This is a genomic window from Rhizobium sp. NXC24, assembly GCF_002944315.1.
Classification (GTDB): Bacteria; Pseudomonadota; Alphaproteobacteria; order Rhizobiales; family Rhizobiaceae; genus Rhizobium.
Genome location: NZ_CP024311.1, coordinates 1,683,188 through 1,740,858, shown reverse-complemented (window position 1 = coordinate 1,740,858; position 57,671 = coordinate 1,683,188). Strand labels below are relative to the sequence as shown.

The window sequence follows — 57,671 nt, the reverse complement described above, 5'->3', positions numbered from 1 at the left end:
TCCTTCACCTTCACGATCATGTCGCACTTTTCGAAAATATCCTTCGCGGTGGCGGCGATCTTGGCGCCGGCGGCGATATAGGCGTGGTCATCGGCCCCGATACCTGCGCCCGCCTTGGTCTCGACCCAGACCTCATGACCATGGGCCACATATTCGCGAACGGATGCAGGCGTCAGACCGACGCGATATTCATGATTCTTGATCTCTTTCGGACAACCTACGCGCATTTGCTCCTCCTGAATGCTTTTCCGGTTTGCAACTGTTCCGGTACGGATGAGACCACTTTCGCCCTGAAATGTCCTTGCAAAGACAATTTGCCGAACAAGCATTTTTCGTGGATTATTGCGTTTAAGCCAATTTTTTCGAAAGATCTTCGAATGCCGGATATAGACACCATCGATCGTGCGATTTTGGGAGTACTGCAACAGAACGCCAGGATCACCAATGCCGAGCTTGCGGAAAAGGTCGGCCTGTCGCCTTCAGCCTGCTCGCGCCGGCTCGACATTCTGGAGAAAAATGGCGTTATCGGCGGTTATCATGCCCGGCTGTCGCACAAGGCGCTGGACTACAAGATGATCGCCATCGTCCATATCTCGCTCTCCGGCCAGTTCGCCAAGACGCTGTCGGAGTTCGAAACGGCGGTGAAACGCTGCCCGAACGTGCTCGTCTGCTACCTTATGTCCGGCGAATACGACTATATCCTGCGCGTCGCGGCGCGCGATCTCGAAGATTACGAACGCATCCACCGCGACTGGCTCTCCGCTTTGCCGCATGTGGTGAAGATCAATTCCAGCTTCGCGCTGCGCGAGATTATCGACCGGCCGAATGTCGGGCTCTGAGCTGCGGCTGGTCGAGCTATCGCATACCCAGAAGCAAGGCGCGGTGATCGGAGACTTCCGGCTCGGCGACGGGGTCGAATTCGATCACCTCCACCGCGGACGTCACCAGCATATAGTCGGCGAAACGCGGCTCCTTGCGGTAATAGGAAGTCCGTGTATCGCGATGACCGCGCGAGGTGACGAGGTCGGAAAGCCCCAATGCTCCGAGGGAATCGAAGGTTACGCTCCCCGGCAGGACATTGAAGTCGCCGCAGACGACCAGCCTCTCATTGCCCTTGTGAACATGCCGGATGAGCTCCACCAACGCGTCCGCCTGATGACGGCGAGCCGGTGTGTCGCCCTTGCCATCGATATCGCGCAGGCCATGCATATGGGCGATGGTGACGGGGAAACCGCCCTCGTAATCGAAGATGCGGATGCAATGGGCGTTGCGCGACCGCGGGTGCGGACCCCAGCCGTCGGCCGAAAATTCCCCATGTACGAAGCCCGACGCCTGGCCGATGACCGGATAGGACTTACGGACAAAGGTTGCTAGGCCGAATTCGGAGGCTATCCGCCGATCACCGTCAAAGACATCGCCTCGCGCTGTCGGACAGAAGAAGGCGTCGTGCATGGGCAGGGCAGCGGCGATCTCCTCAAAAAGATTGGCTCGTTGCGGAAGTTCGACGCCGTGGTCGCGATAGACCAGCCATTCGGAGGGTGCATCCTTGGTGCGCGTGACCTCCTGCAGGCACAGAACATCCGCGTCGACATCGACTAGGTACTGCATGAGCGGTTCATGCAATAGGCCACCCCACACATTCAGCGAAACGATGCGCAACGCCATTTCTTCTTTCTCCAAAACTCCCGCTCGACCTCCATAAGAAAGTCCGGAGTTGAAACATTAAAAGCAACAGGTCCCGATTCGGAACGGATCCTGTCAATTTTACCGATCGTCCTAAGCACCTTTCAACGCCTACCTGCTATCCGGAATTGTCAGACACAGGCATCGAGGTCAGTTATGCAGCCGATTTCAAAACCGCTTACTGAAAACAATCTGAAAATCAAAGCGAGGCGTTCGCCGCGCAAGTATGCCCGTCTGATGGGTCGGGTCCGATATTTCGCCAAGGCGGTTACCGGCCGTGTGGTCAATATTTCCACCGGCGGCATCGCGCTCGACCTGCAATCGCCGATCCATGCCGCCGCCGGCAGCAAGGTCCGGGTCGAATGCGACGACATCGGCGTATTGGATGGCATCGTGCGCTGGACCCATAGCGGCCGGATCGGTATCGAGTTCGACCCCTCCTCCAATGCGTCGGCGCAGGTTGCTTCCTATTTCCGCTTTTTCCACAAGGACATACAGCCGGTTCTGAAACGCTGACGGCTTCTTCGCTCCTTGGCGCCGAAGCCACAATAAGTCTGTCATATTACTAGTGCACACCTTCAAAAATCGTCTTAATCTCCCTCGCCCCGAAAGGTGATCGAGGGATCATGGATTCATTGTTGAAGGAGTGTTTCATGTCTTCCATTCTGGAATTGCCCAGCATGTCGCGCCGTTCTTTGCTGCAGGGCCTCAGCGCCACCGCCGCGCTGATCGTGCTGCATCCATTTGCCGCCCGCGCCGCCGGCAATCAGGCGCATCTGCGTCTCATGGAAACGACGGACATTCACGTCAACGTCTTCCCCTACGACTATTACGCCGACAAGCCGAACGACACGATGGGTCTGTCGCGCACGGCAACGATCATCGACAACATCCGTGCCGAGGCCACCAATTCGCTGCTGATCGACAATGGTGACGTGCTTCAGGGCAATCCGATGGGCGACTACATGGCCTATCAGCACGGCATGAAGGACGGCGACGTCCATCCCGTCATCAAGGCAATGAACACGCTCGGCTATGAGGTCGGCACGCTCGGAAATCACGAGTTCAACTATGGCCTCGACTTCATGTTCAAGGTTCTGGGCGGAGCGAATTTCCCCTTCGTCTGCGCCAATCTGACCAAGGGCCAGCTTGCCTCCGACCCGAAGAAGGACGACCTGTTCTTCAAGCCCTATCTGATCCTCGACAAGAAGATCAAAGATGGCGCCGGCAATGAGAACACGATCAAGATCGGCTTCATCGGCTTCGTGCCGCCGCAGATCATGCTCTGGGACATCAAGAACCTTGAAGGCAAGGCACGGACGCGCGACATCGTCGAGGCTGCCAAGGCCTGGGTACCCGTCATGAAGGAAGAAGGCGCCGACATCATCATCGCCCTCTCGCATTCCGGCATCGACGGCAGCGGCCCGAGCGACAAGATGGAAAACGCCTCGCTCTACGTTGCGGCAGTTGACGGCATCGATGCCGTCTTCACCGGCCACCAGCATCTCGTCTTCCCTGGCCCGAAGACCTGGGACGGTATCAAGGGCGCCGATCCGGTGAAGGGCACGCTGCACGGCAAGCCCGCCGTCATGGCCGGTTTCTGGGGCTCGCATCTCGGTCTGATCGACCTGCTGCTCGAAAAGGACGGCAAGAGCTGGAAGATCGTCGACTTCACCTCCGAAGCACGGCCGATCTATCACCGCGACGACAAGAAGAAGGTCATCGCCGATGTCGCCGACAAGAAGGAAGTGGTGGAAGCGGCAAAGGCCGAGCATGAGGCGACGCTGACCTATGTCCGCACGCCCGTCGGCAAGACCTCTGCGCCGCTCTATTCGTATTTTGCTCTCGTTGCCGACGATCCGTCGGTGCAGATCGTGAGCCAGGCGCAGGTCTGGTACATCAAGAACATGCTGAAGGAGACGCAGTATAAGGATCTGCCTGTGCTTTCGGCGGCTGCGCCCTTCAAATGCGGCGGCCGCAACGGCGCCGACTATTATACCGACGTTCCCGCCGGCAATATCGCCATCAAAAACGTCGCCGACCTCTACCTCTATCCAAATACGGTGCAGGCGGTCGTCATCAACGGCGCGCAGGTCAAGAACTGGCTGGAAATGTCCGCAGCGATGTTCAATCAGGTCCAACCGGGCGCCAAGGATGCGGATCTGATCAACAATAGTTTCCCGTCCTATAACTTCGACGTCATCGACGGTGTCACCTACCAGATCGACCTCTCGCAGCCGCGCCGCTTCGGCGATGACGGCAAGGTCTTGAATGCCGACGCAAATCGCATCCGGAACCTGCAGTTCGACGGAAAACCGATCGATCCGGCTCAGAAATTCCTGGTCGTCAGCAACAACTACCGCGCCGGCGGTGGTGGCAACTTCCCGGAAATCGCTTCGGATAAGGTCGTCTATCAGGCTCCGGATACTAACCGCGACGTTATCGTCCGCTATGTCCATGACCAGGGCACGATCAATCCGACCGCTGACGGCAACTGGACCTTCAAGCCGCTGCCGGGCACGACCGTTCTGTTCCAGAGCTCACCGAAGGCTAAGGATTTCCTCGCTGATGTGAAGAGCGTGAAGATCGAGGACGCCGGCGAAGGTGTCGACGGCTTCCGCAATTACCGGCTGGTACTCTGATTCCGTTGACCCTCCCCCCGCGCGGGGGAGGGTTTTCACTCCGCCGCCAACGGCTTCTCGTTCGGATGACACATTTCGACGGCCGCCTTGAAATCCGCCTGGTTCGGGCATCGCGAAAGGCGCGAGCTGAAGGCTTCGATCATCCAGGCAGCGGCGGGACCGGGAGGACTGGCAAGCTTGTGGACGGCGTAGATCGGATATTCGCTCTGGTCGTACGCATCGAGGGCCAGAGGCACCAACCGTCCCTTCTGTAGGTCTTCCATGATGAGCGAAGCCGGCAGCCCGCCCCAGCCGAGGCCGCCGCGCATCAATTGATGCTTGGTCGCGATATCGCTGACATGCCAGATCTTGTAGGAGAGGACGTTGAAATCTTTGCCACTCGTGAGACCGGAGGCATCGGTAACGACCAATTGCACCTCCTCCCGCACATCGGCAAGCGTCAACGGCCTCCCAATCTGAGCGAGTGGATGATGGGGCGACGCGACCGGAAGCATGAAGGAGTGCCCGATACGCTCGACGACCAGCGAATCATCCTTCTTGAACACCGCGCCACCAATACCGATCGTAGACTTACCGCTGGCGACGAGTTCCATCATCGTGCCGAGTTCGCCGGTGTCGAGCCGAAGCGAGACGAGCGGGAAGCGCTCGCGAAACTCGCTCAACACGTCGACGGTGGCATGTATCGGCACCATGACGCTGATGGCCACCGCCACTTCCGATTCAAGTCCCGCCTTCAAACCTTTGACGCGCGCACGCATCACTTCGAGATCGCCGAGAATACGACGCGCATCTTCCAGCATAGCTTTGCCCGCGTCCGTCAATGTTGGCTGACGGGAGCCGGAACGCTCGAATAGCGGTACCTCGAGCTGGGCCTCGAGATTGGCAATCGTGTAGCTGATGACCGATTGCGCACGGTTTAAGGTTCGCGATGCGGCGGAAAAGCTGCCGGATTCGGCAACGGTGAGAAAGACCTGCAACTGGTCGAGGGTCGGATTGGGAAGCATGGGCCATCCATTCTATCGATAATTCCAATCCATATTATCACAGTTTTTTCGATGGCACTGCAGACTTATTTCTTTTCTCGAACGATGGCTGGCCTCCCTGCCTGGCTCTCGCAACTCATTGAAAAGGAACACGACCATGTCCTCTATTCTGCTTTTGACGTCCAGCCCGCGCAGCGACTCGCTTTCCACCAAGATCGCCAGCGAGCTTGCCGACAAGATCAAGGCCCAGAACCCGGGCAAGACGATCGTCCATCGCAATCTGGCCGCTGCGCCGCTGCCGCATATCGATGAACTCTTCACCGCCGCCATCCGCACCCCGGTCGAGGCTCGCACGCCCGAGCAGGCCGAAGCCGTCAAGGTTTCCGACCAACTCGTGGACGAGCTGCTTGCCGCCGACACCGTCGTCATCGGCACCGGTCTCATCAACTTCAACATCTATTCGTCGCTGAAGGCCTGGATCGACAACATCGCCCGCGCCGGCCGCACCTTCACCTACACGGAAACCGGCCCCAAGGGTCTGGTGACCGGCAAGAAGGCTTATATTGTGCTCGCTTCCGGCGGCGTCTATTCCGAAGGTCCGGCTGCCCCGCTCAATCATGCCGTTCCCTATCTGAAGTCGGTTCTCGGCTTCATCGGCATCACCGAAGTCGAGACCGTCTATGTCGAAGGCCTTGCCTTCGGTCCGGAAGCCGCTGAAAAGGCGATCGGCGCTGCCCAAGCCCGCGCAACCGAACTGGCACTTGCCGCCTAAGCTTTCAAAACAATCGCAATTCCCTGCGAGCGGCCGGTCCCCCACCGGCCGCATTTTTTATTTCCGGCCGTCTGTCGCCAGTTCCTTCAAGAAGCTCTTCGCAGCCTCCAGAATTTCACGGGAGAGCTCTTCGTCGTTTGCGATGCGCGCAAGGCCGACCGCGCCGCTCATCAAGCATGAGGCGACAATGGCATTGCGCCGCATCTCCGTGGCATCCTGGTGCGGCAGGCGCGCGGCCATCGTTTCGAAGTTTTTCCGTATCCCTTCCGTTGCAATGGTTCGCACGGCATCGCCGCTGCGCGCGATATCGGCCGTCAACGCTGCATAGGCACAGCCTTCGCCGCGGTGGTCGCGATGTAGCGTGCTGAGATAATCGTCGGCATAGTCCTCCAGAGAAATATCCGCCGGATCGATCCCCTTCCCCTCCAATTGCCGCCGCCACGATTCCACCGCCACCTGGACGGCTTCAGCGACGAGTTCGTCACGGGAGGCGAAATGCTTGTAGAATCCGCCGACCGTCAGGCCGGCTTCCTTCATCAGATCGGCAACGCCAATACCCTCCAGCCCCTCCTCCCGCAGGCGCTTGGCGGCAAGTGTCACGATGCGCTCATGCGTCTTCTGCTTCTCCAACTGAGAATGACCCATCGAAAAATCTCCTCGATCTACCTTGACGAATGTAGATTATGATCATAATCCTTATAGAGAACGATCATAATCCAGATCGTGATCAAAGCCAATAGGAGCTACGAACATGCGTCTCAAGAACAAGGTTGCCATCATCACAGGTGGGAACAGCGGCATCGGGCTGGCCACCGCCCGCCTCTTCCTCGCCGAAGGCGCCAAGGTCGCCATCACCGGCCGCAATCCACAGACCCTTGCCGCCGCCGTTGAAGAGCTTGGCGGCGATGTGCTGGCACTGCAGGTCGATGTCACCGACGTTGCAGCCACCGAGAAAGCTTTCGCCGACGCGGCTCAGAAGCTCGGCAATTTCGACATCGTCTTCGCCAATGCGGGGATTGCCGGCGAAACCGCCGTTGGAAGGACCACGCTTGAGCAGTTCGAGACGGTGGTGCGCACCAACTTCACCGCCGTCTTCTTTACGGTGCAGGCTGCGTTGCCGCATCTGAACGACGGCGCCTCGGTGATCCTGAACGGTTCCGTGCACGCTGTTCTCGGCATCCCCGGCTACTCCGCCTATGCCGGCACCAAGGGTGCCGTCCGCGCCATGACCCGCAACCTGGCATCCGAACTCGCCCCGCGCGGCATCCGCGTCAACCAGGTCACGCCCGGCGCCACCAAGACGCCGATCTGGAACACACGGGCGATGACGGAAGATGCCAAGGATGCCCTCGAAGCCCGTTTCGGTAGCCTGAGCCCGCTTGGCCGCATGAGCGAAGCCGACGAGATCGCCAACGCTGCCCTCTATTTCGCATCGGACGATTCCCGGAACGTCACGGCGATCGAAATCACCGTCGACGGCGGCGCGACCAGCGCTCCCTCGGGTGCCAAGCTTTTCCGCACGGCGTAAACGGATCGGAGAAAGCAAGGCCTATATTCGGCCACTGGTAATTGCTGTCGCAGAAAATCGGTCGCGGAACTCAAAGTTATGCGACCGACTTTTTTGACAAAAGCCCTTCCGTGCTTCGAGCGTGCGACAGGCACTTCCTCCAACTGAGCCTCGCCCAAGCCTTTGGAACCCCCAACCGGGCGGACTTCAATTTTTATTCGAAGACGGCGCCGTTTTGCTTGAAGTCGCTTTGCCTTTCGGGAGGGAGCGCGGGTTCTCCAAAAGGCGCAAAAGCACATTCGGTCTTCTTGCCCGCTGGACAAGATCGATATCACTCACAAGCTTTGCGCCGCCCTCGCGCCGCTCCAACGTGATCTTGCGGCTATGGAAGACTTCCAGCTCGGCGCGGTGCGCCACGCTGATGATGGTGACCTTCGGCAATTCCTTGATCACCGTCTCCATCATCTTGTCCTGACTCTTCTCATCGAGTGCTGACGTTGCTTCATCCAGCACGATGATATCGGGATTGTGCAGCAGGAGACGCGCAAAGGCGAGCCGCTGCTTTTCGCCGCCCGACAACGTCTGGTCCCATGGCGCTTCTTCCTCGATCTTCTCGTTCAGATAATCGAGTCCCACCTTGTCGAGGGCCGCCTTGATCTCATCCAGCGTCCAGCTATCGGCGGCGCTGGGATAGGCAACGGCGCGGCGAAGTGTCCCGGAAGGGATGTAAGGCCGCTGCGGCAACATGAACAACCGCCTGTCGGCGTGGAAATCGACGCTGCCGTCACCCCACGGCCAGAGACCTGCGATGGCCCGCACCAGCGTGCTCTTGCCTGAGCCGGATTCTCCGGCCACCAGCACCCGCTCGCCCGGTTCGATCACGACCTGTGTTTCCTTGACCACGGCGGTGCCGTCGTCAAGCGACACGGAGAGATCGTTCAGGCTGACCATCGCATCGCCCTCAGTTTCGCCGTGCTTGATGCGTCCCAAAGCGTCGCTCTGCTCCGCGCGCTCGAGCCCGTCGAGCGATACCATCAGCGAAGCGACGCGCCGTGCGCAGGCATTCCAATCGGCGAGACGGGGGTAGTTGTCGACCAGCCATCCGAAGGCGCTCTGGACGATGGCGAAGGCAGAGGCAGCCTGCATGACCTGCCCAAGGGTCATGCTGCCTTCAAGAAACTTTGGAGCGCAAAGCAAAATCGGCACGACGGGCGCAAACAGGCTCGACCCCTGCGACACAAGCGTCGTACGCATGTGCTGGCGGGCAAGGAGCGCCCATTGCCCGAGCACATTGGCGAAGGTCTTGTCGAGGTCGCTACGCTCCTCCTCCTCACCGCCGAGTAATGCGATGCTCTCGCCGTTTTCCCGCACATGTGTCAGCGTGTAGCGAAATTCGGCTTCCGCCTGATTTTTGACCTCGGAAACGTGGACGAAATGGCGGCCGATGATCGCCATAGAGCTAGACGTGATCGCGGCGTAGAGGACCGCGGTGACGACGAGAAAGCCGGGAATAGTGACCGTCGTAGCGGCGATCGTCAGGGTCAGGGCACCGCCGATCGTCCAAAGCACCACAATGAAGGTCGAGGCCGACAGAAATGCGGAAATGACGCCGGCAATGAAATCGACGGGGGATTCGGTAGCAATCCGCAAGTCCTCCGAAATGCGCGCTTCGGGGTTCTTGTGGTCGCCGCCGATGAGGTTCAACTGATAGTAGCGGCCGTTTGCGAGCCAGCGCGCGATGACTGCGGTCGTCAGCCAGGAACGCCAGCGGCGCTGAATCGCCATCCGAAGGAAGACTTGTGTAACGACGAGGGTCATGCTTCCCAACGCGAGTGGCAGGAATACGGCGCTCAAAAAATAGACGGTGCTGGCATTGCGTTGCTCTATTGCGTCGAAAATTGCGCGATTCCAGATATTAATTCCATACTGGAAGCCGACATTCATGCCGATCAGGGCCAATAGCACGATCGTGCACGGCCAAGAGAGCCGGTCGCCGCCGCGACCCCAGTAACCACGCGCGCTGATCCAGAAGCGCCTCAGCAAATACCGCTTGCGCGCCTGCTCGGCCTCCTCAGGCGTGAGCTCTGGATCTGGTTCGATCACATCTGGCGGCGGCGCGACCTCGACGGTCGATCCCTCCCCTTGGCGCGACTTCTCGGCACCGTGCGGTTGAGTGCCGTCGACCGATTTCGGATTGATTTTAGCGTCGGTCATAGCGCAACAACGGCTTAAAAATCGAAAGGTTTCATGGTGCCGGTGTCGAAGACGAATGGCGGTCGCGGGGGGCTTGTCGAGAAAATCAGTCCGTCGCCACTCGAACGCTTGAGAATGCCGTCAGTCGAATGGAAAAACCGCCCGCAGTGTCTGTGCTGCAAGCGGTTCGACATCAATATCTGCTTTAGTTCCGCATTTCCGATAGGCCAGGCCATCCGGCCTTTGTCGTTCGAGCCAGTCCCTGAACTCAGACCTGACGAACCTTTTCGCCGTCGCCGAACAGAGAGGGGCCGTTCTGGTCGATGATCTGCTGCGCCTTGCGGAAAGTCGATTCAAGCGCATCGTCCGACGAGGTGAAAACATCGGCGCGGATGAAATTGCGCACCAGCACCTCGCCGTTCACTTCCTTCTCGATCCGGCCCATCAGGCGGAACTGATTGCCTTCGCGCTGCGGCGTCGCATAGATCGTGCAGCCGTTGTGCTCCTGCGGCTCCGCGGTGACGGAGGGACCGCCGGTCTTTTCGGCGCTCGTCGTCGAAGCGCCGCCGGTGAAGATCGAGAAAATATTCGACAAGATCGAAGCCATGAATCGCCTTTAGCATGAAGGACGTGGGGTGGCAAAGTTAAATAATCAGGTTCGCCAGAATGTCGTTCTCGGTGATGTCCTGATAGCCCATGCCGGCACGCTCGAAATTCTCGACCAGTTGCTTGAAATTGTCGGGATGCTTGGTTTCGATACCGATCAGGATGGAACCGAAATTGCGGGCGCTCTTCTTCAGATATTCGAAGCGGGCGATATCGTCGTCCGGACCGAGCAAATTGAGGAAATCGCGTAGCGCGCCGGGACGCTGAGCCAGCCGCAGGATGAAGTATTTCTTCAGCCCGGCATGGCGCATGGCGCGCTCCTTGACATCGGGCAGGCGCTCGAAATCGAAATTGCCGCCGGAGACGACCGCAACGATCGTCTTGCCGCGGATGCTCTCACGGTCCATTTGCTCAAGCGCGGTGATCGCCAGCGCGCCAGCCGGCTCCAGCACGACGCCTTCGACATTCAGCATATCGGTGATCGTCACGCAGATGGCATTTTCCGCAATCAGCATGACCTGCTCCGGCGCAAAACTTCTCAGGGCCGCAAAATTCAGGTCGCCGATGCGACCGACCGCTGCGCCGTCGACGAAATTGTCGACCTTCGCCAGCGTCACCACCTGCCCCGCCTCCATGCTGCGCCTGAGGCTCGGTGCTCCCGCCGGCTCGGCAAAGACGAATGCGTCCTTGGCGAGGCGATCGGCAAAAAAGCCGGTGATACCAGCCGCCAATCCACCGCCGCCGACGGGCAGCACGATGCGGTCGGGCAAGACGCCCTCCGGCAATTGCTCGGCGATTTCGGCACCAACCGTCGCCTGCCCCTCGATGATATCGGCATGATCGAACGGCGGCACCATGACGCCGTCAATTTGCTGCACATGCTCGCGCGCCGCCTGGTAGCACTGGTCGAAGAAATCGCCGAACAGCTTGATGGTGATGAATTCACCGCCGAACATACGGGTCTTGTCGATCTTCTGCTGCGGCGTCGTCACCGGCATGTAGACCACGCCCGGCACTCCGAAATGGCGGCAGACGAAGGCAAAACCCTGCGCATGATTGCCGGCCGAAGCGCAGACGAATGTCTTGCCCGTACCACCTTCGGCAATCACCTTGCGGAAGAAATTGAAGGCGCCGCGGATCTTGTAGGAGCGCACCGGCGTCAGATCCTCGCGCTTTAGCCAGATCTCCGCACCGTAGCGAGCGGAAAGATGCTCGTTCAGTTGCAGCGGCGTTGCGGAAAAAAGGCCACGCATGGCCTCGGTGGCGTCGAGAACATCCTGCTTGTCCACGGTCTTGGTCCGTTCCTGTTCAATCCACCTTCGCTATGACACAGGAAAGATGAGTAAAGAAAGCCTCTTTGTTACGCTTTCCGACCTGCCCAAGCGACATTGCCACACCACAAATCGACAGCTACGACCATCCAACGCGCAACTGCTACATTTCGCGCCACCGTGTTACATCCGGTCGCAACGCAAAATCTTCGAATTGACAGGAAGCAAAGGCCCGCCTCCAATGCAAGCCAGCCATCATGATGATGGTCAGAGGCCCGCTCCAATCCGGTTTCCCCGGTGCCGGCGGGCTTCGCTTGTGAGCCACACTCTCAGATATAGAGCGGATGCTGACGCCAGTCCTCATCAAGGTATTCGGCTGATGGGATGCGTTCGCGCTCAGAATTCAAAAATCTGTGTTCCGAAGCTTCCCAAATCAGACCGTGCAAGATATTGAAATCGCGAAAACGCGGACGTGGCGAAATTGGTAGACGCAAGGGACTTAAAATCCCTCGGCCTTAGGCTATACGGGTTCGACCCCCGTCGTCCGCACCATATTGAAATCAAATGGAAACTTTATCCTTCAAGCGACCGATTATATGTGCACATCGGTGGCCTACGTGCGGGGCCGCGGAGGGACAACGCGACGGGACGCGCTAATGATCCTGATTGCTCACGTTGGTTTTGATATACAGAATACGGAAGATCGAAAGCACTGACGCCAATATCAGTAGAATTCCGTAAATCGTCAGGAAAAGGCCAATCAATGAAATCACTACATTCGTATAGCGAGCCCAATCTGCGTAGCCGGTAGGTGTTGGAAACGGTTTTGCGTTGAAAACTATCGCGAGAAGGATGCCAGCGACTTGGACAAAAACCGCATGTGACACAGCACTGGCGAGGATCAAAAGCGGCGACCGATTATTCAGCTTAGGATCCGGCTTTTGTAGTGCCGCTCGTTCTTTTTCCGATAGCACAGAGAAGTAAACGGCATAGGCAGCGATCGAAAAGCCCGCCAGCGTCGGCAGAATTGGAAAGGCCAGTTGAACCCATGTTCCATCGACGGCTGTGCGCCATGATAGCGCGGTAAAGACAAGTGCGACCCACGTGTAGCCGGAGCGATAGAAGCTCTTAAAGCGCCCATAGCTTTCGTAGACTATCTTAAGATTTTCAATCAGCCCCGTTCCGCTACTCATGGATTTGCACTTTTCTGTCTTTGACGGAAAGCCTCGACTGTTTGAAAAATCAATTTCGAGAGGATGTTAAACATCGTGAGGTCTTGACCGCTCTCTGCCGTGGTTCTCATTTCCTTCAACGGTGACTCATCTGAATTGTAGGTCACCTGCGCGCCACCTTCTTGGTTTTTCGCTTTCACCTCTCCGTTTTGCGCTGCCACGTGCGCGAGAGCACGAGTACGTTCGTTAGGCTCAATACGCTTTTTTCCCTTGGTCTTCAGGCGTTCGCGATACTCGTCTGCATTTTGCTCACGAAGGCGCTCTTCGATTACGTGAGCGAGTGTTTCCCCTATATCGTCGGAATTGGGCGGACGAATTATAAGTTCCAGCTCTTTCAAATTTTCGAGATTGAGGATGCGGTCGACCGCGCCGTGGTCTGACATGATATCCGCGTCGACATCACCGAATGCGTCTATGATCTCCATAAACTGAAGAGCTCCCTTAAAATATTTTTCGACCGCCAGCGTGCTGAGGCCCTTGGAGCGCCCGTAAGTTTGGAAAGCCACCACGTGTAACGTAGCATCGAGGGCGAAATAGAAGCGTGCGTAATTTGGTTTCAATCTTTCAGGAATAACGATTTCCTCTAAATCGGCTTCCGACGCGCCGTCAAAATTCTCAGTATTGAACCATTCGTCATCAGATGGAAGTTCATCGTATTTCAGAATGATCCCCCTAAGAGTTTTTTTGTCGAAGTAATTGATCGCCAAATTAGTCTTGCCTAGTACGCGCACTCCCCGCTTGAGATTAGCAAGTGTTTCAATCAATTTCGGGTAATCACGCCGATCCTTGTCATTGATGCGTATATTTACGGCAGCGACTTCATGCTTAAATCGACGCGACATTTTAAACTCCAGTTTAATTTCACGTCATTGTTGTAATTTTGATTTAGAATCCGCAAGTGAAATCACACTTTGCCTTTCGCAGAAGCTTGTTTGTCCTCATTTTTATCTGCGCTACCGAGGCGGCGTCCGGCAGGCAGCTCCTCCAAGACCCATGGGCAAGGACGAAGCACTGCTGCACACAAAAAAGGCGCAGCTCTCGCCGCGCCTCGTTTCCATGCAATGTCGAAAATCAAATCAGGCGACGAGCTTGGCCGCGATCCTGGCGACGTGGGCGCCCTGGTATTTTGCGGCTTCCAGTTCGATTTCCGAAGGCTGGCGGGAGCCGTCGCCGTTGGTGATCGTAGAAGCGCCGTAAGGCGAACCGCCCTTGACTTCTTCCGTGCCCATCTGGCCCTGGAAAGCATAGGGAAGGCCGACGACGGCCATGCCGTGGTGCAGCAGGGTCGGGATGAAGCCGAGGATGGTGGATTCCTGGCCGCCGTGCTGGGTCGCGGAGGAGGTGAACACCGAGCCGACCTTTCCGACGAGCTTGCCGCCGAACCACAGGCTGCCGGTCTGATCCCAGAAATTACGCATTTGCGATGTCACCGTGCCGAAGCGGGTGCCGGAGCCGACGATGATGGCGTCGTAGTTGGCCAGTTCTTCCGGCGATGCGATGGGAGCTTCCTGATTGAGCTTGAAGTAGGAAGCCCTGGCCACCTCTTCCGGCACCAGTTCCGGTACGCGCTTGACGGTTACGTCGGCGCCGGCGGACTTTGCGCCTTCGGCGACGGCATAGGCCATCTTCTCGATATGACCATAGGAGGAATAATAGAGAACCAGAACCTTAGCCATGAACGTCTCCTAATTGTTGGACGCGTTGATTTTCGGGCTGATTTCTATCAGCGCTAAAACGAAGGCGCAGCCCCAGCAACTGGAACGCACTGTTCACCCGATGAAGACGAAATTTCACTTGCAGTTGCTTTTTCGACCGTCGCCAAGCAAACGAAAACGTCAGTTTGCATTCGCCGCAAACGGCGCTACCTATTTCAAACGTTTTTTCGAACGCGTTACTGCGCAATTCCACGGATATTTCCATGACCAATGAAACCATTGTCACCGCCGCCATGCTGGCTATCGGCGACGAACTGCTCTCGGGCCGGACGAAAGACAAGAATATCGGCCATCTCGCCGATGTCTTGCTGCTGTCTGGCATCGATCTGAAGGAAGTCCGTATTGTCGCCGACGACGAAGACGCCATCGTCTCCGCGCTGAACGCGCTGCGCGGGCAATATGATTACGTCTTCACCTCCGGCGGCATCGGCCCGACGCATGACGACATCACCGCCGATGCCATTGCAAAGGCTTTCGGCGTGGCCTGCGAACATGAGGCCGAAGCGATGCGGCTGATGGCGGAGATGTATGCGCGGCGCGAGATGGAATTCACCGAGGCCCGCCAACGGATGGCGCGCATGCCGGTCGGCTCCAAACATATTGCCAATCCGGTTTCGACCGCGCCGGGCTTCAACATCGGCAATGTCTACGTCATGGCCGGCGTGCCGCAGGTCTTTCAGGCGATGCTCGACAACGTCGTCCCGACGCTGCGCACCGGCACCCGCATGCTTTCGACGGCGATTTCCTGCCCTTACGGCGAAGGCGAGATCGGCACGCCGCTCGGCGCCATCCAGAAAGCCCATCCTGATACCAGCATCGGATCCTACCCGCGCTATATCGGCCAATCCTTCTCGACCGAGATCGTCGTGCGGGGCCGCTCGGCCGAGCTGGTTGAAACTGTCGCGGCCGAAGTGCGCGCCATGATCGAAATAATCAGACAGGCAAAAGCAAAGGAAAATCAGTCCGCTGAGGCATGACGTTCAGCAAATGCTTTTAACCCGTTGGGGAACCGCGGCCATATCAGCGCATTATTATCGGACGGAACACTGATATAATGGAGCGATAAGGACCTTTCCTCATGGGAGATCACGTCATGCCCTATAAAACCATCCTGGTCATACTCGATACCCCCGACAATACGCGGGTGGCGGTCGATTTCGCCGCCGCGTTCGCTCAGGAGCATGGCGCGCATATCGTGGGTCTGCATGCGGAAATCGTCTCGGCCGTGCCGCTGGTGGCGCCGATGGAGATCCCCGATCCGGTCGCCGTGCAGGCTCTGCAGGACATGGCGCACAGCCAAGCCGTGGAGATCGAGCGGCTGTTCCGCGCGAAAATGGAGCGCGAAGGACTTGCCTATGAATGGCGCAACTTTGCAAGCACCGTCGGCTATGGTTCGGAGCCGCTGATGGAAAGTGCGCGTAGCGCCGATCTGCTGATCGCCGTGCAGCCCGATCCGGCCAAATCTTCGGACTCGCATGTCGATGTCGAAAGCTTCCTGTTCGAAAGCGGTCGTCCCGTGCTGCTCATTCCCTACATCTTTACCGAGCCGAAGCCGATCCATCGCGTACTGATTGCCTGGAACGGATCGAAGGAAGCCGCCCGCGCGACCTTCGACGCCCTGCCGTTCCTGCGGACTGCCGATTCCGTCGAGGTTTTTTCCGTCGACACCTCTGACAGCTCGACGCATTCGCCGAAAGAGACCGGCGTGGAGATTACGGCCACGCTTGTCCGCCATGGCATTCGTGCCAGATTGGAAACGGCGACTTGCGGCGGCAAGACGCCATCGCAGGTCATCGAAAATCGCCTCGCCGACGATAGCATCGATCTGCTCGTCATGGGTGCCTATACACATTCCTGGCTCTGGCAGTTGATTTTCGGCGGCACGACGCGGACGCTGCTGCAATCGATGACGGCGATGACGCTGCTTGCGCGCTGATGCCCATAAGCCTGCCGGATGTGCGGTGCAGCGGCGCTCTTGCCTTTTGAGCGCAAATCCAGCAGAAAGCAGCGACCGATGAGAGAATTCCCGCCAGGGAACCCATTCGCGTGGTCCACGGAGCGTGATCCCTAAAGTCCAAAATGGTTTGGGTGGGATCATCTTCGATCGGAGAGCCAGCGAATCGCGTTTCAGGATTTGGTCCTTGGTCCGCGCCCGTCGCGGGGTCTGCTCAGGGTCGCCGGCAGCGCCGGTGCGTTGTTATCCTCTGCCTCCCGGAGCCTTAGAGCCATGTCCCTGCCCGATAAAGCCTTTCCCGTATCCTGGGATCAGTTCCATCGCGATGCCCGCGCCCTTGCCTGGCGACTTGCCGGACTCAATCGCGAGTTCAAGGCGATCGTCTGCATCACCCGCGGCGGCCTCGTTCCCGCTGCCATCATCTCGCGCGAACTGAATATCCGCCTGATCGAGACCGTCTGTATCGCCTCCTACCATGATTATTCCAGCCAGGGCGAAATGAACCTGCTCAAGGGTATCGCGCCGGAACTCACCACCAATGGCGGCGAAGGCGTGCTGGTGATCGACGACCTGACCGACACCGGCAAAACGGCTGTGGAAGTGCGCACCATGCTGCCAAATGCGCATTTCGCCTGTGTCTATGCCAAGCCGAAGGGCGTGCCGACCATCGACACCTTCATCACCGAAGTTAGCCAGGACACCTGGATCTATTTCCCCTGGGATATGGGTTTCACCTATCAGGAGCCGATCGCCAAGGGTCATCGCGGCTGACCGTTAGGAGACTCACCCGAATCAGTTGTGATTCTGTGCGGTGTGCCAAAATCGGACATAGGCATCAGCAATAGATGTGGGCGCGTTAGCGCCCACTATATTTAGTGGTTATCGAGATACCAGGATTACGTGGGATTCAAGGGCTTCGGCGCGAATCATAAGGGGTTGCTGCATGCTTTTGCCCCTCTGCCAATGGTTTCAAGGCCACGGTCACAATATTGTCGCTTTTAATTCCGCCGTCGGTGGTATTCGGCTCATAAGCGGTCGCGCGGAGAACGAACAATTTCCGCCAAGCGCTTGAATCTTTGGGACTCCTGGCGTTTCCCCAATTTCCACAGGCAAGCCCACAAGATATTGTGGTTAAAAATCCGTCGCAAACCACCCCTTGACGGAATCGGGTCTTTCAAAGTTAATGAATGACGTTGCGGCGGCGACTGGACCGGACGGAATAACGGGGGCTGGTCCTTAACTCGAAATCGGATTTGGATTCACGGCGATCATCATGATCGATGGCGCCAGGGAGGCCTTTTGTGCCGAGATCGGTGCTGCCAAAAAAAGACATGCGGGGACTGGCGGCAATAAGCTGTTAATACTATATTTAGTGTTTGCAGCCACCATCACCACAAGATACGGGAAAGACATCTCCGGATGACACCTCCTGTCAGGAAGCGGATTGAACACTGGCTGCGCGCTGAAACCGCGAAGCCGGATCAGGAATTTTGCGCCTTCGTTTCGAGGACGGGCGCCAACGAATTGAGGTAAGGGATCATGCGCATCGAACGTCGATTTACGAAGGCCGGCCAGTCACCTTATGCGGAGATCGAATTCCGCAAGGCGACAAGCGAGATCAAGAACCCTGACGGTTCGATCGTTTTCCGCCTCGAAAACATCGACGTGCCGGCGCAGTTCTCGCAGGTCGCCGCCGACATCTTGGCGCAGAAGTATTTCCGCAAGGCCGGCGTGCCCGCCAAGCTGAAGAAGGTTGAGGAAAACGACGTTCCTTCCTTCCTGTGGCGCTCCGTGGCCGATGATGCGGCGCTGAAGGATCTGCCGAAGGAAAGCCAGACCGGCTCCGAAACCGATGCGCGCCAGGTCTTCGACCGCCTCGCCGGCACCTGGACCTATTGGGGCTGGAAGGGCGGCTATTTCTCCTCCGAAGAGGATGCATCGGCATTCCGCGACGAACTCGCCTATATGCTCGCCACCCAGCGCGTCGCACCGAATTCGCCGCAGTGGTTCAACACCGGCATGCACTGGGCCTATGGCATCGACGGCCCCGGCCAGGGCCATTTCTATGTCGACCCTTTCACCGGCAAGATCACCAAGTCCAAGTCAGCCTACGAACATCCGCAGCCGCATGCCTGCTTCATCCAGTCGGTCGAGGACGATCTCGTCAACGAAGGCGGCATCATGGACCTCTGGGTTCGTGAAGCGCGTCTCTTCAAGTATGGCTCCGGCACGGGCTCCAACTTCTCGCTGCTGCGCGGCGAAGGCGAAAAGCTCTCCGGCGGTGGTCGCTCCTCCGGCCTGATGAGCTTCCTGAAGATCGGTGACCGCGCTGCCGGCGCCATCAAGTCGGGCGGCACGACGCGCCGCGCCGCCAAGATGGTCGTCGTCGACATCGACCATCCAGATATCGAGGAATACATCAACTGGAAGGTCAAGGAAGAGCAGAAAGTTGCCGCCCTCGTCACCGGTTCGAAGATTGTCGCCAAGCACCTGAAGGCGATCATGAAGGCTGCCGTCAATTGCGAAGGCGACAATGATGATTGCTTCGATCCGGCCAAAAACCCTGCCCTGAAGCGCGAAATCCGCGCCGCCAAGAAGGATCAGGTTCCGGAAAACTACGTTCAGCGCGTCATCCAGTTCGCTCGCCAGGGCTACAAGGATCTCGAGTTCAAGACCTATGACACGGACTGGGATTCGGAAGCCTATCTCACCGTTTCCGGCCAGAACTCCAACAATTCGGTCTCGATCAAGGACGACTTCCTGCGCGCCGTCGAGAACGACGCCGATTGGCACCTGACCGCCCGCAAGGACGGCAAGGTCGTCAAGACGGTGAAGGCGCGCGAGCTCTGGGAATCCATCTCCTATGCCGCCTGGGCATCGGCCGATCCGGGCCTGCACTTCAACACGACGATGAACGACTGGCACACCAGCCCGGCCGCTGGCCCGATCCGTGCGTCCAATCCGTGCTCGGAGTACATGTTCCTCGACGACACGGCCTGCAACCTCGCTTCGCTGAACCTGATGACCTTCAAGGATGCGGCGACGAAGCGCATCAACATCGGCGACTACGAGCATGCCGTTCGCCTCTGGACCGTCGTCCTCGAAATCTCGGTCATGATGGCGCAGTTCCCCTCGCGCCGCATTGCCGAACTCTCCTACGAATACCGTACCCTCGGCCTCGGCTATGCCAATATCGGCGGCCTGCTGATGTCGTCGGGCATTCCCTATGACTCGGACGAAGCCCGCGCAATCGCCGGCTCGCTGACCGCGATCATGACCGGTATCGCCTATGCGACCTCGGCCGAAATGGCCTCCGAACTCGGGACCTTCCCGATGTTCAAGCCGAACCGCGAGCATATGCTGCGCGTCATTCGCAACCACCGCCGCGCCGCCTATGGCGAGACCTCGGGCTATGAAGGCCTGTCGGTCAATCCGGTGGCGCTGATCCACGCCGAAAATCCGGACCAGGACCTCGTTGCCCATGCGAAGGCTGCCTGGGACAAGGCCCTGAGCCTCGGTGAACAGCATGGCTACCGCAATGCCCAGGCCACCGTCATCGCGCCGACCGGCACGATCGGCCTCGTCATGGATTGCGACACGACCGGCATCGAGCCTGATTTCGCGCTGGTGAAGTTCAAGAAGCTCGCCGGCGGCGGTTACTTCAAGATCATCAACCGCGCCGTTCCGGAAGCGCTGCGTGCGCTCGGCTACTCCGAAAGCCAGATCGCCGAGATCGAGGCCTATGCCGTCGGCCACGGCAACCTGAACCAGGCGCCGGCCATCAATCCTTCGACGCTGAAGGCCAAGGGCTTCACCAACGAGAAGGTGGAGGCCGTCAACGCCGCGCTGAAGAGCGCCTTCGACATCAAGTTCGTCTTCAACCAGTGGACGCTCGGTGCCGACTTCCTCAAGGGCACGCTGAAGGTTTCCGACGAGCAACTGACCGACATCAGCTTCAACCTGCTCGACCATCTCGGCTTCTCCAAGAAGGACATTGAAGCTGCCAACATCCATGTCTGCGGCGCGATGACGCTGGAAGGCGCACCGTTCCTGAAGAACGAGCACCTCGCCGTCTTCGATTGCGCCAACCCCTGCGGCAAGATCGGCAAGCGCTACCTTTCGGTCGAAAGCCACATCCGCATGATGGCCGCCGCCCAGCCCTTCATCTCGGGTGCCATTTCCAAGACGATCAACATGGCGAACGAAGCAACCGTCGAGGATTGCAAGAACGCCTACATGCTCTCCTGGAAGCTCGGCCTGAAGGCGAATGCTCTTTATCGCGACGGCTCCAAGCTCAGCCAACCGCTGAACGCCTCGCTGATCGACGACGAGGGCGATGAGGATGCAGTGGAAGAACTGCTGCAGGCCCCGGCTGCCGCCCAGGCCGTCACCGTCACCGAAAAGATCATCGAACGCGTCATCGAAAAGGTTGTCCGCAGCCAGGAAAAGCTTCCCGGTCGCCGCAAGGGCTACACCCAGAAGGCCAAGATCGGCGGACACACCATCTTCCTGCGCACCGGCGAATACGACGACGGTCGTCTCGGCGAAATCTTCCTCGATATGAACAAGGAAGGTTCGGCGCTGCGCGCCTTCATCAACAACTTCGCCATCTCCGTCTCGCTCGGCCTGCAATATGGCGTGCCGCTCGAAGAATATGTCGATGCCTTCACCTTCACCAAGTTCGAGCCGGCCGGCATCGTCACCGGCAACGACGCGATCAAGAACGCCACGTCGATCCTCGACTATGTGTTCCGTGAACTCGCCATCTCCTATCTCGGCCGTCACGATCTCGCCCACGTCGATACGTCGGACTTCAACAACACGGCGCTCGGACGCGGCGTGTCGGAAGGCAAGGCCGATGTCGTCTCCAAGGGCCTGACCCGCGGCTACAAGCCGACGCTGGTGCCGACATCGGGTGAGCGCCAGGCAGCCGAGGTCAAGGGTTCGTCGACGGCAGCCCCTGCCCGCGCCTCCTCTGGCGCGACGATCACCTCCATCGCTGGCAATACCGCGCGCAAGCTCGAACCGACCAGCGCCGTCTCCACCTCGGAAGTCGTCGCCTTCAAGCGCGATTACGAGGAACGCGCCAAGGAACTGGCTGAAGAGATCGTAGAGGAACTGGCAAACGAAGAAGCCTCCACTGCCCTCTTCACCGACAAGGCAGCGGATGAGGCGGCAACGGCGAAGTCGGACGCCAAGAAACTGGAATCCGAACGCCGCGCCCGCTCCATCATGCAGGGCTACACCGGCAACATGTGCACGGAATGCCAGAACTTCACGATGGTTCGGAATGGAACTTGCGAGAAGTGCGACACGTGCGGCGCGACGAGCGGGTGCAGCTAAGCATTCGCCTGACCGCGATTGTCGCGTCCAAACCAACTTTTCCCGTGGCATAGAAATTTTGGAATTTTGGATACGAGGCGCAGAGGAAATTGCAGAGTGGACGAATTGCCTAAACAATGAAAAGTTAAATTCAGCAGATAAGCTGTGAAATGCAGTAAATTATGGGGCGACTCAACGGATTTACAGAAACGTTGAGTCGCCCCATATCGCTTTAAGCTTGAAACCATTTAACTTGAACGCAGATTCGGAGACTCCTCTTCAACAAACAGCGTCAAAATACTGAAAATAATAGATTTTTAACGAAATTATATTTACAGGAGCCGCGATTTTGGCTACCTTACTTAAAGTGATTCGGAGACACGAAAGGAGGATTGATCCAAAAGGAAGTAAAATCGGAGAATCTTTTCTCCGCGATGCCGCAACCGAGACTGCAATCTCGGCCACGACATCTCGCGAATATTCTTTGAGCATTCGCGTGACCGACAGACCTTGATCCGCCAGCCCTTAAGCAAGAGCACTATAGGAGGATTCGGGAGTTACGTCGAGTTGGCTCAGAGATTTCCACAAACCCAGGAGGGTTCGAAATGTCTGAAAGAAAAACGTTCGACGTCGGCAGGGATTCAAAATCGGGTCAGTTCATTCCTGTGAAGGAAGCTGAACGCCGCCCGAGAACAACCACTGTCGAACGCGTTCCAAAGCCCGGTTACGGCGACACCAAAGGCGAGCCCAGCCGTCGAAAATAAGTAAGGAAGGCGCTTCGTAAGGAGCGCCTTATTACTCTTAGACCGTTTCCTATCGTGTGAGGTTATCAATGAATGATGACACAGTAGACCCTTGTATTGTGGCGGCACTCAAGATTTTCGGCGATATGCTCCGTCGGCAGCGCCAGACCAGCCGTTGGTGTTTTCGTGAAGTGGCGGAAAAATCCGGTGTCACAGAAGACATCATCAGTCAGCTTGAATATGGCGATGACGTCGGCTCCGAGACCGATCGTGAGCGGCTTTGCGAATTCTACGGGCTAGACGTCGGAACGTTCGCAAAGATTCTGCGAAACGAACGGGCAAAGGTCGCGGCAGCGACGACTGAGACGACCATCGCCGAAACTGGTGGGACCAATATCGTGAATTTGCAGAGGCATCGCGAAAAATGGCAAAGGACCACTTCACATCCACAGGACTGACCACCCCTGAGATGATGGCCGAAACCCTGAAGTACCGACACGAGTTCCAGATTGCGCACGTTGATCGGGTCGACATCGTAGCGATTCTAGAGTTCAAACTCGTCGAACGGTATCCCAACTTCAGGCTCGTGATCGTTCGCGATGACGAGCTGAAGGAAGACGCGGTAACCGAGCCTCACAACGATCGCATCGTTGTGAGGCGCTCCCTCTATCGTGCTGCCTGCGACGAAGACCCTGTAGCGCGCTTCGTCCTGGCGCATGAACTTGGCCACTACCTATTACATCGTGAACGAAACGTGCAGATGCACAAAGATCCGAACGGAGCGGTCCAGCGGTTCAAGCACATGAATGCGAGGGAAAGCACCGAAGACCAGGCCGATATGTTCGCCAGACATTTTCTACTCCCTCCACACATCGCGTTTGAGCATCGCGAACAGCCTGAAGTGCTGGCCGCTCGTACCGGCGTCCCCCTTCGTATCTCGCGGGGCAATATTACGATGTCGAAATGGCAGGAGGTTCACTCGCTACGTCTGGCGGCAAGGCGATCGACACAACAAGGCTTACTGGATCTCTAATTTCAATGACGCATGCCTAAAGGATTTTCACCGGTCTAAGCTAAGAAGGTTCTCTAGCCTGCCGTTTTCCGGACGAGAGATGTTGGCTTTCACCCTGTTAGATATGAAAGATTGATAGCCAAAGGTGGCTAAGATCAGATCTCGAGTCTTTGGCCTTAAGCCTTAAAAGGCTTGTCGCGCAATGATCCCCATCTACGAGAACTAAATACCTGGTTCAGAGGCTTCAGTGTAAGCCATGGCCTGGAAGGAATTGTGTTTACGGAGACGCAGCCAATCGGGCGGAAAGGCACGCCTGTCAAACCAGACAGCGCCGATCCTGGACTGCCCCCCTCATTCGCGGTGATACCGTTGGATGAAGACCATCTCTCAATGGTAAAGCCGGACAGCAAAAGCGCCGATATCTACCGCTATCTTCGTGATTTCGTGAAGCGACCGCCTGCGCAGGAAGCGCCTGGGCTCGTTCTGCAACAGACGTTCGAAAGTATGAAGACGGACCTGTCTTCAGGATTTCAACGCATTGAGTCCATCGCAAAAGCCTCAAATGTACTGACACAATCTTTACCTATCCTGGATGACGCGGCAAGGAAGCAGATTGAACGCCTCCGGAAGGCCCGACACTCACCTGAGTTTGACAGCATCAAGGAGGCAAGGCGGTTAGCAATTGAGCTGGAGGAAGGGGCGCTTTCGGGCGCCTCGAATATCGTGCGCGCGGTCGGCTTGGCGTGGTGCGCGCGCGTGCTCTCTGTCAAAGCCCCGAGCGAAGAAGTCCAGCGTCTGATTGATCAATCGCTAGCGTTGGCAATGACCCAAGAGGCCACGTTCGCTCGCGCTTTTCTCTTGGTCGCCATAGGAAAGAAAGCTGATGCGCTTCGGGAATTAGATGGGCTTCAATCTCCGGCCGCCCTCTCCGCAAAATTCTTCGTCGCGTCTAGAAATCTGAACCCGGAAGAAGTTCTAAACTGGTTTGCAGCAACGAATTGGAAATATGGTGATCTCGACGCGGAAGGACGACTTCACGCTCTCGCGATCCTACTGCAACGGCAATCATGGCCAGAAGCCCTTGCGCTTGCCGATTCCCTGAGTGAACAGGATTTTGTCGACGCACCTCAGCTATTGAGGCAGGCGGCATCCGCCCACATGGTGCAGATTTTACCAGATGAATTGAAGTCGAACGTACTGCGATTTGCTCCATTCTATTCGCCCCGTATGCTTCTACAAAGCGACGCCTTTGGTCTAGAGCAACTGCGAAAAGCCAAGAACCTTTACGACAGATCAGCTGCTGTCGCTACGGAATTTGGCTGCCGGATTGAAGCTCAAGATGCAAGCGATACGGCGCTTTTCCTAAGTCTTCGTGATCCTGATGAAGGCGAAAACGTGCTGGCGCTCATTGCCGAAAAGCTCTCAATAGCCGATGAATCCCTGCACTACGTCCCGGTCGCCCTCCAGCTCTCGATCCCGTTGGACATCGAACGTGTAAAGATCGAAATTGCCCGGCAAAAAGTTATGAGGGTCGAGGCTTCCAGGGATGTTGTCTTGGCGGAGTTTGCCATAGCTCCCTACGCGATGACCGCGAATGAATACGCCGCGTATCTTGCTGCCAATCGAGATGTCCTCGTCTCATACATGGACCCAAATGTTTTCGGTGGGCATAGAATTGAGGCGCTTATTTCATCGGATCAAATTCCGGAAGCGGAAGCTGTTCTCGAAGCCATGCGGAAGAGCGGCCTGCCGAAACCCAAATATGAATACTGGTCCGACATCATCAGGATCGCCGAGGCTAAGGAAAATCCAGCCAGTTATTTAGAAAGTCGCTATAGGGCCGACAAATCCGTCGAAAATCTCATTCAGCTGGTTGAGACGCTGGTGGCTCAAGAGGATTGGCCACGTGTGGCGAATTATGGTCGCACGCTTTTTGATAAGAGCAAAGATCTCACCGTCGCGCTCTACTACATTAATGCTCTCTCCGTAACACACAGAGACCAAGAGCTGATCGATTTCTCTCGCAGCTCTCCCGAGATTTTTGAAAGTGCTGACAGCCCCCGCGCATCACTTGGATGGGCACTTTACCGGCAGGGCGACCTCCGGAGCGCTAAGGAAATCTTGCAAACCCTGCGCTTAGAGCGCGACGTCGCCGACGATCGAAACCTGTTTTTCAACATCCACATCTGCTCTGGCGAATGGGACGCGCTGGTCGCGTTCACGGAACAACAATGGGAAAAACGCGAGGAGCGTTCGGCCCGGGAACTTCTAATGATGGGGCGTCTCGCCCACCAATTGAATGCCCCTCGACGCAAAGAGCTCGTCAAGGAGGCGGCTCGAAAAGCACTCGACGATCCCGGTATCCTACTGGCTTGCTACGAGACAGCATCGAACGGTGACTGGGAAGACGATCCCGATGTTGGCGTGTGGCTAGCCACAGCCGCCGACCTATCGGGCGAAGACGGCCCGCTAAAGCGTGTCTCCATGCAGGAGATCTTCGATCTCGCACCGCAGTGGCAAGAACGACAGGCAAAGGCTTGGGAACTTTTATCGTCTGGAAATGCACCAGCTCTCCTAACGGCGCAGCTTCTCAATCGTACAACCGTGGATTTGACGCTGGTTCGCGCACTGGAAAATACGCACGAGAAAGATGTGCGGAAAAGAGCGTTGATCCCAGCATTCTCTGGATCGCGACCCGGGCTGGTTCCGCATGTGCGTACCTTGGTTATTGAAGCCACATCGGCTCTGGTATTTGTTTACACCGGCCTTCTTTCAAAAGTCATCGAGCATTTTGAACGTATTCATATCCCTCATTCGTTCATGCGATGGCTGTTCGAGGAGTCTCAAAAACTGGGGTTTCATCAGCCCAGCCGCGTCGTGCAGGCGAAGTGGCTAAAATCACTTTTGGACGATAGGCAGCTGGAGCGATTCGATGTTTTGCGCCCTGGCGAAATTTCGATGGTTCGCGAGGTTGGTGAGAGCCTTGCCTCACTTATCAAAGCTGCCGAAAGCGCCTCTGAGGAAGAAGGTCGCCAGCATCTCGTAGTTCGGCCGTATCCCATTCACAAAGTCGGCTCTTTGACCGGCGAAAATGCAGATCTTCAAGGTCATGAGGCAACAATATGTAGCTGCTCCGCTGTGGTGAAAGCCCTGCGCTTGCTGGGACAGTTGACGGCTCGCGAGGAGACGCGGGCCCTCAACTATCTTTCTTTTCACGAGGAGCAAATACCGAGCGAGTTAACGATAGCGCCAAACGCGGTTCTTTATTTGGATCAACTGGCAACAGTTTTTCTGTGCCAGGCAAAGGTGATTGACCGACTGAAAGCCGCAGGTCTCACCGCGTATGTCGACCCAATTGGACTGGAGGAAATGGAGTCTCTCTTAGGATACGAAGCGATATCCGCCGAGACGGAAAAGAAGGTTGCTGAACTGCGCATCGTGCTAAGGGATGCTATATCAAGTGGCAAGGTCCAGATCGCTCCATATCAGCAAACGAATGAAAATGAGGCCATAACTGACCACCCGACCACCGCCATTCTCAAAATCGCGAGCAGAGCCGACGCCGCAGTCGTCGACGATCGGTTCATCAATCGGCTGCAGAATATTGAGCACGAGAAGCATTTGACGCCGATCGTAACATCGATCGATATCATGAATCAGATGGTGGCGGAGGATGTGCTTTCGGATGAGGACCGTCTGGAGGCCATCACTCGCCTACGCCAGGCGAACTTCTGTTTCGTTCCGGTCTCAGTTCAGGAAGCGGAAAAATGCCTCAGCGGCCTGTCGTTGGTAGACGGGCGAGTTCTTGAATCGATCGAACTTCGGGCTCTGCGCGAAAATATTCAGAGCGTTCGAATGGGTCTTATGTTGCAGATACCAGAAGAAGACCCTTGGTTCGGCACCTTGGTCAATGCGTTCATCTCGGCAATGGAAGGCGTCTGGTCCGAGAGCATTGCGGACGATGTCTCTCGCGTTCGAAGTGCCTGGGTCCTCGACCTATTGGACGTCCGCTTCTGGGCGCATCTCATGCCTGAGCGAGCTGATGCGGAAATTGCTTTGCAACGCTATCGCCAGCAGCTTCTGTCACTCTTGTTCGCAGTGGGTGGGCTGCCTTTGGCCGTGAGACGAAGGTTTTTGGCGTTTCTCGACGATAGAGTGTTCGAAGGAGTTCGCGACACGGACAGTGAGATGTTCGATGCGATCCTCGCCTCCGTTCGAGCGATGTTTCAAGATTTGGCACGTGGAAGCGCTTCAGGCGAGGTGGAACAATGAACGACGAGGCTTTGAGCGTTGCCTTGGCCCGCGAAATGCTGAGGGATTTGCCACAGTCGCTCATTGAAGTGTTCCAAGACGATCCGGAATTTTGCAGCGGCTTCGACCAATTTCTCAGCAGAACGGTCACGTTCGGCCCAGCTTGGAGCTTCGATCGCCTCGTTTTTTTTGAAGAGCTCGCAAACCTTTATCTGAAGGACAAAGATCGGGAAATTGTGTCGAACCAGGGCGGCCATGCGGTCTTATCGCTGCTCGACCCCGATAGTACCCGGCAGCCCGTTCTCCTCATAGAAGATAGGACTATTCGCCTCCCAGACACCTGGTATGTGTCGCCAATCGAAGCCGACAGACGACGGGGAATTCGAAAAGATGTCCCCGTAGCCGACACCGGCGACATCAAACTCAACGCCTGGCTCGATACCTTGCGGTCAAATCATCTCGACAGACAGCAAGCAGTGGCGTTTGAGGCCGAACTCGCTCTCGTCCCAAAGGTCGTCTCGGATCACATACTCTCGAATTTATATTCAAAGAACGTGCCCCTTCGATTCCTCGTGCCTGGCGCGGCACGATATTTTGAGCGCTTGGTCGGCAGACTTTCCACGGAAGAAACCATTGGCGATTACATACTGAAAGGCGCAAGTACCCTTGTCCGTCAGCTCGTGGAAACTGATCACCTCGCCGGAGCGAAATGGGCGCTTCTCCTCTCCGCTCATCCGCACTTTCATAAAGCTTTTGAAGGATTGCACTTTTCGACGGAACATCTTCAGGCGGTATTCGAGTGGGCGGCGGCGTCTGGAGACCTGATTTCGCAGCTTGGCGCTTTTGAGTGGGGAATGGCCTTGCTCGGCGAGCACCCCGAGATCGAGAGCAAACTTTTTAACATCGCAACGACCCTCGCGAGCGAAGATGCGGCCTCTAAGAATGGGCGCTTTCAGGAGTTATCGAACCTATTCTGCTTTGTGGATGGAAGTGTCTCGCATACTGGTTTCATGCGGCATAAGCCTGCATTCTGGCGACGGTTGGGCACGATCGCACAAGCATCACTTATCCAGCGCTTGCGTATTTATGCAGAGGTGCCTTCGACACGATTTTGCGAGCAATTTTCTCACAATGTGACCCCGTTTTTCTCTTTGCAGACGCTGGTCGATTTGCGGACAGAACCTCGCTGGATCGGCGAGTTTGCAAGTGCGGAACAATTGAAGGCTGAGTTTATGGGGCGATTACTTGCCGCCGCCAAGACAAACGAGTCTGCGATCCAATCAGATGCATTCAGGACCTTTGCATTTAGCGAGCAACGCGATAGCTTAGTCACTCTGCTCCCTTTGCTGATTGCTCATCTTCCAGGTCCGATTGAAGGTGCAGTCGATGCCTTGATCGAGCCCCCCTCCGATTTAGTTGACCAACTTTATGACGAGTTGGACAAGGCACCTACAAGCAAGAATGCCTTCAATCCGCTCGTCAATATTTCGCTCGTATTCAAGACGCCACCCGATCTTTCCGCGAGGGCGGCCAAGGCGATACGCGACGCGAAATATCTTGTTCAGGCGGGCGATGACGTAGACACAGTTCCTTCACTGCTGTTTGGCTTGGCATTCGTCGCCGCCACAACCCGGGGCGTTGAGCTAGCTCAAGAAGTTCTCGTTCTCGCTCGTGTTTTGCGACATCGTTCGATCAAGCGAGTTTCGCTCGATCGGTACATTCGGATAGGATTAATTGCCGCAGCCGCTCATTCTGAGGAAGCAGCCTGGCGGCAAGCGGTCGGAGACTGGCTTACCGAACTCAGCTACGAAGCAAGGGATGAGGCAGACATTCAATCGGTCGCCATTCATGTCCAGGTCCTGCTGCACATTGAGCCACGGTTGTGGTCAACTTGCTCGCGAGCCGCCGCCGCACTTTCGACCTGTTGATTTCTGCTGAGAGATGATGGAGGGTAACAAGCAATGTATTGACCAAAACATGATCAGAAAACCACAATTAAAGGTGGCTCAATTCTCGATGGAAAACCCGGCTTAGTTCAGAGTGGAAATCAACGACCTTTACTTTTTCGAAACTCCAGCGCCGAGATTTTGCGGTCATTCGTGATAATTTCCTGATCTTCGGGTATGCAATCCGGCAAAGAGTTGATGGCGGAGTTGCTCAGATTGATCTTCCCGCCAACTTTCATGACGTCCGGCAGCTTGGAAATTGATGTCCCACCGATCAGAAGGTCGCGGTCCACGCACAAGCCGTTCGACAGATGAGAGACTTGGGTGCCGCGAAGGTCGAGGTTTCCTCGAATTCGCGTATTCGGTGGCAAGGCAGCCAAAGGCGCATTGCCAATGATAAGGCCGCCTACATCCAGCCCCTCGCCGATTTCTGCAATTAAGCTGGAGCCGATAAGCAAACAACCGCTGACGTACAGTCCCGGTGGCAGGCTCCGCAGAGCAGTGTGGCCAAGGTTCAACCTGCCCGGAACGTGGAGGTCTGGTGGAAGCTCGCCTAGCTTGTGCCAGACACCGTTCTCGTCGAGTACCCGTTCCAGTTCGAACGCCGCCAATCCTAGTTTGTAGCCCTCGCGCGAAAAGAAGGGAGCGAGAATGTTGAAATATCGATCGATGGGTGGCCGATTTCCCTTTCCTTGCATAGCGATAACGTATTTCCCGTTCACCACTGACATGGTGACATGCGGTCTTCCGAAACGGTCGCGCAGGGAAAGGAAGGCGCTGCCTGGGCTCTGCAGACAGTAGTCGTATCGCCCACAGCCCAGGCAGTGGTCCATTCGAAGGCCTTCCCAATCAAGCGCTTCCACCGTGACCAGCCTCACAATGGTGTAACCGTCATCGAGCTCTGCGATGCACTCTTCGCCCGAACACGCAGCCGGTGGGCCGAGTTTCCGGCCTGATTGCCGTTCTGTCTTCGCGACTTCGACAAGCAGCTGTTCGATCGAAGCGCATTTCATAATTTTCTTGGGTCTGTTTGCCTCGTCAACTTTCTGCAGCCAATAGGCCTCATGAAAGACGGCATCGTGCAGCCATTCAACGACCCGTTCGATATCCTGGTCAAGAAGACGTCTTGTCCTCCGTCGCAAGATGCCTCTTACGATGACAGGCATCACGCAATTGCGCATCAACCCGTATACGTGAAAGTGGCAATCCCAGTAGAATTGGAGCCGGTTTTGCACGCGAATGGTCAATCGCGCGCGAACTTGATCTCGCGTCGGCATGGTACACCCAATAGCTTCTGATTGGTGATTGCCGCCAAACCGGCGGCTGATTGAGCGGGCGTCTAATAGTCCGCAAGTGCCGCTATTGAGCGGCTATGCCGGAATAGCTGTCGGGCTCCAAGACAACTGGCACGGTCTGAAACGACACGGCATGAGCAGCAACCATTTCGCCGACTTGTTGCGCGTCTAGCCGACCTTTTTCGATCAAGGCGTCGCACATAGCGTCGAACAGGACGCGCTCCTCGACGATAATGGCTTTGGCGCGTTCGAGCTGTCGCAGCAAACCCGTCTCAACCGCCTCCGCCAATCGAGGGTAGAAGCGCCGTACTCGATCGGCCTCATCGGCATCGCCTGCCGCCGAGAACGTCAGCCTGTGCCCCAGTCCGGTCGCCGCCTCCATCTCGGTCAACCGATCTGTTGCTCTCTGCAAATCCGAACCGACGATCAAGCCGCCACCGTCACAGTGCCCGCCGAGGATCACGATTTCCGCAGCGATTCCTCCGAGGAGCATTGCGTTCTCCCGTTCAAAGTAATCGCGATCACGCCGCTGAAGCACTGATTGTTTAAAATGCGCGCCACCCAGCTCGATCACTTGATCGCCGGGGTTAAACCAGTCGGCAATTTTGACCCCGACAAATTTTCCAGCTCCCAGTTTAAGGCCTACCAGGCTGTGACCGATCTCATGCACAGCCATCGCACGGCGATCCTCGCGGGGAATGATCACACGCGGTGGCAGATGTGCAAGGACGTCATCGACTGACACAGGACGGCCGCTACGTCTGGCGGACCGGCGCGCGTCTCGTGCTAGCTGTTCCAAGTGAGCACCTGACATTCCCTCCGATAGGTCTGATACCGAAGCCAACTGGCTTTGCGTCAATGCTTGGTCCAAATACTGCGCCAAAATAAACAAGCGCTCGGTCGGGCCAGGCAGTGGGATTTGGATGAAGCGATCGAGGCGACCAGGGCGACGTAGCGCAGAATCAATTCGGCTCGCGTTATTGCAAGCGCCAACGATAATCAGACCTTCGTGTTCATCGGAACCATCGATTTCTTCCAAAAGCGCGTTTACGACCTGGATGCTGTAGTCGCGGTTATCGTCGTCAAGCTTTTCCCGGTCGCCAAACGCGTCGATCTCGTCGATGAACAGGATAGTGGGTGACTTGCTTTTTGCCTGCTCAAAATCGCGGTGCATGGCCTTCAACAGGTCGCCCAGATGCCCGCGTCGCTGCCAGGCGGCGAGAGATGCAGTAGCGAGATGTGCTTTCGTTGTCGTCGCAAGAGCGTGAGCGAAGGTGGTCTTTCCTGTTCCCGGCTTGCCTTCAAGCAGGACGCCGCGATCGACGTCGCACCACCCGATCTTGCCAGCCTGCCAATCTCTCAAGTCCTCCGCGAGCTGCATGCCCCATTCAGCCGCTTGGCCGTATCCGGCCATGTCCTCCAGACCCCTCTGATTGGGTTGCGACTTTCGCTTTGCTGGCGCGGAGTCTGAGGTTCCAAGGGACCTCAATCGCCTGAGGCTCTCGCTGAAGCTTCGGCCTCGTGCGACGGCCCTCCACATCAAATCTGCACCGATGTTGAGAGCCTCGGCAATCTGCGTGTCGGCCGCGACAACATCGTAGCAATTCAGCAGCGCGCAACGCACCTGTCGGACGGTCAGCTTCTCGATATCGCCGATGAAGCACGCGGCCAGTCGCCACTCGGGCGGAATTTTGAAGTCGTAGACGACCACAACTAAGACATACCCGAATGAACGTACGTCGTCGCTATCCAAGCCCTTGTGGAACGCCAAGTTGTCGTCGTCGACAATTACGCGCCGCTCCTTTTCGTTATAAGCCGGTCTCCTGCCCGCAAAGAGTACGGCCTCGGCGGCCTCTCGATAAGGCTCGGCTGACTCTCCCTGCGGGGCCTTGAGAATTGTAATTCCATGAAGCCACGGGTTCGTCTTGCGATGTAATCTGAGCGCTTTCTGGATTGCGCAGTAATAAGCGAAGGTTTCTGCGGACTTCATGGCCGCGCGTAAAACGTCCTGCTTGCGGGTCATCACGAACCTACCTTTCATCGGAGGCTTCAACAGGGTTTCGATTTTTGGATATGAAGATCAGCGGCGACGGACGCGGCTGTCCGGCCCGAGCGGAAGCTCGTCTATGTCGTCGAAGACAATGAACCGCTGAAGGAAAAGGCTTGCAACCACTGGCACTGCCCTGGCCGTCATGTTGATTGACTGGCAAACGGCCAGGCTCAAGCTTCCTTGCTCGTCGAGTGTAGACAACAGACGAACTCGATCAGAAAGCGACACGGTGACCCTGGCGTATTGCAAGAGGTCTTTGGCGTTTTGCAAACGCACCGGCGGGATCACGGATCGATCAACGTGGCGATAACGATTCCCGAGATCGTGGATCCGGTGCGGCAGCCAAGTAGGAAGCCGCTGACCGGGATTCTCGATCGTGACGATCTCTATGGAGTTGCCATAATTGACCTCGAAGTCGGCTGTGAACTGCTCTCCTTCCGCGTCGCGGAAGATCGGCCCGCAAGTCCAGCTTCCAAGTTGGTCGTCTACGTCGAGGAGACATGCGTAGTCACGAGCCAACTCACTTTTGAACGCGAGCGAACCGACTGATCGGACGGTATTCAAACCTGACGGAAGAAAAGCGCGGGCTTCCGCGCGATGGGACAGCAGTTCGCCCATTTTTGCCACTCCGATACGATAAACGAGAATGCATGACCACGCTGCGGTGGATCATATGTGTTCGCGAAAGCGTATGAGGCGGCCAAGGTTTGTCATGGATAGAACAAATACAGAACAAACCCACTTGTTGTCAAGTGCATTTTGAACTAGGGCAGCCGGTCGGGTCGTTTGGCAAAATGTCTGCTTCTTGGCCCGGCCAACGGTCGAAGCGAAGCTGAAATTACCAACCGTGAGATCGGCTCTCGAAACGGGCAGTCTCGACTAGGAAGTCGACGAGCCGTCTCGCTCCTTCTGATAACCGCGAGCGATCCTCATAGGAAACGTAGTACCCTCGACCCGTGCGCAAGACATCAACGCCGACACGTTGAAGTGCCCCTGCCTCAAGCTCTGACTGAAGAAGCCAGACGCTCCCCAAAGCCACTCCCTTGCCTTTGATCGCTTCGCCTATCGTCTGAGAGTAGGTTGAATGCATCTCGACTGGCCATTGGTCGAAAACTCCCCGCGCCTGCCCTTGGAACCAAACCTTCCAGTCCGCCCAGTCTGGACCCGCCCTTCCGTAGTTGAGAAGCCTCGGACGCCTTTCTTTCGGGATATCGAATATCGATTGAATATCCGGCCCAAACTCTCGGAGCAGTACTGGGGAAGCGACTGGCGTCAGCTCTTCATCCAGCAGGAACGTCGTATGGCGACCGGCTACGATACCGTCGCCGTAGGTTACGGCCAAATCATTGCCGGAGAAAAGGTCTTGCGGATTGTCTGAGGTAATCAGACGTGTCGGACAAGCATGCGGCGAAAGACCGAACTCTCTGAGAAGCGGCGTCAGCCAGAACATGCCGATGGCGGTGTTGGCACCAATCGACATCGGCCTTTGAGCTGCCTCGCGCATGGCACCCAGCCCATGTTGGAGGAACTCTAGCGTCATGCTCGCGGTCTGGAACAGCTTGTCTCCGGAGGCGGTAGGTGACAGCCGCTTGCCGTCGCGCACGAATAGCGGCTCGCCCACCCAGTCCTCAAGCTGCTTAATGCGCTTGCTGACTGCTGCCTGCGAAACGCTCAGCTCACCGGCGCTGCTGGTGAAGCTCCTCATACGATATGCCGCCTCGAAGAACACGAGCGTATCGAGTGGTGGAAGATTGGCGCGGAACCTTTTCATAACTTTTGGTTATTCATTTGAGCGAGATTTTCCATGGTTTACAGGCGATTGGAACATCTTAATCTCCTACCAACTTCACATCCACTGGAAAAGCAAATGGCGAACTTCGATTGGCACGCTGAGCGTAGCGATCTCTCTAACATCGCGCTTCTCGACCGCGCTCCCGAGAGCGAGGGCATCGATCTCAGGCAAGTCCGGCTCTATCGGCAGGGCCGCGTGCGCCAGCAGATGCTTAAGTACGGCATCGATGCCGTGATCCTGTCGGACCCGATCAACATCCGTTACGCCACTGGCACCCGTAACATGCAGATCTTCAGCATGCGCAACGCCCCGTCGCGCTACCTTTTGCTGACGGCAAACCGCTCAATCTTGTTCGAGTTCACGGGCTGTCTTCACTTGGGAGAAGGCTACGAGACCGTTGACGAGGTCCGGCCATCGAAGACGGCAAGCTTCGTCGCCGCCGGGCCTGACATCCATCTCCGAGAGCGGGCATGGGCTGCCGAAATGAACGATCTGATCACCGAACTGGTCGGCAAGGGCGCAACGCTGGGATTGGAACGGCTCAATGCCAATGTCTCTATAGCTTTGCGGGAACTCGGGCTGACCATCGTCGACGCCCAAAAACCCGTCGAAATGGCGCGTGCCATCAAGTCGCCCGAGGAGATGAAGTGCATCAACGCGTCGCTTCGTGCGACGGAAATCGGCGTCGGCAAGCTGCGGGAAGCAATCAGGCCCGGCCTAACAGAGACGGCCTTGTGGTCGGTGCTGCACCAGTCGATCATCGAGCAGAACGGCGACTACTGCGAGACGCGCCTTTTGAGCGCCGGTCAGCGAACGAACCCCTGGTTCCAGGAGACGGCCAGCTACGTGATCGGCGAGAACGAACTGATCGCCCTCGATACCGATGTCGTGGGCTGTCATGGCTACTATTCTGACTTCTCGCGAACGTTCCATTCGGGACCGGGAAAACCTAGTGGCGTGCAGAGGGACCTCTACAAGGTCGCCCATGAGCAGGTGCACTACAACATGGGCATTCTGAGGCCCGGAATGAGCTTCCGCGAGTATGCCGACCGGGCCTGGGACATTCCTGCCAAATACTACGCCAACCGCTACTACCTGTCCGCGCACGGCTGCGGCATGACTGGCGAGTATCCGTACCTTTATCATCATGGCGACTTCCCGGATGCCGGATATGACGGGATCGTCGAGCCCGGCATGACCATCTGCGTCGAGAGCTACATCGGCGAGGACGGCGGCGCACAAGGCGTCAAGCTCGAACAGCAACTGCTGATCACCGACACGGGCATCGAGCTGCTGTCGCGGTTCCCGTTCGAGGAAGAAATGCTGGCCTGATCCGGCCAGCCGCATCGTTCAATCCAATCAATAACAGGGGAACTCTACCATGCGTAAACTTGCCCTCTACGCCCTCGCCACCGTCGCTGGAGGACTTTTTGCCACCAGCGCGGCCGCTGGGGACAAATGCGGCCACGTCAGCATCGCGGAAATGAACTGGGCGTCGGCCGGGGTCATCGCCTGGATCGACAAGATCGTCCTGGAGGACGGCTATGGCTGCGACGTCGAGCTTATGAACGGCGATACCATGCCGACCTTCACCTCCATGAACGAGAAAGCGCAGCCCGACATCGCACCGGAACTGTCGGTCAACGCCGTCAGGGAACCGCTCGACGCCGCGATCAAGGAAGGTCGACTGATCCAGGCTGCCGAGACGCTGTCGGACGGGATCGTCGAATCCTGGTGGGTTCCGGCCTATGTTGTGAAGGAGCATCCAGACATCACCTCGGTCGAGAAGGCCTTGGCGCATCCGGAGTTGTTCCCGGCACCCGAGAACCCGTCGCGCGGCGGCATCATGAACTGCCCGGCAGGCTGGAACTGTCAGATTACCACTGCCAACCTATTTAAGGCTTTAAAGGCCGATCAGAAGGGTTTTGATCTCATCGACAGCGGTTCTGCCGCAGGTCTCGACGCGTCTATCGCCAACGCGTTCGAGAATAAAAAGGGCTGGCTTGGCTACTATTGGTCGCCGACCGCCGTTCTTGCCAAGTACGACATGGTGAGGCTGCCGTTCGAGGTTCCGGTCGATGTCAAGGAATACAATAGTTGCACGGCCGTCGCCGATTGCGCCGACCCGAAGGTCAACTCCTATCCGAAGGGCCTCACCTACGCCGTGGTCACCAAGAATTTCTCGGAAACCAACCCCGTCGCCATGGGCTACATAACCAAGCGTTCGTGGACGAACGACATCGTCAATCAGGTGCTGCTCTGGAAGGATACGAACCAAGCGACCAACGAGGAGACGGCCCGCTACTTCCTCAAGACCTATCCAAAGGTCTGGAGTGGTTGGGTACCGTCGGACATCGCGGCGAAGGTAACAGCGGCCCTATGAGCGCCGTTGCTTCCCAAAGCCATCGCAGCCGATCCTTCGGGTCGGCTGCTGTGCGATTGAACAGACCGCCAGCGACCGGGCGCCTAAGCCGGGAATCGTAAGTATGCAAAGGAACAATCGACCATGTCTTCACTTCCTCGTATCGGTTTCATCGGCCTTGGCAACATGGGCGGCCCCATGTGCCTTCGGCTTTTGGCCGCCGGTTATCCCGTGACCGCCTTCGACCTGAACGCCGAGGCGCTGGGACGAGCCACTGCCGCCGGAGCGGTCGCCGCCACATCGGTCCAGAACTGCGCCGAGAACGCCGACATTCTCCTGACGTCGCTCCCGCGTCCCGACCACGTCGAAAGCGTAATGGGTGGTGAGAACGGTGCACTGAGGAAGCTTTGCAGCGGCAGCATCTGGGTTGATTTGACGACCAACCGCAATGAACTGATATTTCGCCTGGCAGGCGAAGCGCCGGAGGGCGTCACAGTCGTCGACTCGCCCGTCACCGGAGCAGTCGACGGTGCCCGCAGCGGTAAGCTCACCCTCTTCGTCGGCGGTGACAAGGCTTCCTTCGACCGGGTCGAGCCCGCCCTGAAGAACCTCGGCATGGTGATCCATTGCGGCGTGATGGGAACGGGCAACGTTGTCAAGCTCGTGACCAACCAGCTCTGGTTCATCGCAGCGGCAGCAATTGGCGAGGGTTTCGCCACGGGCATGGCAAACGGCGTCGAACTCGGCACGCTTTGGAATGCCATTCAAAACAGTGTTGGTGATAGCTTCGTCGTCCGCCATGATGCCCCGTCGATCTTCTCCGGACACTACGACCCGTCGTTCTCTCTCGACTTGTGTCTGAAGGACTTACGTTTAATTCAGGAGCTGAACCGCAACGTCAAATCCGCCATGCCGATGACAACAGCGGCGGAAGGCGCGTTTGCGGTCGCAGCCAGCCGATACGGTGCCGCCGCCGCCGAGCTGCACGTCGTCAAGCGGATCGAAGATGACGCGGGTCTCTCGATGCGCCTGCAAGGCGACTGGGTCCCACATTGGGAAAAGTAGCTTTGTTATTGCGGCGAGGTCTGGACAGACCGAACGATGGTGCAGCTATAAACATCCTTCAGAACAGCGAAGCATAGCACCTCGTTGGCCGCCGCTCTCAGCGCTGTTCAACGACTTGATTGGTCTGCGTTCCAATATCGTCAATTGTAACGCAAAAGTATCACCGATCTTAAGCCAGATCGACGGCTTGCGCTTGAACCCCACCCCGGCAGGCGTGCCCATCGCGATGACATTACCTTCACTATATCAATACTTCTCGACGGGAACCTGACTCTCGTCTGGGGTATGCGGCCTCAGGCCAGTAACCAATTGCCATTGAACAGAATGACGATCTTCCAGCTGAGAGATCGCCCCACGCGTATCGGAGCGCAACGCCAATCGGAAATACAGCAGCAACGGATGCGAATCCCCACCCAAATACCGGACTACTCGCTGCCGAAGGGTGCGGTACACTCGTTCTTGCGAACGAACTCGCGGGCCAAAAAATTCGAACCAAGAGCATAGGGCAGTTTTATCAAAGACGAGAATTATTGTCGCAGGTTGCGCTCTCCTCTCTGTTACGTCCCCGCAATGCTCTCTGTACGTTGCTCACGTCAAAGCAACACGTTGCGAGATCTTTTCCAACACGAATGGGAGGAATATTTAGGGATGGCCTTTACCTCACTGTCTTATCAAATCGCCGGAACCGTCGATGTAGTCGATGTTCACGTCGGTGGTGACCTCCATCGAATTGTCCTTGGCGGCGTCAAAGAACCCCCGGGCCGCTCAGTTTTCGAGAAAATGCACTTCATCAAAGAAAAGGCAGACGGGCTGCGAAAGCTGCTATTGCATGAACCGCGAGGCGGACATCCATCCCTGTTCGCTGACCTTGTAGTTGCCCCATCGGCACCGAACGCGGACGCCGGATTCATTATTATGGAATTGATGGGGTACCCACTAATCTCCGGGACTAACACTATGAGCACGGCAATAGCATTGCTTGAAACTGGCCGCCTCAAAATGTCTGAGGGGATCAACAATCTTGTCCTGGAGGCACCCGGAGGCTTGATTGAAGTCGACGCTCTATGCCGAGACGGCAAAGTCAAACGGGTCAGCTATCGTGCCAAGACACCATCATATGTGGCCGGAGAAGGTCTGAGCGTCGACATTCCAGGCTTCGGCGAGGTAAAGTTTGATCTGATTTGGACCGGTGCCTTTTATCCCATTTTCAATGCGGCAGAGTTTGGCTTCTCGTTGGTTCGAGATGAAGAAGAAGAGATAGTTGCTCTTGCCCGTAAACTCGTGCCTGCGATGCGGTCTGCGATCCACCCGCTCCATCCGGTTTATGGCGACGAGGGTCCGATTTCGTTCGTTCTCTTTGCGGGCGAAGCCGAGGAGGTCGGTGATTGCTGGGAGCGCCGTGTCTGCTGCTACGAATTCCCGCGCAACAGCGTGTGCCGTGCTCCCGCTGGCGTTCCTAGCACGGCAGTCATGGTCCAGTTGGTGCATCGAGGCCAACTCAAGGTTGGCGACACCCTCCGCACCAAATCCGTATTCGATAGCGAACTAAAAGCATCCATCCTGGATCTCTCGGAGTATCATGGCCATGTCGGTGTGCGGGCAGAAGTAAGTGGTTCGGGTTGGATTACGGCCAAATCACAGCTCGTCGTTGACCTCAACGATCCCCTGACGCCGCTAGACGGCCTGGCTGATATTCTTGTTGGCAGTGAATAGAATCTCTGACGCCTTGCCTGCACGATCGACGAAAACGGATCGCAGGTTACATTCCCGTCTTAGGCCACGAGGGCCCAAAAGGTTCTGCGCTGGGAGGGACAGGACGGGCGGTTTTCGCGTTCACAAATCATCCGGACGAGCCTATTGACTTCACTTACTGGGTCGCGAGTGCAGACGTTCAGATTGACCCCTATGCCAACTCCGGCGGCCAGGTAGGACACTCCGATGCCACGCCTCATGAAGGGATTATTTTGAAGTACAGCAGACGCCAGCTGAGAGCTTCTTCTATCCCTACTCGCCTATAGACCCGTCACCATTCCGTCTACTTTCAAGCCGTCACCGCTTCCGCAAACATGTTGGCAATGTAGGACGCGATCATGAGATCCAGATGAGCGCCGCCACCGTTCTTGTAGACAGTGATTTCATTCTCAGCGAGTCTGGCCGTCGAGGAATAGTGGACCAAGTCGTAAAGGTCGCCGCGTACATCCTCGCGGGTAATAGCCCCGGTGGCGATTGGTTGCATCAGGTCGCCCGTCCGGTCAATTGTGGTGTCTCGAAAATCTACATAGATGGTTCCCTTCGCCATAAGAGCATCATCGGACTCCCTCATGTCGGGAGTGAAGGCCCCAATTAGGTCGATATGAGTACCTGGACAGACCCAATCACCAAGCACGAGCGGTTCCTCAGACCCCGTCGCAGTTGAAACGATGTCGGCTCTTTCAACGGCGGCAGCCAAGTCCTCTACAGGCTCAAGTTCGACCGGTATATCGCCGAGAGACGAGACCAAACCCTTCGACTGTTCAAAGCGTCGCGCCCAAATCGAAATTCGCTCTAAACCTGGAAATACCGACTTGTAGGCCTTCGCGAGACTTGCGGCTACCACTCCAGCGCCGACGATGAGTAGGTGTCGGCTGTCAGGCCGCGCAAGGAGTTGCGCAGCCAAGATTGAATCGGCAGCCGTCTTGAATTCGGTGACCAGCTTACTGTCGATAACGGCTCTGACAGATCCTGTCTCCGCATCAAACAACAAAACCGCTCCTTGTATAGCCGGTAGACCTTGGGTCACGTTGCTCGGAAGTGTCGTTTCTGCCTTGACGGCATATCCGAGCCCTGGAATGTAAGCAGTACGATTAAGCATAAGAGCCCCACTCGGCCCTAACAGGACGTCCTCGCTCTCAGGACGTGCAAGCTTGTGCCCTTTTCGCAGAGCATCGATTGCGCCTTCCCAAGTGAGTAGCGGCACTCCTGCATCGTATGAGATAAATCTCATTTGGTTACCTCAGCGTATCGAACAATGCATCTTTGATGGACTGGGTTGCGTCTCGCGTCTGGCCTCGCAGCGCCATTGATCTATTCAAAAGACCCAATCGAACCGTAGAGATGGGCTCAACACGATAGGGTGCTCCCTGACCTCAACCGACGATCCGGTCCCGGATGACTCCGTTCAATAATGGTGATCCAATACGGATAGGCGCCACCCATATCGATCAGGCAGAAACGATTGCGAAGAAGGCGACTGCCTAGATTGATAGCAGGCGAGCGCTTGAACTTTGGCGCGACCGCGCAGCATTCGATGAAGTTGGCGTGCCCTGACTACTTGACCTCAATTAGGGCTGAGAGGTGCCTTGAACTGGTCATCTCTCGACCCCAAAGAACGCTAGCATTCAAAATTGAGAGACCGAACTCTACATGGTAACCGTCAAGCCTGCGGACGCCAATCTTTTCAATGCCTCCACCACGCTCACACGCCGATAGCTCTCCGTCACCAAACCGTTTACTTTAAGAACTTCACGCATCGCCCGAGCACGCGGCCTGTCATCCTCCGTTAGATCGTGCTCGCGCTCTCTGATCCAGTGAAGGAAGGCGTCATCCGCCTCTTTGATCGGCTTGCCGGTCGCTGATGAAACTCGGTTGACGCTCAGCTCTGCCAGTGGCCTCAAAGTTTGGGTGGGGTTGAACTCGGTGCGCTTGTCATTGCCGGAGATGGTGAGATCAGCGTCCGCTGTCCTGCCGGATGGACTATAAACGAACGCTGACGCAATCCGGTCAAACGCAGCATCTTCTTCCTTTGGGCGGTGAACTACATCCCTCATTGGCCGGTCGGGCACAGCCAATCTCGTGATGCCTCGATCATTAATTGCGTCGAGAACTTCTCGGTGGTCGTTTGTTTTCAGGATAACTTCACGTCGCGCTGGCCAGAAATCGTAATGTGCGTGAGCCCCGCGACCCTTTCCGATATGAAAGGCGTAAATCTCCGGGTAGACAGTGACAGCGGTCCGACGCGATGGCTTGATGTCATAGAATGCCGTCATCGCCAGCTGAAGCAGGTGGGTCGCCCCTATCCCGCCAAAAGTTTCATCGATAACAAGACCAAATCGATCATGCTCGTGCCAACCCGGGAACACATCTTCGAGCGTCGCAGGCTGACCGTTGACAGCCGCGTCAAACATGCTCCCTTTGAAAAGCGCCATTACGTGCATCTAACCGCTCCCTTATTCTTCGATCTCAATGTTGGAGAGCGGCTTTGAACAGCATGCCAGAATGTAGCCGTCCTCTATTTCGTCTTCCGTGATGCCGCCATTATGTTCCATTTCGACGTGGCCGCTGATTTTCTTCACTCTGCACGTGCCACAGAGACCCATCCCGCATACTGATGGTATACTCACCCCATTGCGGTGGGCGACATTCAAGACGGTCTCGTCTGCTCTGACGACGTCCTCGACGCCGGAAGACCGAAAGCACAGGCGGTGCGAACTATCCGCCGAGCCTTCTGGTTTTGGAAACTCTGGTTCTCGTTTCTTGGTCGGAAGAGTGACGTTCCCATGTGAAGCAAAAGTAAAAGCCTCTTGATGGAAATGCGCCATGGCAAACCCACGCTGGGCGACCATAGCTTCTGCATTTTCCATGAAGGCCTCCGGGCCACAGCAAAAAATTTCGCGTTCCAGATAATCGGGCACTAGGCTTTCCAGCTTAGCAATGTCCAAACGCCCTGTCAGACCTTCCCAGTCGGATGCTCCCCTACCGACCACAAGCCCCAGCACGAGACCCGGCAATATCCTCGACGCCGACGCAAGCTCTTCCCGGAAGATTATCTCTTCCGGGCTGCGGGCACAGTGCACGAACGCAACGTCCGCGTCCGTCGCCACGTCGGATAGCCAGCGTAACATCGACATCATCGGGGTGATCCCAGATCCCGCAGACAGGAATAGAAGCTTTGGTCGCTGGCACCGCTCCAGTGTAAAATTTCCGGCTGGGCCAATTGCCTTGACGAGACTCCCCGGTAGGAGGTTTTCGAACATCCAGCGCGTACCGACACTGTCGACCTGTGCCTTTACAGTCAACGATAGCGTCATGGGTCTGGATGGGGACGATGCGATCGTGTAGGTCCGTAAAAGTAGTCCACCGGGCACGGACAACTCCAGGGTAAGAAACTGCCCAGCTGTATACTTGAAAAGCGCCGGATGCTCGGGTTGGAATACGAACGTTTTCACGTTCGGTGCCTCATCAGCAACAGTCACAACGCGTAATTTCGACGCGGCTCCGGTCCAAATCTCGTTCGTTGCGGGCGGACAAGCGGGAAAGAGCGAAGCCCCCTCCCGTGAAATCTTAGCTATCGAGTTCATGCAACGCTCCGGAAGGGGATGTCAGCCTTACCTTCGAGGCGCGGCTTCATCGTGTCGGCGTACCAGTTGACGAACTGCATCACGCCGCCCTCAATTTCCTCAGAGTACGGACCCGGCTGATAAGCGGGAGACTGAATGCCAGCAGCGTTATCTTCGACAACACGGCGATCCTCATCGTTAGTTTGGATCCAAACGTGGGTCAGCCGGTCAACGTCGTAGTCGACCCCCTCAACCGCCTCCTTGTGAACGAGCCACTTCGTCGTGACAGCGGTCTCAGTGGGGCTAATCGGCAGTACGCGGAAAGTGACAGCATGATCCGTTAGAAAGTGGTTCCAGCTCGATGGGTAGTGATAAAAGAGGAGTGCGCCGAGATGGCCCGCGACGCTAGCGTCGGAGAGCGGTTTTGTCACGGCAGCCTTGCCATCCATGGTATAGCTGACGGCGTCACCGAGCATCGGTTGCCGCGTGGTCCGGAATTGACCAGAGGGGTTTGCTTTAAACTGGCTAGCAATACCAGCCGTTTCACACCGTGTCCAAAGCTCGGTAACGTCTGGATCTACTCTCTCGCCTGCCAGGCCCACCGCGCTGGAATTTTCTGGGAAACTCCTCAGCAGCTCAGGGTGGTTGGCCGCACAATGATAGCATTCGCGATTGTTTTCCCAGACGAGCTTCCAGTTGCCCTTCTCAATAATCGCAGATTCATGAGCGATCTTGGCATCTCTCAGGCGATGAATGCCGAGGTATGGGACGATGTGATCGCGAACCAGATTAAAATCGCTCGGGGTTTCCGCGAGAGAGATGAAAATTGCGTTCTCGACGACCTCGCAGGCGATCTGCCTCAAAGGATACTGCGTTTTGTCAAAGTCCGAGCTCATGTGTCGAGCAAACAGGAGTTGCCCGTCCAGACCATACGTCCACTGGTGATATGGACAGACGAGCCGAGCGGCAGTGCCTTTCTCATCCTTGCAGATCTTGCTGCCTCGATGCCTGCAGGTGTTATGCATGGCGCGAACCGAGCCATCCGCGTTGCGGACGATCATGATCGGATATTCGCCGACTTGGAGGGTGATGTAGCTGCCAGTCTTCGGCAATTCGCAGACATGCCCGGCAAAGAGCCATTCGCGATACCAGATATGCTCAAGATCCAGGCTGAAAATGTCGGGGTCTGTGTAAAACGCCCTCTCCAGAGAAAAGCCGGGATTCCTGCTATCTAGTAGTTTCAACATATCGCTTGCGGTGACCATCGATGCCTCTCGGGAATTGGCAGTGGAGCGCAATGCACCGCCGAGGACAAATGCCCAATGCCGCGCCATCGCTGAGAGCATCGTTGTAGCACCGCCTCTTTCATCCGGTATCGCGCAATAAACTCATGGAGCCTTGAGTTTATTGCAGAATCCGCCATCGGCGGTGTGAGCAAGCTACGACTGCATCGCTCTCGCTTGCTCTAGGATCCAGTCTTTCAGGATGATTGCCGATGGCGATAACGGCTTCCGTTCATTCCAAGCCAAACAGAACCCCACTGGATCGGGCATCGACAAATTGGTAAGCCGTACAAGCCTTCCCTCCTCGACCAAAGGACGGACCAACGAATCCCAACCCAACCCCACGCCCTGATTTGCTGCGGCTGCGCTAAGCATCACTGATAGTTGACCGAAACGTTGCCCTCGAAGCCCCTGGTGAGGGATAGCTTGCGCCTGCAAAAACTCCAGCCATCGGGGCCAGTCGAGATTAACCCAATCCATGTCCAGCAACGGAAGATCCGGCAAATCAGATGGAATGATATCTCGATGCCTTTCAGCGAATTCAGGCCCGCATACCGGATAGATGAGATCATCGAATAGCATTTCAGTCCGCTCATTTGGCCAAGCGCCGGACGCGGGCCTCACGAACAGATCTACTTCAGCGTTGCGCATATCGCGCACATGTTCGGAGATCAGATGATTGACGCTGATATGAGGATACCGAGACCAAAATTCTTGCATTCGCGGCATCAACCAGAACGTCGCGAAACCATCAGTACATGCGAATGTTACGTTGGCACGTCGCTGGTCCAATTTGACGGCTTGGATCGCGTTCGCACAACGCGAAAAGCTTGCCGCAACCTCCGCGAACAAGTCCTGCGCAGATGGTGTGAGCTGTACACCACTCTTTTCTCGGATGAAGAGCTTCACTCCCAGCTCATCTTCCAATGCCTTGACCTGTCGGCTGATTGCCCCCACAGTTACGTTCAATTCGTCCGCTGCACGAGTGAAATTCAAGTTGCGTGCAGCAGCTTCGAAGACGGCGAGCGTCGTTAAGGGCGGCAACCCGTAATATTTCCGGACTATGTCGGTCTCCCTCTAGCTCGCGCTAAATCCCAATTGCTTGATATGCATCCGCGATCTTGCGAATTGCAATCACATAAGCTGCGGTGCGGAATGTCTTGATCTGCGGAGACGAACGCTTGAGTGCTGCAATGTTGTCGTACGCGCTCCTCATGACGTCTTCCAAACCGGATCTCACGAGATCAATTTCCCCGCCGCCCTCCAGAAATTCATCTTTCTGGTCCTCAGGAAATGGCTTGTCAGTCATGGCTTCCATTGCCTGGGTTATCTGAAGATTCCGGCGCTCTCGCCGACGCCTCTCCATCAATCCGAAGGAAATATGGGTGATGTTCTTCACCCATTCGAAATAGCTGACAACCACACCCCCTGCGTTCACGAAAAGGTCGGGTAGCACAACAACGCCCCGTTCGGTCAGCGCTTGCTCTGCTCCAAAGCTTACCGGACCGTTAGCGCCCTCCGCGATCAGTCTCGCGCGGATCGCAGAGACGTTTTCTTCCGTTATCGCATTTTCCATTGCTGCCGGTATCAGTATGTCGCATTCGACGTTGAGACCGGCACCAGGCTCTGCGACGCTCGTCGCGCCGGGAAAGCCAAGAATCGTGCCATGCGCGGCCTGGTAGCGTTTGACCTCCTCGATTGGGAGGCCCTTCATGTTGGCGATATACCCGTCACGCTCCACAATTGCGATTACCTTGGCACCATCATCCTCGCTTAGGAACTTGGCGGCGTGATAGCCAACGTTTCCAAATCCCTGCACGACGATCGTCATCTGCCCGAGATCGCGACGGCCGTCTATTCCCGGCTCGTTCGTATCTCGAAGGTAGCTCTGGATGGCAAATTGCACTCCTCGCCCTGTCGCCTCCGTCCTTCCCGCAATCCCTCCCCTTGCAAGCGGCTTGCCCGTTACACAGGCGTTTGCGTTGACGACATCGGATGGGCCTGTCCGCTTGTATTCATCGGCCATCCAAGCCATTTCGCGTTCACCTGTGCCCATATCGGGCGCCGGAACGTTGCGGCCGGGACAAATTAGATTCCGCTTCGCAAGTTCCTGGGTAAAGCGGCGTGTGATGCGCTCCAACTCGTGGGGCTCCCACTCCGAAGGATCGATCCGTAGTGCGCCTTTCGAACCTCCGAATGGTACGTCAACCACGGCACATTTGAGGCTCATCAGAGCTGCAAGCGCTTCAACCTCTTCTTGATCCGACAGCAAAGAGTAGCGGATGCCACCCTTGGCTGGTTCGACATGCTCGCTGTGAACAGAACGCCAGCCCGTGAAACTATACATTCGTCCGCGTAGCCGAACGCCGAAGCGAACCGTATAGGTCGAATTGCAGGCTTTGATCCGCTCTGCCAATCCATCGGATAAGCTCAAATGACTGAGTGCGTGGTCGATGTAAGAATCGACACTCGTGAGGAAGGATGTTTCTAGGCGGGACTTGGCGACGGTAGGTAAGGTGTTCACTTGTGCGCTCCAGTAGCGAGGGCCCAACGTTGTGGGCTTGCGAGATAACTGCCTCAGATGCCAACGCGTGCCTTCAGACTGAAAGCTTCTGTGCCCAAAGGGCGAGAAAAGGCTTCGATGTGCATCGGATTGCAATCGGGTGACCGGTTGGATGAAATTGAAGAGATCCCGGCTCTACGCGCTGCCATTCACCGGTCTCGATGCGAAACTCGCCTTGTGAAATCGGCAGGATCACGCGGGAATAAGTAAGCCAATGGTCAGGAAAGCGGGTGTACGGTGCGAGTAGAGTAACGCCCATCCGGACATCTGAGCGCTCTTCCAAGCCCCCAGGGCCGACAAGTATGGCATGAGCGTGCCCATCAGCGAAATTTACGCTGGCATAGGCTCCGCTCTGTCCCCGGTACCAATCGAGGTCGTCCATCAGAGCGATGAGTCCGCACCCGATGCTCGTAAGTTCGGGGCCAAGCAGTTTCGACGCTTCGCAGACGGCATCCATATGAGAGCGGAGCGGAAAGTTTCTGTGCCCCATGCGCGGCGGGTTTGCGTGTCCGACATTCGACAACAGATGTATGATTTTGCATCCCACAAACTTCGCCATCATGCTCGCATCGTGCTTCAGGAGGCAATCAGCGAATGACCCGACAATCTGCTGTAGCGCCAACCTTCGGGGTCCATACGAGCGACGCGGCGCCGTTGCAGCTGAGATTGGGTTGAGAAACAGATCTATGGGACCCGGCTTTTCCCCGATACGCGACGATATCATCCTACACTCTCTTGGCTTCTCAATGTCGCTAGAATGGTCCAGCAGCGAAGTCTGGGAGTGGCCAGCGTCAATCACGCCGACCACCAGCCGATCGCTTCAAGCGAGACTCGGCTTTTCCCAGAGGTTGAGCGACGTGCCGATTCCGTTCTTCAAGGCGTTCTGATAGACCTCGAAGCCCCAGCTGATATCGAACACCGCCATACCGCAGGCGATAAAAATGATGCGATCAGAAGCACTCTCGCGGCCGGGCTTCTTGCCATTGACCACATCGCCGAGCCCAATCGAATCCTTCAGTGCCGGAAGCTTCCCTGCGTCAATCAGGCGGTAGAACGGTCCGCCTATGACGCCACTGTAATAGGCTTCTTTGTTCCCCGAGGCGATCGCGTCCTCGACATAGGCTTCCTGGAGTGCAGTGTGATCGTAGACGATCTTGCAGCTTGTCAGGAACGCCTCATCGGTGTTCACGGGACCGGAAACAAGGATCGTGGCACCCGGTTTGATCCACTCGTCCTTGAAGAACAGCGGTTTCAGCCGTGAGGCAGCGACGGTGATGACGTCGGCATTTGTGAAGCCAGTCTCGGCGTCATCCACGCCAACGGCGGAAACCTTGTAATTTTCCTCGACCCAGCGAGCGTGTTCGTTCGCCTTATCAAGGAACACATCGAAGCAGACAACTTTCTCAACGTTCGGCAGCTGCGTCATGATTGCAGTGAAGCACGATTTATTGATCGGGCCGCAGCCGACGATCGAAACCGTCTTGGCGTCCTTATTCGCCAAGTGCTTCGCGGCTACTCCCGGTACGGCACCTGTTCGTGCGGCGCTCAGGAGGTTGGCGGACATCAAGGACAAGGGGGCGCCTGTGTCCTTGTCGTTCAACATCATGGTGAGGATCGATCGGGGAAGTCCCTTCTGGGTGTTTGCATGATTTGAGCCGTACCACTTGTTTCCGCAGACATCGAAGCGCCCCCCAAGGTATCCCGGCATCGCCGCAAAACGGCGATCCGGTCCGGCCACTGGCATGTTCGGAAAGGGAGTTTCCTTTGGGAATACGATGTTCAAGCCGTGATTGTTGTGGTTCGCGCCGCCCATTAGGTAGTCTCCTTCACCTAAGAGGCTGAAAGTCTCCTCGCAGATGGCGACGCAGCGTGCGGCGTCAAGAACACCGGCCGCGATCATGTCTGGCTCGGACAGGTAGAGAAAATCGATCTTTGTGGACATTGAGGTATCCGTTCCCATTGTGTTGGTTGGTTGAGCGTGAGCAAAGGATGGGCCTTTACCGGACCGCGTGGTCGGCAGAACTAAAATTTCAGCAGTGGCTTGATGTCGTAGAGACGGCAGTCGGAACTTCTAGCGTTCGCTCGCATCAAGAAGTTCAGCTTTTCAATGCGCTCTCCGGAGCGAGGCGCACCGTTCTTCTGGAAGGGCACCTGAAGGCCGACGGAGAAATCCATGACCACGTCGTCGACGACGCCACCAGATCGCCCAGATGGCACGGCAATCAAACCGTTCTCATTGGCAAAGCGGTACGCATCTAACGCCTCAGTGATCGTGCCTACCTGATTTGGCTTGAGGACAAACCCAGCAATAGCCCGCGTCTCATGAGCCTTTTTCAGCAGCGCCAGGTTAGTAACAGTGAGATCATCGCCCAGAACGATCGTCCGATCGAGTTCGATAACGGCCTTGCGATACCCATCCCAATCATTTTCGTCCAACAGGTCCTCGATGAATACGAGGTCGAAGCGTTCTGTAAGACCCTTGGCATACGCAATGAGCTGGTCGGAGGACACTCGCTGCCCCTTGAGCAGATAGGTCTCCGTATCCTTGTCGTACATTTCGCTCGATGCACAGTCTAACGCGAAAGCAATCCGGCCGGAGTAGCCGCATCGGTCGATCGCCTTCTGCATCAGGCCAAGGATGATCTCCGGATCGTGCGACGGAGCCGCGTATCCATAGGAACTTGCTACCTGCGGCTTGTGGCCGAGATACTCCGTGAGGACGTCAGAGAGCTTTTGAAAGACAGTGACCGCCATTTCGATCGCAAAATCAATACTGTCCGTATCGTACGGAACGATCAGAAACTCATTGAAGGCCTGGGTGAAGCCTTCATACTTCCCGCCGTTGACGATATTGAAGCAAGGGACCGGAACTGTTCTGATCTTGCCGCCTGCGATGTGGTCGTAGAGTGGAATACGGCGAGCGTCGGCCGCAGCCCGAAACACTGCAATCGAAACAGAATAGATGGTATTGCCGCCCAGTTTCTTTTTGTCAGGCGTGCCGTCTAGCGAGATCATTTTCTCGTCGATGGCACGCTGATCGAACACGTTCATGCCGATTAGTTCGGGGCCGATGACATTCTGGGCAGCATCTACTGCCTTATGCACACTCAGACCCTTGTAGCTCGAAGGGTCGCCATCTCGAAGGACAAACGCCTCATACATCCCTACCGATGTACCCGTTGGCGCGGCGCCCCGCCCAACTGCACCGCTCTCAGTGCGAACTTCGACTTCTACAGCTGGTCGACATTTGCAATCGATTATCTGCTGAGCCGTAACGGAGGTGATCCTGTCTTCCATGTTACTTCGCGCTCTCCGGTGCGGGGATATAAACGATGTTCAGATCGCAGAGGTTGGTGCCGGTGTTTCCGGTAAAGACCGTCGAGCCGATTGCTTCGAGAGCCTCGAAGCAGCTGTGCTCGCGCAGCGCCTGGTAGAGATTGATGCCCTTCTCGGCTGCCATCTTCAGGCTTGAAGAATCCGTGATCCCGCCCGCAACTTTTGCGGTTCCGTCAGTGCCCTCGCTGTCGATCGACAGCAGACAGGCGCCTTTCGTCTTCGAGGCTGTGATGGCGAAGCTAACGGCCATTTCTTGCCCAGGACCGCCGTGCCCTCGGATCACACTGTTGTCGAGAATCTGGGTGGTAACCTCGCCAGAACTCAACAACACGCATGGCGGCTTGATTGGATTGCCGTAGGTCTGGATCTCCCTTGCCATTGAAGCGAAGAAGGTGCCAGCGTCCCTACTTTCGCCCTCAAGAAAGGACGATACGATCATCGCGGGGATACCCATCTCCTCGCAGACTTCGCGGGCGTAGATGCAGGAGTCAGGTAGGGTGTTTAGCAGGAAATACGTATTGTTCGGAAAGGCCTTTGGCGTTTCGAATTCCGGCCCGGCGTTCATCAAGAAGTCGACAACGGTCCTCGGAAGGCGATCTGCGACATTGAAATTGACAATCGTTGCCCGGGCGTCATCCAGCGTGGTGGCATCGGGCCCGATCGGCGTGCTCTTGTAGGCCGCATAAGGAACAGCGATATCGCCGGTCGCAGGCGATCCAACAGCGTCACTGATACCGATACCGATCAGTTCAGCGCCGACATCTTGGATACGTTTCGCCAGCATGCCGCCGTTGAGTGCCGAGATGTGCCGTCGGACAGCATTGATCTCATAGATACCGGCACCGGACTTGAGAAGGACATCCGTCGTGTCGATCTCATCTTGCAGGCTTATGCCATCGATGGGGCATGACATTAGAGCGGAGCTTCCGCCACTTACTACGACAATAAAGAGGTCATCCGATCCTGCCCTGTCTACGGTTTCGATAATCTTCTTGGAAGCGCGATGGCCTTCCTCATTCGGCAGCGGGTGCCCGCCAACAAAGACTTGAGTCTTGTTGAAACGGTCTGTGTCCTCATGAATTTTGACGATGGCGATACCGTGGGTCAGCCGATCACCAAGGACATGGTCGACCGCCATAGCCATGTGGTTGCAAGCCTTGCCCGCACCGAAAAGGTAGACATTGCGCTTCTTTGACAGATCCCACGAGCGAGTACCGATATGCAGTCGGTCACCGTCCATGTGCATGATGCTTTTAATGCGCTCGTAGCTATCCAAGCGCTCTAGCGTCCGATCGGCGATCTCGGCGACAAGCCGACGCGACTTCTCGTCGCCGTGCGAGCAAAGCTGCTCGGCGTTGCGTATTTTTCTCATACGGCCTCTCTCGATGCGACAGTGTGGGCGGAGACACGAACCGGAGCGTTCGGCGCCGCCTTAGCAAATCTCTAACAAAATGAGCCATTGTCGACAATAGCCCAAATGACTTTTTTGTATGAATTAGTCTGCTAGCCGGGTACAACCCCGAAATCGCCCACCCATAGGCCGAGACACAAATGACCAGAATCGCGTTGCCGAAAATCGAGAAGATGCCTGCGGATGTGCGAGCTTTAGGCGTCTTGCGGAGTAGGATTGTTGACGGATCCATTCCAGCCGGTTCTCGGCTAACCGAGGTTCAGCTCTCAGAGGAAATGGAACTCTCGCGAGCCACTATCCGCACCGCTCTACATCAGCTCGCCAAGGAAGGCCTCGTCACACTGGTCCCCTACACTGGTTGGACTGTCGTCGAGCTGACTCGTCGGGATGTATGGGAGCTGTACACTTTACGCGCTGCCGTGGAACGTCTCGCAGCGCAACTCGCCGCACAGCGAGCCGACAAAACCTCTATGAGAGCCATCGAAGATGCGTTCAAACAAATTGCCAACAGCGCTCAAGTTGGCAAACCAGGGGCAATCGCCGATGCGGACTTCGGCTTCCACAAAGCCATTGTGCTTGCTGCCGACCATGCGCGACTGAGACAGCAGTATGAGCTTATCGAACAGCAAATTCGGGTCTATATCCGCTCAAGTGACGCCCTCATCGACGATGCTTCGGTAATCGTTGCTCAACACAAGCCGATATTTGAGGCGATCTTCAACAGAGACGTCACGGCGGCGGGAGATCTTTCGGAGCGGCATAACCTTCTCGAAGGGGAGAAGCTCACTGGAGCGATTGCACCGTAATCCTTGTCCAGACAAGCGCCCAAGCGCAGCTCTTTTTCGGCTACTATCGGATATAGCTTCCACCATTAACATCAATCGTAGCGCCGTTTATCGACATTTGTGACGGTTGCAGCGCAAATGCCACGATCTCCGCAACCTCCTGCGGGTCCGCCATCCGTCCAATTGGGATGTCTGCAGTCGCGGCCTCTTCTCCAACACGGTCCAACAAACCTTCGACCATCTCCGTCCGCACCCATCCGGGCGCGACAGCTACCGAGACGATGCCATGTTCGCCAAACGAGCGAGCAAGTGATCGGCTCAAGTTAATGAGTGCAGCCTTTGAAGCACCATACGGCATTGCATCCGCCGCATAGCCACGCTGCCCTGCCCGGCTTGCAATACTGACAATCCGCCCACCCTTACGCGGGATGAAATGCTGAACAGCTTCTTTGCAAAGGTCTGCTGCAGCGAAGAAGTTTACACGAAACTCGCGCTCCCAGGTCGAGGCCCAGGTAACTGGGTCGGCATTGACAGTCACTTCGGAACGTATTCCCGCGTTGTTTACAAGTGCGTAAATCTCACCCGCTGCGCGTTCCGCTCTCTGCCAAAGCTCACGAGCTTCTGACGGAATGGTGAGGTCGGCATGTACGACCGCGCCGTTGCCAGAAATCTCTTCAAGGAGCGCCTCAGCATCCTTCTTCTTGCGACCGTAGTGTATGATCGGCCTCGCGCCCTGAGCCGCAAGAATCTTAACTAATGGTCGACCAATGCCGCCGGTGGCGCCAGTCACTAATATAGATTTTCCCGCAAGCGTCATCATTTTACCTCCACATCGATTAAGGGGTACCCGGGCGTCCCAACATGTTAGGTTTACTGGATTTTCTTGCATTCTATCAGAGAGTTTAGGCCAGAGACAGCGCGTCAAGTTTGAACCATACATAAGCTCATTTTATCAAAGAGCTGCATTTTTCGGTCTATGACGTTTTTGCAAACGGATTAAGCTTAAGGCGCCAAAGGGAGATCGCGAGATGATCCAAGGCCCCGGCACAAGCCGGACGTTCATGCAGCAGCGCTACTTCATCGATGCTTGAAGGATATTGCCTTCTTCAAGCTTTCAAATGCAGCAGCGAACAAGCCAAACGCCTCGAAAGAAAAGGGGAATCACATGAAAAAGATACTGAAATTTGTAGCCGCTGCCGCCATGGCGACATTGGCTTGGATGCCTGCTCAAGCTCAGGATAAGTCTGTCAAGATTGGAACCATGGGCTGGGAAGATGAGAAGACAATCACGCTGGTGACCAAAAAGTTCCTGGAGAAGCAGGGATACAAGGTCGACGTCACCGAGTTTTCCGAATGGGGTATTGCATTTGCCGCATTGGAGAAGAAGGACGTGGATCTGATGGTCGCGTTGCCAGACTACGTCACGTCGGATTATTGGCAAAAAAATCGCAAGAAGCTCGAAAAGGTCTCTGTGGTTTCGTACGGCAACTATCAGACCCTCGCGGTACCTTCATACATGAAGATCGACTCGATCGATCAGTTGAATACGGTCAGCGATCAGGTCGGGGGCAAGATTATCGGTATCGAGCCAGGATCCGGCATCATGCGCGACGCAGCAAGGGCCGTCGACGAATACAAGCTCAATTATCAAATCGTTGAAGGCAGTACCGCCGCAATGGTGGCCCAGTTGCAGTCGGCTATCGAGCGCAAAGAGCCAATTGTTACGATGCTCTGGGATCCTTCCTGGATGATGCATAAGTTCGACGTGAAGTTCCTTAAAGACCCCAAGAAGGTTTTCCCCCCGACCCAGTCCTACTACTGGATAGCAAACAAGGGCTTCTCCGCACAGAATCCGGAGCTGCGGGCGAACATCTCTACCGTATTCCTGCCCATTGGCGATATCGGCCAGATGTGCATCGAAATGGCTGATGGCAAGACCGCCGAACAGGCCGCCGACGACTGGTGGGCGGCGAATACCTCCGTCGTTGAGAAGTGGTCCATTCAATAACGGCAGACTAGCGGACTTAGCGCAGCAGTTTGCTGCGCTAAGTCGTTGACGTATAGCGCATTGATGTCCGGCAGAGTATGCTCTTGCTTGGCAAAATGTACTGCTCGCCGTGCGCCCTTGGCCGATGAACCAGCGCTTACCGGCTGCCAACTGCACGACCGCAACACTCGACTGGCGGCGTAAATCAAAGAGCACAATCATGTACGCAAGCACATCACTAGAAAACCAGCCATTGCTCAAGTGTCACGGCGTTTGGAAGGTCTTTGGGGAGAAATCCTCAAAAGCTATAGCGGCGATCACTGAACGAGGCGCCACCAAGGCAGACATCCTGAAAGAGTTCGGTTGCGTGGTTGGTGTCAGCGATGTCAGCCTCTCGCTTCAGAAAGGTGAAATCTTCTGCATTATGGGCCTTTCGGGCAGCGGCAAGTCAACTCTGATCCGGATGTTCAACCGCTTGATCGAGCCCACGCTTGGACAGGTTTTTTATCGCGGTACGGATTTGGGAGCAATGTCGTCGCAGCAACTGCGTGAGACCCGTGCCCGCAATGTCGGCATGGTTTTTCAAAGCGTAGCCTTGCTCCCACACCGCACTGTGCTCGAAAACGTAGCGTTTGGACTTGAAGTCCAAAAGATCGAAAAGGATAAACGCAAGCAGCTCGCGCAGGCCGCCCTTGCAAAGGTCGGGCTCGCTGATTGGGGTGACCGTTACCCGAGTGAACTGTCCGGTGGTATGCAGCAACGCGTTGGGCTCTCCCGAGCATTGGCTGCAGATCCTGAAGTGATTCTGATGGACGAACCATTCAGCGCCCTCGATCCTTTGATCCGGCGTCAACTCCAGGACGAATTTCGCGATCTGTCAAAATCACTCGGCAAATCGGCGATATTCATCACGCACGACCTGGATGAAGCCATTCGCATTGGAGACCGCATCGCAATCATGAAAGACGGTGCAATCATCCAGGTTGGTACCGCCGAACAAATCGTGCTTAACCCTGCCGACTCTTATGTTTCGGACTTTGTGGCCGGTATCTCGCGACTCCACCTCGTGAAGGCGCACTCCATGATGCACCCGATCGACAGTTACCGCAGCGCCAATCCGACCATCGATTTTGCTAGCCTGACCAAGGTAGCTCCGGACGCGGACGTAGACCAACTCATCAAGATCAACTTGGAGCAGAAGCAGGACGGTATAGCCGTGGTGGATGACGGGAAGATCGTCGGCGTAGTCACCACTCGGAGCCTTTTGCAAGGCGTCAAGGGCAGAGCCCAAGACGAAGCACTAGCGCTTTAATACAGTCACAGGGATAGAGACGATGGAAAGCGTCAACTGGACTTCAAACATCGACGACGCCATCGACGCGGGCTTGGAATGGCTAAGCACACACGGCGAAGGTTTTTTCGATACGTTGAGTCTTATACTTGAGTCGCTCTTTGGCGCGTTGTCATGGAGTTTGCTTACCCCACCATTCTATGTGATCATCCTGATCATTGGCGTACTGGGCTGGTTTGCAGTTAGCTTGCGTTTCGCCGTGCTGGCTATGGCAGGACTGCTGCTGTGCTTCTACATGGGCCTCTGGAAAGAAACCATGCAGACGCTTGGGCTGGTCGTTTCCGCGAGCATCATAGCGCTTGCGATCGCGATCCCGGTAGGTGTCATCGCAGGGTTCAAACCGAAGTTCCTGAACTTCCTGTCGCCAATTCTCGATATGGTGCAGACTCTGCCGCCATACATCTACCTTTTGCCAGCAATCGCTCTGTTAGGCTTCGGCCCGCAAACAGCGTTGGCCGCTACTGTTATCGTGGCCATTCCGCCAGCGCTCCGCTTGACCGCATTGGGCATCAGCCTCACGCCAACGAGCTATTTGGAACTGGGTCAGGCCTCCGGCTGCACGCCGACCGAGTCTTTTTTCAAGCTCCGGCTACCTTACGCGATGCCAAGCATCATGGCAGGCGTAAACCAGTGCCTTATGTTGGCGTTTGGGATGGTGGTCATCGCCGGAATCGTCGGATCCGGCGGCTTGGGAACGGCAATCTACAACTCGGTCCGAACGCTTGATATCGCGCATTCGATCGACGCTGCGATTGCGATCGTAATTCTGACAATGATCATCGATCGTATCACCCAGGCAGCTGTAAAAGAAAAAGCTGGAGCAATCTGATGGAACCGAGCTTCACAATATCCCCGGGCTCCTACGTGGCACCGGCCATTAGTTGGCTCAACGCAAATGCTCACACCATCTTTCGCGTCATCACGAGCGCTGTAGAAGCAATGCTTTCCGCAGTGCAAGATACCCTTACAGCCCTTCCGCCTATCGCTTTAATCGCAATAGTAGCTGTGTTGGCAACGGTGTTTGCGAAGTGGAGAATTGGAGCACTTACACTTGTATCGCTGGGCTTTTGCTTGGCCATGGGGCTCTGGCAAAAGTCGATGGAAAGCCTATCTTTGGTAATCGTTTCCGTTGTGATCTCAGTTATGATCGCCTTTCCTTTGGGGGTTTGGGCGGCAAGAAGCTATGGTGTCAGGGCTGCACTTCGTCCCGTTCTCGATATTATGCAGACTGTACCACCGTGGGT

Annotated in this window: 48 protein-coding genes, 1 tRNA gene and 1 pseudogene (2 of these 50 running past the window's edge); 25 read left to right on the top strand and 25 right to left on the bottom strand. The window is 56.3% G+C overall.

What is annotated here, in order from left to right:
* Positions 1-227, bottom strand: the 5' end (the start) of a protein-coding gene (gene ald, locus NXC24_RS08590) for an alanine dehydrogenase (RefSeq protein ID WP_104822901.1). It extends 892 nt beyond the left edge of the window; only the first 227 of its 1,119 coding nucleotides appear in the window; its start codon is at positions 225-227; its stop codon lies off the left edge, out of view.
* 150 nt (positions 228-377) lie between these two features.
* Here ald and NXC24_RS08585 point away from each other — a divergent pair, with 150 nt between their 5' ends.
* On the top strand, positions 378-839 hold the full coding sequence (locus tag NXC24_RS08585; protein ID WP_104822900.1) for an Lrp/AsnC family transcriptional regulator: 462 nt from the start codon (positions 378-380) through the stop codon (positions 837-839).
* Between the two features lie 16 nt (positions 840-855).
* Here the strand turns inward: NXC24_RS08585 and NXC24_RS08580 are convergent, their stop codons facing one another.
* On the bottom strand, positions 856-1,665 hold the full coding sequence (locus tag NXC24_RS08580) for an endonuclease/exonuclease/phosphatase family protein (protein ID WP_199773542.1): 810 nt from the start codon (positions 1,663-1,665) through the stop codon (positions 856-858).
* A gap of 174 nt (positions 1,666-1,839) precedes the next feature.
* On the opposite strand from NXC24_RS08580, the gene NXC24_RS08575 reads away from it, so the two are divergent.
* Positions 1,840-2,199 carry a PilZ domain-containing protein gene (locus NXC24_RS08575; protein ID WP_104822899.1) on the top strand — a complete coding sequence of 120 codons (360 nt, stop codon included), beginning with the start codon at positions 1,840-1,842 and terminating at the stop codon, positions 2,197-2,199.
* Between the two features lie 137 nt (positions 2,200-2,336).
* Positions 2,337-4,325 (top strand): bifunctional 2',3'-cyclic-nucleotide 2'-phosphodiesterase/3'-nucleotidase, encoded by a 1,989-nt coding sequence (locus NXC24_RS08570; protein WP_104822898.1) that lies wholly within the window; start codon positions 2,337-2,339, stop codon positions 4,323-4,325.
* Between the two features lie 35 nt (positions 4,326-4,360).
* On the opposite strand, the gene NXC24_RS08565 is transcribed toward NXC24_RS08570, so the two are convergent.
* Positions 4,361-5,329, bottom strand: coding sequence for a LysR family transcriptional regulator (locus NXC24_RS08565; protein WP_104822897.1), 969 nt, complete (start codon positions 5,327-5,329; stop codon positions 4,361-4,363).
* 136 nt (positions 5,330-5,465) lie between these two features.
* On the opposite strand from NXC24_RS08565, the gene NXC24_RS08560 reads away from it, so the two are divergent.
* Positions 5,466-6,080 carry an FMN-dependent NADH-azoreductase gene (locus tag NXC24_RS08560; RefSeq protein ID WP_104822896.1) on the top strand — a complete coding sequence of 205 codons (615 nt, stop codon included), beginning with the start codon at positions 5,466-5,468 and terminating at the stop codon, positions 6,078-6,080.
* A gap of 57 nt (positions 6,081-6,137) precedes the next feature.
* On the opposite strand, the gene NXC24_RS08555 is transcribed toward NXC24_RS08560, so the two are convergent.
* Positions 6,138-6,725, bottom strand: coding sequence for a TetR/AcrR family transcriptional regulator (locus tag NXC24_RS08555; protein ID WP_104822895.1), 588 nt, complete (start codon positions 6,723-6,725; stop codon positions 6,138-6,140).
* Positions 6,726-6,831: 106 nt separating this feature from the next.
* Between NXC24_RS08555 and NXC24_RS08550 the strand changes: the two genes are divergently transcribed.
* Positions 6,832-7,608 (top strand): SDR family oxidoreductase, encoded by a 777-nt coding sequence (locus NXC24_RS08550; RefSeq protein WP_104822894.1) that lies wholly within the window; start codon positions 6,832-6,834, stop codon positions 7,606-7,608.
* A gap of 186 nt (positions 7,609-7,794) precedes the next feature.
* Here the strand turns inward: NXC24_RS08550 and NXC24_RS08545 are convergent, their stop codons facing one another.
* From NXC24_RS08545 to ilvA, 3 genes are all read right to left on the bottom strand, one after another.
* Complete coding sequence (locus NXC24_RS08545; protein ID WP_104822893.1) at positions 7,795-9,801, bottom strand: ABC transporter ATP-binding protein/permease; 2,007 nt, start codon at positions 9,799-9,801, stop codon at positions 7,795-7,797.
* Between the two features lie 247 nt (positions 9,802-10,048).
* Positions 10,049-10,387: an HlyU family transcriptional regulator gene (locus NXC24_RS08535; RefSeq protein WP_104822891.1), complete on the bottom strand. Its 339-nt coding sequence runs from the start codon at positions 10,385-10,387 to the stop codon at positions 10,049-10,051.
* A 37-nt stretch (positions 10,388-10,424) separates the two neighbouring features.
* Positions 10,425-11,675 carry a threonine ammonia-lyase gene (gene ilvA, locus NXC24_RS08530; protein ID WP_104822890.1) on the bottom strand — a complete coding sequence of 417 codons (1,251 nt, stop codon included), beginning with the start codon at positions 11,673-11,675 and terminating at the stop codon, positions 10,425-10,427.
* A gap of 448 nt (positions 11,676-12,123) precedes the next feature.
* Here ilvA and NXC24_RS08525 point away from each other — a divergent pair.
* A tRNA-Leu gene (locus NXC24_RS08525) sits at positions 12,124-12,209 on the top strand.
* A gap of 101 nt (positions 12,210-12,310) precedes the next feature.
* Here the strand turns inward: NXC24_RS08525 and NXC24_RS08520 are convergent.
* The 3 genes from NXC24_RS08520 to wrbA form a co-directional block, all read right to left on the bottom strand.
* Positions 12,311-12,850, bottom strand: coding sequence for a hypothetical protein (locus NXC24_RS08520; RefSeq protein WP_104822889.1), 540 nt, complete (start codon positions 12,848-12,850; stop codon positions 12,311-12,313).
* The gene (locus tag NXC24_RS08515; protein ID WP_104822888.1) at positions 12,847-13,731 is read right to left on the bottom strand and encodes a DUF4747 family protein; all 885 of its coding nucleotides are present in this window, start codon (positions 13,729-13,731) and stop codon (positions 12,847-12,849) included. The genes NXC24_RS08520 and NXC24_RS08515 overlap by 4 nt, the downstream gene beginning before the upstream one ends.
* Before the next feature lie 234 nt (positions 13,732-13,965).
* Positions 13,966-14,565 (bottom strand): NAD(P)H:quinone oxidoreductase type IV, encoded by a 600-nt coding sequence (gene wrbA / locus NXC24_RS08510; protein WP_104822887.1) that lies wholly within the window; start codon positions 14,563-14,565, stop codon positions 13,966-13,968.
* A gap of 242 nt (positions 14,566-14,807) precedes the next feature.
* Between wrbA and NXC24_RS08500 the strand changes: the two genes are divergently transcribed.
* The 9 genes from NXC24_RS08500 (at position 14,808) to NXC24_RS08465 (ending at position 29,814) form a co-directional block, all read left to right on the top strand.
* Complete coding sequence (locus NXC24_RS08500; protein ID WP_104822885.1) at positions 14,808-15,581, top strand: competence/damage-inducible protein A; 774 nt, start codon at positions 14,808-14,810, stop codon at positions 15,579-15,581.
* A 116-nt stretch (positions 15,582-15,697) separates the two neighbouring features.
* A complete protein-coding gene (locus tag NXC24_RS08495; protein WP_104822884.1) occupies positions 15,698-16,540 on the top strand; it encodes a universal stress protein in 843 nt (280 codons plus the stop codon).
* A gap of 291 nt (positions 16,541-16,831) precedes the next feature.
* Positions 16,832-17,329: a xanthine phosphoribosyltransferase gene (gene gpt / locus NXC24_RS08490; protein WP_104822883.1), complete on the top strand. Its 498-nt coding sequence runs from the start codon at positions 16,832-16,834 to the stop codon at positions 17,327-17,329.
* Positions 17,330-18,097: 768 nt separating this feature from the next.
* Positions 18,098-21,901 (top strand): vitamin B12-dependent ribonucleotide reductase, encoded by a 3,804-nt coding sequence (locus NXC24_RS08485; RefSeq protein ID WP_104822882.1) that lies wholly within the window; start codon positions 18,098-18,100, stop codon positions 21,899-21,901.
* Between the two features lie 584 nt (positions 21,902-22,485).
* The gene (locus NXC24_RS35455) at positions 22,486-22,644 is read left to right on the top strand and encodes a hypothetical protein (protein WP_199773541.1); all 159 of its coding nucleotides are present in this window, start codon (positions 22,486-22,488) and stop codon (positions 22,642-22,644) included.
* Positions 22,645-22,712: 68 nt separating this feature from the next.
* On the top strand, positions 22,713-23,081 hold the full coding sequence (locus NXC24_RS08480; protein ID WP_104822881.1) for a helix-turn-helix transcriptional regulator: 369 nt from the start codon (positions 22,713-22,715) through the stop codon (positions 23,079-23,081).
* Positions 23,048-23,656, top strand: a complete 609-nt coding sequence (locus NXC24_RS08475) for an ImmA/IrrE family metallo-endopeptidase (protein ID WP_104822880.1) — start codon at positions 23,048-23,050, stop codon at positions 23,654-23,656. Before NXC24_RS08480 ends, NXC24_RS08475 begins: the two co-directional genes overlap by 34 nt.
* Positions 23,657-23,908: 252 nt before the next feature.
* Positions 23,909-27,907: a hypothetical protein gene (locus NXC24_RS08470; RefSeq protein WP_104822879.1), complete on the top strand. Its 3,999-nt coding sequence runs from the start codon at positions 23,909-23,911 to the stop codon at positions 27,905-27,907.
* Positions 27,904-29,814, top strand: a complete 1,911-nt coding sequence (locus tag NXC24_RS08465; protein ID WP_104822878.1) for a hypothetical protein — start codon at positions 27,904-27,906, stop codon at positions 29,812-29,814. Before NXC24_RS08470 ends, NXC24_RS08465 begins: the two co-directional genes overlap by 4 nt.
* A gap of 119 nt (positions 29,815-29,933) precedes the next feature.
* Here the strand turns inward: NXC24_RS08465 and NXC24_RS08460 are convergent, their stop codons facing one another.
* From NXC24_RS08460 to NXC24_RS08445, 4 genes are all read right to left on the bottom strand, one after another.
* Positions 29,934-30,998, bottom strand: coding sequence for a PcfJ domain-containing protein (locus NXC24_RS08460; RefSeq protein WP_158704446.1), 1,065 nt, complete (start codon positions 30,996-30,998; stop codon positions 29,934-29,936).
* A 193-nt stretch (positions 30,999-31,191) separates the two neighbouring features.
* On the bottom strand, positions 31,192-33,150 hold the full coding sequence (locus NXC24_RS08455; protein WP_158704445.1) for an AAA family ATPase: 1,959 nt from the start codon (positions 33,148-33,150) through the stop codon (positions 31,192-31,194).
* 57 nt (positions 33,151-33,207) lie between these two features.
* Positions 33,208-33,795: a hypothetical protein gene (locus NXC24_RS08450; protein WP_104822875.1), complete on the bottom strand. Its 588-nt coding sequence runs from the start codon at positions 33,793-33,795 to the stop codon at positions 33,208-33,210.
* 220 nt (positions 33,796-34,015) lie between these two features.
* Positions 34,016-34,948, bottom strand: coding sequence for a LysR family transcriptional regulator (locus NXC24_RS08445; protein ID WP_104822874.1), 933 nt, complete (start codon positions 34,946-34,948; stop codon positions 34,016-34,018).
* A 96-nt stretch (positions 34,949-35,044) separates the two neighbouring features.
* On the opposite strand from NXC24_RS08445, the gene NXC24_RS08440 reads away from it, so the two are divergent.
* From NXC24_RS08440 to NXC24_RS35670, 5 genes and pseudogenes are all read left to right on the top strand, one after another.
* The gene (locus tag NXC24_RS08440; protein ID WP_104822873.1) at positions 35,045-36,301 is read left to right on the top strand and encodes a Xaa-Pro peptidase family protein; all 1,257 of its coding nucleotides are present in this window, start codon (positions 35,045-35,047) and stop codon (positions 36,299-36,301) included.
* A 49-nt stretch (positions 36,302-36,350) separates the two neighbouring features.
* Positions 36,351-37,352 carry a glycine betaine ABC transporter substrate-binding protein gene (locus NXC24_RS08435; protein WP_104822872.1) on the top strand — a complete coding sequence of 334 codons (1,002 nt, stop codon included), beginning with the start codon at positions 36,351-36,353 and terminating at the stop codon, positions 37,350-37,352.
* A 123-nt stretch (positions 37,353-37,475) separates the two neighbouring features.
* Positions 37,476-38,396, top strand: a complete 921-nt coding sequence (locus NXC24_RS08430; RefSeq protein ID WP_104822871.1) for an NAD(P)-dependent oxidoreductase — start codon at positions 37,476-37,478, stop codon at positions 38,394-38,396.
* 648 nt (positions 38,397-39,044) lie between these two features.
* A complete protein-coding gene (locus tag NXC24_RS08425; RefSeq protein ID WP_158704444.1) occupies positions 39,045-40,109 on the top strand; it encodes a proline racemase family protein in 1,065 nt (354 codons plus the stop codon).
* 71 nt (positions 40,110-40,180) lie between these two features.
* Positions 40,181-40,339: pseudogene (locus NXC24_RS35670) on the top strand (carbohydrate ABC transporter substrate-binding protein); the annotation flags it as partial.
* A 98-nt stretch (positions 40,340-40,437) separates the two neighbouring features.
* Here the strand turns inward: NXC24_RS35670 and NXC24_RS08420 are convergent.
* The 10 genes from NXC24_RS08420 to NXC24_RS08375 form a co-directional block, all read right to left on the bottom strand.
* Positions 40,438-41,247 (bottom strand): ornithine cyclodeaminase, encoded by an 810-nt coding sequence (locus NXC24_RS08420; protein ID WP_245463953.1) that lies wholly within the window; start codon positions 41,245-41,247, stop codon positions 40,438-40,440.
* Between the two features lie 547 nt (positions 41,248-41,794).
* Positions 41,795-42,589, bottom strand: coding sequence for a hypothetical protein (locus tag NXC24_RS08415; protein WP_104822868.1), 795 nt, complete (start codon positions 42,587-42,589; stop codon positions 41,795-41,797).
* A gap of 12 nt (positions 42,590-42,601) precedes the next feature.
* Positions 42,602-43,732: a hybrid-cluster NAD(P)-dependent oxidoreductase gene (locus tag NXC24_RS08410; protein WP_104822867.1), complete on the bottom strand. Its 1,131-nt coding sequence runs from the start codon at positions 43,730-43,732 to the stop codon at positions 42,602-42,604.
* The gene (locus NXC24_RS08405) at positions 43,729-44,976 is read right to left on the bottom strand and encodes an aromatic ring-hydroxylating dioxygenase subunit alpha (protein ID WP_104822866.1); all 1,248 of its coding nucleotides are present in this window, start codon (positions 44,974-44,976) and stop codon (positions 43,729-43,731) included. Before NXC24_RS08405 ends, NXC24_RS08410 begins: the two co-directional genes overlap by 4 nt.
* A gap of 174 nt (positions 44,977-45,150) precedes the next feature.
* Positions 45,151-46,038 (bottom strand): LysR substrate-binding domain-containing protein, encoded by an 888-nt coding sequence (locus NXC24_RS08400; RefSeq protein WP_245463952.1) that lies wholly within the window; start codon positions 46,036-46,038, stop codon positions 45,151-45,153.
* 43 nt (positions 46,039-46,081) lie between these two features.
* Positions 46,082-47,518, bottom strand: coding sequence for a Glu/Leu/Phe/Val dehydrogenase (locus NXC24_RS08395; protein WP_104822864.1), 1,437 nt, complete (start codon positions 47,516-47,518; stop codon positions 46,082-46,084).
* Positions 47,519-47,591: 73 nt separating this feature from the next.
* Entirely contained in the window at positions 47,592-48,119 is a 528-nt protein-coding gene (locus NXC24_RS08390) for a dimethylsulfonioproprionate lyase family protein (RefSeq protein WP_158704443.1), read from the bottom strand.
* A gap of 258 nt (positions 48,120-48,377) precedes the next feature.
* Positions 48,378-49,517: a tyramine oxidase subunit B gene (locus tag NXC24_RS08385; RefSeq protein ID WP_245463951.1), complete on the bottom strand. Its 1,140-nt coding sequence runs from the start codon at positions 49,515-49,517 to the stop codon at positions 48,378-48,380.
* A gap of 62 nt (positions 49,518-49,579) precedes the next feature.
* Positions 49,580-50,854 carry a phosphopyruvate hydratase gene (locus NXC24_RS08380; RefSeq protein ID WP_104822861.1) on the bottom strand — a complete coding sequence of 425 codons (1,275 nt, stop codon included), beginning with the start codon at positions 50,852-50,854 and terminating at the stop codon, positions 49,580-49,582.
* A gap of 1 nt (position 50,855) precedes the next feature.
* On the bottom strand, positions 50,856-52,265 hold the full coding sequence (locus NXC24_RS08375) for a DUF4147 domain-containing protein (protein ID WP_104822860.1): 1,410 nt from the start codon (positions 52,263-52,265) through the stop codon (positions 50,856-50,858).
* A gap of 179 nt (positions 52,266-52,444) precedes the next feature.
* Between NXC24_RS08375 and NXC24_RS08370 the strand changes: the two genes are divergently transcribed.
* A complete protein-coding gene (locus tag NXC24_RS08370; RefSeq protein WP_104822859.1) occupies positions 52,445-53,110 on the top strand; it encodes a GntR family transcriptional regulator in 666 nt (221 codons plus the stop codon).
* Between the two features lie 43 nt (positions 53,111-53,153).
* Here NXC24_RS08370 and NXC24_RS08365 read toward each other — a convergent pair whose 3' ends face one another.
* Positions 53,154-53,906, bottom strand: coding sequence for an SDR family NAD(P)-dependent oxidoreductase (locus NXC24_RS08365; RefSeq protein ID WP_104825075.1), 753 nt, complete (start codon positions 53,904-53,906; stop codon positions 53,154-53,156).
* Between the two features lie 348 nt (positions 53,907-54,254).
* On the opposite strand from NXC24_RS08365, the gene NXC24_RS08360 reads away from it, so the two are divergent.
* The 4 genes from NXC24_RS08360 to NXC24_RS08345 all read left to right on the top strand — a co-directional run.
* Positions 54,255-55,097, top strand: coding sequence for a glycine betaine ABC transporter substrate-binding protein (locus NXC24_RS08360; RefSeq protein WP_104825074.1), 843 nt, complete (start codon positions 54,255-54,257; stop codon positions 55,095-55,097).
* Positions 55,098-55,296: 199 nt separating this feature from the next.
* The gene (locus tag NXC24_RS08355; protein WP_104825073.1) at positions 55,297-56,388 is read left to right on the top strand and encodes a betaine/proline/choline family ABC transporter ATP-binding protein; all 1,092 of its coding nucleotides are present in this window, start codon (positions 55,297-55,299) and stop codon (positions 56,386-56,388) included.
* Positions 56,389-56,410: 22 nt separating this feature from the next.
* On the top strand, positions 56,411-57,256 hold the full coding sequence (locus NXC24_RS08350) for an ABC transporter permease subunit (RefSeq protein WP_104822858.1): 846 nt from the start codon (positions 56,411-56,413) through the stop codon (positions 57,254-57,256).
* Positions 57,256-57,671: the beginning of an ABC transporter permease subunit gene (locus tag NXC24_RS08345; protein WP_104822857.1), read on the top strand. It continues 427 nt past the right edge of the window; the window shows 416 of its 843 coding nt (coding positions 1-416); it begins with the start codon at positions 57,256-57,258; its stop codon lies beyond the right edge, outside the window. The genes NXC24_RS08350 and NXC24_RS08345 overlap by 1 nt, the downstream gene beginning before the upstream one ends.

What these genes read in the sequence shown, in the direction of transcription:
- NXC24_RS08585 (WP_104822900.1), top strand. Translation starts at nt 378, where the DNA reads ATGCCGGATATAGACACCATCGATCGTGCGATTTTGGGAGTACTGCAA.
- NXC24_RS08580 (WP_199773542.1), bottom strand. Translation starts at nt 1,665, where the DNA reads ATGGCGTTGCGCATCGTTTCGCTGAATGTGTGGGGTGGCCTATTGCAT.
- NXC24_RS08575 (WP_104822899.1), top strand. Translation starts at nt 1,840, where the DNA reads ATGCAGCCGATTTCAAAACCGCTTACTGAAAACAATCTGAAAATCAAA.
- NXC24_RS08570 (WP_104822898.1), top strand. Translation starts at nt 2,337, where the DNA reads ATGTCTTCCATTCTGGAATTGCCCAGCATGTCGCGCCGTTCTTTGCTG.
- NXC24_RS08565 (WP_104822897.1), bottom strand. Translation starts at nt 5,329, where the DNA reads ATGCTTCCCAATCCGACCCTCGACCAGTTGCAGGTCTTTCTCACCGTT.
- NXC24_RS08560 (WP_104822896.1), top strand. Translation starts at nt 5,466, where the DNA reads ATGTCCTCTATTCTGCTTTTGACGTCCAGCCCGCGCAGCGACTCGCTT.
- NXC24_RS08555 (WP_104822895.1), bottom strand. Translation starts at nt 6,725, where the DNA reads ATGGGTCATTCTCAGTTGGAGAAGCAGAAGACGCATGAGCGCATCGTG.
- NXC24_RS08550 (WP_104822894.1), top strand. Translation starts at nt 6,832, where the DNA reads ATGCGTCTCAAGAACAAGGTTGCCATCATCACAGGTGGGAACAGCGGC.
- NXC24_RS08545 (WP_104822893.1), bottom strand. Translation starts at nt 9,801, where the DNA reads ATGACCGACGCTAAAATCAATCCGAAATCGGTCGACGGCACTCAACCG.
- NXC24_RS08535 (WP_104822891.1), bottom strand. Translation starts at nt 10,387, where the DNA reads ATGGCTTCGATCTTGTCGAATATTTTCTCGATCTTCACCGGCGGCGCT.
- NXC24_RS08520 (WP_104822889.1), bottom strand. Translation starts at nt 12,850, where the DNA reads ATGAGTAGCGGAACGGGGCTGATTGAAAATCTTAAGATAGTCTACGAA.
- NXC24_RS08515 (WP_104822888.1), bottom strand. Translation starts at nt 13,731, where the DNA reads ATGTCGCGTCGATTTAAGCATGAAGTCGCTGCCGTAAATATACGCATC.
- wrbA (WP_104822887.1), bottom strand. Translation starts at nt 14,565, where the DNA reads ATGGCTAAGGTTCTGGTTCTCTATTATTCCTCCTATGGTCATATCGAG.
- NXC24_RS08500 (WP_104822885.1), top strand. Translation starts at nt 14,808, where the DNA reads ATGACCAATGAAACCATTGTCACCGCCGCCATGCTGGCTATCGGCGAC.
- NXC24_RS08495 (WP_104822884.1), top strand. Translation starts at nt 15,698, where the DNA reads ATGCCCTATAAAACCATCCTGGTCATACTCGATACCCCCGACAATACG.
- gpt (WP_104822883.1), top strand. Translation starts at nt 16,832, where the DNA reads ATGTCCCTGCCCGATAAAGCCTTTCCCGTATCCTGGGATCAGTTCCAT.
- NXC24_RS08485 (WP_104822882.1), top strand. Translation starts at nt 18,098, where the DNA reads ATGCGCATCGAACGTCGATTTACGAAGGCCGGCCAGTCACCTTATGCG.
- NXC24_RS35455 (WP_199773541.1), top strand. Translation starts at nt 22,486, where the DNA reads ATGTCTGAAAGAAAAACGTTCGACGTCGGCAGGGATTCAAAATCGGGT.
- NXC24_RS08480 (WP_104822881.1), top strand. Translation starts at nt 22,713, where the DNA reads ATGAATGATGACACAGTAGACCCTTGTATTGTGGCGGCACTCAAGATT.
- NXC24_RS08475 (WP_104822880.1), top strand. Translation starts at nt 23,048, where the DNA reads ATGGCAAAGGACCACTTCACATCCACAGGACTGACCACCCCTGAGATG.
- NXC24_RS08465 (WP_104822878.1), top strand. Translation starts at nt 27,904, where the DNA reads ATGAACGACGAGGCTTTGAGCGTTGCCTTGGCCCGCGAAATGCTGAGG.
- NXC24_RS08460 (WP_158704446.1), bottom strand. Translation starts at nt 30,998, where the DNA reads ATGCCTGTCATCGTAAGAGGCATCTTGCGACGGAGGACAAGACGTCTT.
- NXC24_RS08455 (WP_158704445.1), bottom strand. Translation starts at nt 33,150, where the DNA reads ATGACCCGCAAGCAGGACGTTTTACGCGCGGCCATGAAGTCCGCAGAA.
- NXC24_RS08450 (WP_104822875.1), bottom strand. Translation starts at nt 33,795, where the DNA reads ATGGGCGAACTGCTGTCCCATCGCGCGGAAGCCCGCGCTTTTCTTCCG.
- NXC24_RS08445 (WP_104822874.1), bottom strand. Translation starts at nt 34,948, where the DNA reads ATGAAAAGGTTCCGCGCCAATCTTCCACCACTCGATACGCTCGTGTTC.
- NXC24_RS08440 (WP_104822873.1), top strand. Translation starts at nt 35,045, where the DNA reads ATGGCGAACTTCGATTGGCACGCTGAGCGTAGCGATCTCTCTAACATC.
- NXC24_RS08435 (WP_104822872.1), top strand. Translation starts at nt 36,351, where the DNA reads ATGCGTAAACTTGCCCTCTACGCCCTCGCCACCGTCGCTGGAGGACTT.
- NXC24_RS08430 (WP_104822871.1), top strand. Translation starts at nt 37,476, where the DNA reads ATGTCTTCACTTCCTCGTATCGGTTTCATCGGCCTTGGCAACATGGGC.
- NXC24_RS08425 (WP_158704444.1), top strand. Translation starts at nt 39,045, where the DNA reads ATGGCCTTTACCTCACTGTCTTATCAAATCGCCGGAACCGTCGATGTA.
- NXC24_RS08420 (WP_245463953.1), bottom strand. Translation starts at nt 41,247, where the DNA reads ATGCTTAATCGTACTGCTTACATTCCAGGGCTCGGATATGCCGTCAAG.
- NXC24_RS08415 (WP_104822868.1), bottom strand. Translation starts at nt 42,589, where the DNA reads ATGCACGTAATGGCGCTTTTCAAAGGGAGCATGTTTGACGCGGCTGTC.
- NXC24_RS08410 (WP_104822867.1), bottom strand. Translation starts at nt 43,732, where the DNA reads ATGAACTCGATAGCTAAGATTTCACGGGAGGGGGCTTCGCTCTTTCCC.
- NXC24_RS08405 (WP_104822866.1), bottom strand. Translation starts at nt 44,976, where the DNA reads ATGGTCACCGCAAGCGATATGTTGAAACTACTAGATAGCAGGAATCCC.
- NXC24_RS08390 (WP_158704443.1), bottom strand. Translation starts at nt 48,119, where the DNA reads ATGATGGCGAAGTTTGTGGGATGCAAAATCATACATCTGTTGTCGAAT.
- NXC24_RS08385 (WP_245463951.1), bottom strand. Translation starts at nt 49,517, where the DNA reads ATGGGAACGGATACCTCAATGTCCACAAAGATCGATTTTCTCTACCTG.
- NXC24_RS08380 (WP_104822861.1), bottom strand. Translation starts at nt 50,854, where the DNA reads ATGGAAGACAGGATCACCTCCGTTACGGCTCAGCAGATAATCGATTGC.
- NXC24_RS08375 (WP_104822860.1), bottom strand. Translation starts at nt 52,265, where the DNA reads ATGAGAAAAATACGCAACGCCGAGCAGCTTTGCTCGCACGGCGACGAG.
- NXC24_RS08370 (WP_104822859.1), top strand. Translation starts at nt 52,445, where the DNA reads ATGACCAGAATCGCGTTGCCGAAAATCGAGAAGATGCCTGCGGATGTG.
- NXC24_RS08365 (WP_104825075.1), bottom strand. Translation starts at nt 53,906, where the DNA reads ATGACGCTTGCGGGAAAATCTATATTAGTGACTGGCGCCACCGGCGGC.
- NXC24_RS08360 (WP_104825074.1), top strand. Translation starts at nt 54,255, where the DNA reads ATGAAAAAGATACTGAAATTTGTAGCCGCTGCCGCCATGGCGACATTG.
- NXC24_RS08355 (WP_104825073.1), top strand. Translation starts at nt 55,297, where the DNA reads ATGTACGCAAGCACATCACTAGAAAACCAGCCATTGCTCAAGTGTCAC.
- NXC24_RS08350 (WP_104822858.1), top strand. Translation starts at nt 56,411, where the DNA reads ATGGAAAGCGTCAACTGGACTTCAAACATCGACGACGCCATCGACGCG.